Origin of the sequence: Halonotius sp. F2-221B (genome assembly GCF_046719765.1) — an archaeon.
GTDB lineage: Archaea > Halobacteriota > Halobacteria > Halobacteriales > Haloferacaceae > Halonotius.
In genome coordinates this window covers 52743-106977 of sequence record NZ_JABEBY010000012.1, presented here as the reverse complement: position 1 = coordinate 106977, position 54235 = coordinate 52743, and the positions used below count along the sequence as shown (strand labels likewise).

Sequence of the window (54235 nt, the reverse complement as noted above, 5' to 3'; positions counted from 1 at the left end):
TCTATGAACGGATAGCAAGTCGAAAAAATTCGCAGAAAGCGATCGTCGCAACAGCTCGGAAAATGTTGGTGTCGATCTATCACATGCTTGATCGGGGAGAAGTGTATGATCCACCAGGTGTGACCGCGTAGAGACGGGATCTGAGGGCCGCCGGGCGGGCGGCCCTCAGTGGCCAACCGAGGCCAGCGTGAGCAACTGCTATCGCCAGACAGCGACCACACCGCAGACACGTACCGACCGCCTGTCGGCTGTGGAGACTACAGATCCCACGACGGCGAAATCATTTTGTTGTCAGCGGTGGTTTGTTGAGGTAGCAGCGTTTCCATAGGTGAAAGGGCGAAACGCTCTCGGCGAACCCGGACGACGCAAGCACCGCAGGAGTGAGCACCGCGAACGACGAGGAGCGCAGCGAGTCCCGGGAGCCGAGAGCGTTGAGGGCTTTCTACGTGTTGTCACAGTCGCCACCGATACTACCAGAACCGACTACTCTCGAATCGAATCAGCGACCGACTGCAACGACTCGTACTCCGAATCCGAGTACGCGATCACACGCACGTCAGTCAGAGACGACGACTCGTACTCCGCGATCACCGAACAGATCAGTTCCGCGCCGCGCTTGAAATCGAAGCCGGCAACGCCGGTGCCAAGAATCGGAATTACAATCGACTCACACCCCAATTCGTCAGCTTTTGCTAACGTGTTCCGCGTTGCCTCCTGAATACTCTCCGCGGTCGCCTGCCCATCGCCGTAGTGCGGCATCGCCGCCGCGTGAATCACGTACTCGGCGTCGAGACCGTAGGCGTCGGTGACGGCGACGTCGCCGAGATCGACCGGCCCGTTCGCCATCGCTTCCGCGTTGATGTCGCCGCCCGCACCGCGGCGGAGTGCGCCGGCGACGCCGCTGCCCATTTTGAGGCTCGTTCCCGCCGCGTTGACCAGTACGTCGGCCGACTGGACGGCGATATCGCCTTGGATGACGGTGACGTTCATACGAAACAGTACGAGTCTACATTGGTAGAGGTTTTTCGCAGACCGCAAGCGACATCGACACGCTGCGGTCACGGAAACGACTCGTCAGCGATGGTTGTCGATCCACTTACACCACGCACGGAAGTCATCAGCACCGCACTGATCGGCGATATTCTGTAGCGTCCCGATACGAACGCGGTCGTGCAGCGGAACAGTGACGGTTCGGGTTTCGCCGGTTTCTGGATGCGTGTATTTCAAAATCACATGATCGCCGCGTGTTCGATCACGTCTGTAGTCGAATTTGCGCAACACGCTGACGATATCTTCGCCGGAAAAATCCCGTGAGACCATTGCTCACGAATCAAACCACGGCGCATCCGGTTCCGGGGCTGCTGTATCATCGTTTCGGGCTTCAGCAGTCAGCTCCGTTGCCTCGTCGAGGTTTTCGAGGGCTTCCTGTCGGGTTGGCCCTTGGCTCGCTACTCCTGCCTCTTCATCGATAGCCGACCACCACCCGTCATCCTCTTCGATCAGCCGAATTTCTCGGCCAGTGCTCATACCGGTTATTAGGCCGGAATATTGCATAAACGTTCGGACGGCGTTCAAACCGGTAACCCCCGTGTCAGCGCGAAGTCAAGTACCTCCAGTACGTACACAGGGCAATGAGCGACGCACCACCAACACCGGGCATTCATCACGTCACCTGCATCGCAGGCGACCCCCAGCAGAACATGGATTTCTGGGTCGAAACGCTCGGCCTCCGCCTCGTCAAGCGGTCGATCAATCAGGACGACCCTAGCACCTACCACTTCTTTTTCGCTGACGCCGAGGGCACCCCCGGCACCAGCATGACCTTCTTCCCGTGGGAAAACCTCCGACAGGGAAAGGTCGGCTCCGGCCAAGTTTCCCGCACCGCCTTCCGCGTCCCCGAGGGCAGCCTCGAGTTCTGGAAGGATCGCTTCGACGAGTACGGCGTTGATTACGAGGGACGGGTCGAGCGGTTCGGCGAAACCGTCCTCCCGTTCTACGATCCCGACGGGCTCCCGGTCGAACTCGTCGCCATCGAGATCCCAGACGACGATCCAACCGTCCCGTGGACGGAGTTCGTTCCCGAAGACGCCGCGATCCGGGGCTTTCACTCGGTGACGCTGTGGCTGGCCGATCCTCAACGCACCGAGGAGGTACTCCGAACGATGGGCCTCGAAGAAGCCGGCACCGAGGAGTCACCGGGCGATACGCCGGGCGATGAGCGCACGCGCTTCGAGGCAACCGGCACCGTCGGCCAGTACGTCGATGTCTTACCGACAATCGAAGGCGCGCGACAGGGCCACGGCACCGTCCACCACGTCGCTTTCCAGACGCCAAGCGACGAGGATCAGCTGGCGATGCGGCAGGCCGTCTCCGCCCAAGGCGTTCGGCCGACCCAGCAGATCGACCGCCACTGGTTCCATTCGGTATACTTCCGGGAACCAAACGGGATCCTGTTCGAACTCGCCACCAGCGGGCCGGGGTACACCAGCGACGAACAACTCGACGAACTCGGCGAGAAACTAATCCTGCCGGGTGAGTTCAGGGAGCAACGCGAGCAGATCGAAGCCAACCTCAGCGACGTGACGATCCCGCGGGGAGAAGCAGTCGACGCCGACGCTGACTAGATTAGGAGTCGACAGCGAACGGACTCTCGCTCTCCCGCCAGTTCCACCCCGGCAGCCGCGTCTGAAAGCCCGCCGCCAGCGCGGCATCAAGGTCGTCGGCACCAGCGGTCTCCTCGTCGTCGCCGTGAGTGTAAATATCCGCGAAGTGGAACGTCGCCTCGGCGAGCATCGCCAGCGGCTGGCCGCCCGCGATGGTGGCCGCAAGCTGGCGGCCCAACACCTCGTCGACGACGAAACCCGGGTAGTCACCGTCGACATCGAGCTCCCGCAGGAGGCCAACGTAGCCGGCGATGTTGACCGCGCGGTCGCCGGCAGCGAAGACGCGGTCGACTTCGTTGTGGTAGTCGGCCTCGCGCACAGCGTCGACATCGGTTTCGAACGCCCGCCCAAGCCGGTCGCGGGTGTCGTTGATCAGCGGGACGATGATATCGGCACGACGGCGAACCCAGTCGTGTTCGGCGGTGACCCGATCCGGTGTGAGATGCATATCCGGAGCGAGGTCGTGTGTCGGCTTGTGTTTGTGGGTGGTCATTTTCGGCGGGCGGGCGACCGGCAACCGTCCTGGTTGCGAAGGGGTTTTATAACGCCGATGGTGTATGCAGAACTAAGCGGGTTTTCGCTGCCTGTTCCCGCATGCGCAGCTATCAGCGCGTATTCAGTATGTTCCATCTCGACCGGCACTATCCCACGGCGTTCCACCGACTCGTGGGTGCAGTCTGGCAGGTGGGCGGCCGGCGAGGCGGCGACCACTGTAGATTTCTGACGTATGAGCTCAGTAGATAAGCAACTCGACGACCTGAAAGCGGAGATCGACGAAGAAGTTCCACCCGACATCACCGTCTCGGATGTGAAATACGAGGGGCCGGAGCTGGTGATCTACACCCCCCACCCCAAGCAGTTTGCGGAGGATGGCGACCTCATTCGGTCGCTGGCCAGCAAGCTCCGCAAGCGGATCACCGTCCGCCCGGATCCGGAAGCACTCTCGGCTCCCCAGAAGGCGGACTCGAAGATCCGGTCGGTGATCCCCGACGACGCCGGTGTCACCGATCTCGACTTTCATGAGGATACCGGTGAAGTCGTCATCGAAGCGCAAAAACCCGGCATGGTGATCGGCCGCCACGGATCGACGCTCCGGGAAATCACCCAGGAGGTCGGCTGGACGCCGGAGGTCGTCCGCACCCCGCCGATCGAGTCCTCGACGGTCTCGAACGTCCGCAACTTCCTCAAACACGAACGCGACGAGCGACGCGATGTCCTCGAACGCGTCGGCCGCCAGATCCACCGCGAGGAGATCGGCCGCGAGCAGTGGGTGCGAATTTCTACCTTGGGCTGCTGTCGGGAGGTCGGCCGCGCGGCGTTTCTGCTCCAAACCGCGGAAACCCGCGTCCTCATCGACTGCGGCGACAAACCCGGCGCGGAAGGCGAGGTGCCCTATCTGCAGGTGCCGGAAGCACTCGGTGCGGGCGCAAACTCCATCGACGCGGTCGTGCTCACCCACGCCCACCTTGATCACTCCGCGCTCATCCCGCTGTTGTTCAAATACGGCTACGATGGGCCGATCTACTGTACGGAGCCGACACGGGATCTGATGGGGCTGCTCCAGCTCGATTATCTCGATGTGGCGACCAAGGAGGGGCGGACACCGCCGTACGAATCGGATCAGGTCAGAGAGGCGATCAAACACACCATCCCGCTGGAGTACGGCGATGTGACCGACATCGCTCCCGATATCAAGGTCACCTTCCACAACGCCGGCCACATCCTCGGCTCGGCGGTCACCCACTTCCATATCGGTGACGGCCTCTACAACGTCGCCTTCTCCGGCGATATCCACTACACCGACACGCGGCTGTTCAACGGCGCGGTCAACGACTTCCCCCGCGTCGAAACCCTGGTACTGGAGTCGACGTACGGCGGCCGCAACGACTACCAGACCGACCAGGCCGACTCCGAGGAGAAACTGATCGAGGTCATCAAGGAGACCTACGAGGACGGCGGCGACGTGCTCATCCCCGCCTTCGCCGTCGGCCGCTCTCAGGAGATCATGCTCGTCTTAGAGGAGGCGATGCGAACCGGCAAGATCCCGGAGATGCCGATCCACCTCGATGGGATGATCTGGGAGGCAACGGCGATCCATACGACCTATCCCGAGTATCTCCGCGATGACCTCCAGGATCGCATCTTCCATGAGGACAAAAACCCGTTCCTCGCCGACCAGTTCAACCACATCGACGCCGGCGAGGAGGAACGCCAGACGGTCGCCGACGGCGAGCAGGCGATCATCCTCTCGACCTCGGGGATGATCACCGGCGGCCCGATCATGTCGTGGCTCCGGCATCTCGGCACCGATCCGGACTCCCGGCTTGTCTTCGTTGGCTATCAGGCGCAAGGAACGCTCGGCAACCGCATCCAGAACGGGTGGGATGAGATCCCGATCAACAGCGATTACAACGGCGGCCGCGGCGACACGCTCACCCTCAACATGGGCGTTGAAACCGTCGATGGCTTCTCCGGCCACGCTGATCGCAAGGGACTGATGGATTTCGTTCGGACGATGAATCCACGCCCCGAAAAGATCCTCTGTGTTCACGGCGACGAACGCTCGGTCCAAGACCTCTCGTCGGCGCTCTACCACGAGTTTGATATCCGGACGTTTGCCCCAAAGAACCTCGAAACGTTCCGGTTCCGCTAACCTAGGGGAGTTCCTTCCACTGTTTCCCGCAGTTCGGACAGGTTCGAACCGCGTACACCTCGTCGGGGTCGTTTTCGCGTTTGAGCGTTTCCTCGCATTCGCTACAGGCGATCCGCTCGTAGTTGTCCTTGTAGAGAGCGTCCTCGCGTAGCCCCTTCCGTGTCGATTTCATACCCCCTCTTTCGGCCTGGAGCCTAAAAGCATCCCGTGTGACGGGCGTACGACAGGACTGACACCCAAAGGCATCGCTGTCGACGGTGAGTATCGGAGCAAAAAGGAGTGGCCGCCCGGATGTGAGAGGCGAGTGGAGTGTGGTGGTCGTCAGTACGTTGGGGTCGTGGTCACACATCCGTCACCCGGTGGGAGAGTGGCCAAATCGAGAGCCACTGGCAGTGTGTGGGTGACCGACCACGATGTGTCCGGGGTGAGTATACTGCCGGCTCACAGCCCGGTGTCCCGCCTCAGCCGCCGTCTGCTGTCACCTCCGATATTAACATTACCTAAATCAAAGCGGCCGGATGTATAAATACTGTACGGTGCGCAAAGATATCGTGATACGTATAGCATAAATTGAGTTTCTTACCGATATTGTTCGATATAGCTGCACTATTTTGTGAGATAGTTGGCAACTGTGTTTCTGGCCGGCGAGATAGCCGCGACTCACTGCGTGGTTAGAGAGAATCGGAGCAAGACGAGGCGAGGAGCGCGGCGGACGATCCGGTCGAGGACGCCCCGATCCCCGAGATGGATCCTGCCGCGTGGCGGCCGGCGGGCGTGGCGACGAGCGGTGTATCTGCCGACAGTTGACGAGAAAAGCGTCAGTACGTCGGCATCACATCGTATGTCGTTGTGGCGTATAAACCCACCGTCCGCGCCGCGACCGAGCGGCGGTTACCGGCGATCGTCGAGTGCCGGGAACGACGACCGAACTTCCTCGACAGCCGCCGGCTCGACGGTCGCCGTGATCGTCGTCGATCCGTCGCCGGCGGCGGCCCGGGCTGTCCCCCACGGGTCGTAGATCGCCGAGCGGCCACACAGCTGTGCGTCGGCCGCGGGGAACGAGCCCGTTCCGTTGACCGCGATCAGATAGGAGAGGTTTTCGATCGCGCGGGCCCGACCCAGCGTTTCCCAGTGTTCGATCCGGGGATAGGGCCACGCGCTCGGCACGACAAGACAGTCGACACCGCGGTCGAGCAGCCGGCGGTACAGCGACGGAAACCGGAGATCGTAACAGGTCGTCGTCCCGATCGTTAGCCCGCCAAACTCAACGACAGACAGCGAGTCGCCGGCCACCAACAGCTCGGATTCCGCCGAGTCGTAGCCGAAGAGATGGTGTTTCCGGTAGATGCCGCACCGCTGGCCATCGCGGTCGAAAAACACCGACGTGTTGGCGTAGCCATCAGATGCCGGTACGTCGTAGCCCGCGGCCGCGCTGGCGGCGAGCGATTCGACGACGGTGCCGGCGACAAGGGCGATGTCGTTGTCGGCGGCTATCTCGGCGAGGCGGTCGAACAGCGGGTCATCAAGGCCGGCGGCCTGGGTCGAATACTCATCAAACGCAAAGAAGCCGACGAGAAACTGTTCGGGGAGGACAGCGAGATCGGCACCCTCGGCGGCGGCATCGGCGACCGCCTCGCGGGCCCGATCGAGATTGGCCTCGATGGCTCCCGGCTCAACCCCGAGTTGGATCGCGGCGACCTCCATCGTCAGCTGATCTCCGCCCGAAGCGCGGCCTCAAGATTGTCGAGTTCGGCATCGAGGTTGCGTTTGAAGAATCGCTCGACGCCGGGGAGCTGTCCGTCGACAACGAACTCATTGCGGAGCTGACAGCCGCCGTCGGTCTCGGTGATCGTGTGTTCGCCGGTCACCCGGAGGGCGCGTGAGCGACCCTCGAACTTGACGCGGGTCGGAGATTCGCGGATCAGCTCCTCGGTTTCGACGGCAACCGTCGAGTTGAGCAGCGGGATCGGCAGCTGCACCTGCCACGTTGCGCGGTTGTCGTCGTGGATCTCGTAGCTGTCGACAACGCTGATCGCGCCGGCGCGTTTGGCCGGATCGGCGATAAACGTCCAGATCTGCTCGCCGGGAACGTCGAACTCGAAGGTCCGTGAGACACGGACGGTCATTACAGAATACAGGGTGGGGAGTGTAAAAAAGGACGCGGAAGCGGCCGTCGGCACCTACTCAGGGGTGACACGCCATGTTGTCGAGCGCGCACGGCTCCATTTTTCGATGTCGACATCGTCGGATTTCTCGGCGAGCTGCGGCAGGCGGACACCAACCTGCTTCGAGGAGAGTCCGATCGCCTCAGCGATGGTCTTCGCCCGGAAGTATCGCTCACCGCGTGCGACGCTGTCGCGGAGATAGGCGACGATGCGTTGTTCCTCCTCGGTGTACTCTGTCATCTACGATCACTAGGGGGCTGAACGGCTTAATGATTACGTCGGCAAGCGGGGGGCGATCCCGTCGGCGGGGGAACCGCCCGGTGTCAGGCGTCGTCGTTAGGCGTCGTACAGTTGGAGTGCAGCCACGGAGAGCCCGGCGGCGACGACCGCCGCCGCGAACCCCCATGCCTTCATGAGCTGTGTGCCGCCGGTGAACATGATCCCAGCACCGAGCAGCGCAACCGTGCCACAGGCGATCGCAACGCCAACTCCCTTGTCGGTTGTCGTACCGTGAGTGGCCATGCCAACGGGTTCGACACCACTATGCTTAGTTCATTCGAACACACGGTCGGACGAAGCGATCACCGGAATGGACACCCTAGGTGATTTCGACGTGCTCGGACTCCTCGTTGAGCGCGAGGTTGGCGGCGATCTCGGCGTTGCGCATCGCATACTCGGCGGTATGCTGGAGGCTGACGAGCACCTCTCGGATCTGGAGTAGATCCTTGTTTGGGAGCTCTTCCAGATCGTTGAGGATCTCCTGTTCGCGGTCGGAGATCTCACCAAAGAGGTGTCGACACCGGATCGTGAGATCGTAGTCGCGTTCGACGACGGCGCGGACTGCCATCTCGGTCAGCTCATCGATCTGATCGGTGAACTCCCGGATGCGGCGGATCGTCGAGCTGTCGACATCCGGCATCTCGTCGGCGGAGGCGACGATCTCGGCGATATCCTCGGCGTTGTCGGCGGTCAGTTCAAGATTTTTCGCCACCGACCGGTAGCCGATCAGCGGGAAGCTCGAATCTAGGCCGACAGCCCGACAGAGGTTCGGGTTCTGGTAGGCGGTGAAGATGAGCCGGAGCAATAGGACGAAAATCTTGTTGGCCTGTCGCTCGCGGTTGAGCGCGCGGTCGGCGAGATCGCTGTTGCCGTGGGCCAACGCCTTGATCGCCTCCGAACGCATCGTGCTGCCGGTGTTTTCGAGCCGCTCTAAGAGGTTGTCGAGGGTGAAATCCTCCGGGTCGGCCGAACACCGGATGGCGATGCGCTCCGGTGTCTCCTCGATCACGCCGAGACCCATCAGCTGTGTTTCGGCCTGATACACCGCGTTGATGTGTTCGGAATCGAGGGCGTCGGACTCCATCTGGACGTGGATCACCCGCCGACCGAGCACGTACTGGGCGATAATCGCCCGCTCGACGGAGCCCGCATCGAGATTGTCGGCATGGATCACCGCCTCGCTTTCGCCGGTGCTGGCCGACTCCGGCAACACCGTCAGCGTCCCCTTGCCGCCCATCCGGATCGATACCTCATCACCCTTTTCGACGTAGTGCTCTTTGGTCCACTCCGCCGGCAGCGTCATCGCCAGCGTTGACGGCCCCAGCCGCTGTACCTTCCGTGTTTCCATACCCTTTCTCGGGGACAGGACATCTTAATTGTATGCATACACAGGGTATCGAACAACAAATGTTGAACTGATATCGTGACTACAGCAGATGTTAATATGTGGTTTCTTCACATGCTGCAGACAGCGAACGCTCTCACAGATAACAACCGCACCACGCTACACAACGCGGAGCATGCGCGTTTCGAACCGACCGACCCGCACCTGCCGCCAGCCACGGAGGTCGGCGTCGAGCTCGGGGTCGTCGGTGTCGACACGCAGGACACGGAGGTCGTCAAGCTTCGACCGCGAGGCGACGACCTCGACGCTCGCGTTTCGGATCACGGCCGGCGAGAGCTGTGGGTTGCCACGCCCAAAGATGAACCCCTGCCCGCCGATCGGCGAGACGATGATCGTGTTGTCCTCACCCAGGGCATCCAGAATCTCGGCTTCGCTCGCGTCGGTTGCGAGCACCTGTCCATCCCGCCACACGTCGACGCCGAGCGGTGAGCCCTCGAAGCCGAGCGCCGATTTGATCGCCCCGAGCGTCGACCCCGGGCCGAGAACGTAGGTCGTTTCGGGGTCGACATCGCCGGCGATCCCCTCAGCAAGGGCGTCGACGGTGCCGCCGCCGCGCTGTTTGGCCGACTGGAGACCGTCGGCGACCGGCACCGACGCGATCGCCCGGAGTTCCGGGCTGACCTCGCCGGCCCGGTAGTCGTCCTCGTCGATATCCATGACCTCCCGCTGTTCGGTGCGGTCGAACTCAACGACGATGTCGGCGGCGGCCTCCGGCGAGACCGCAAACACCGAGGAGTAAACTTTGACGCCCGCGGGTACACCGAGCAGTGGGATCTCGGTTTCAGCCAGCGCGTCGGCGACATCGGCCGCGGTGCCGTCACCGCCAACGAAGACAACGAGATCGACGCCGGCCGCAACGAAGGCGTCGACGGCGGCCGCGGTATCGGCGGCGGTCGTCTCGGCTGTGTTTGTGCCGGGCTCGAAGACGATTTCGGGCTCGAAGCCAGCCCCTCGTACCTCGGCGGCTCCCATCGGCTCGCCGGCCACAAGCAGATCGATCTCGGTGTCGCGCTCGGCCAGCCGGGTGAACATCCGGCGGGCGCGCTCCGGTGCACGCGGCTCCGCGCCGCGCTGGCGGGCCTCGGCGACCTTGCCGTCAGTACCTTTGAGGCCGACCCGGCCACCCATGCCGGCGATCGGATTGACGAGGACGCCGAGTCGCATACCGGCAGGTGGCGTGGCGGCGTGAAAAGCCCCCTGTCTGCGGTGCCGCCGGCGTGTGGATGGCGGGAGCCCACCAGCAGATCGGAACCCACTCCTATCGTCGCCGGCGACGACCTGTATGGTGTTTCGGGGACTCCGCGGCGACGGGCGCGGGTGGACGCTGCTGGCGATCGCCTCGGGCTGGGTGTTCGTCCTCGGCGGCCGGTTTCTCGTGCCGGCCGTTCTCCCACAGGTGAAAGACACCTTCGCCGTCAGCGATGTCGGAGCCGGCGTGGCGATCACGATCATCTGGGCGACCTACGGGTTGATGCAGACGCCCGCCGGCCTGCTGGTCGACCGCATCGGCGAGCGGAAACTGCTCGCCGGCAGCGTCGTCCTCACCGCGACGAGCGTCGTCGTCATCGGCGCCGCGCCGGCCTTCGCCGCGTTCCTCGTCGGCTGTGCCGGCTTCGGGCTGGCGACCGGCCTCTACGGGCCGGCGCGCGGCACCGCCCTCTCGCGGGCGTTTCCCGACCACGACGGGGCCGCCATCGGCGCGACGCTGGCGGCGGGGTCGGTCGGCTCGGCCGTGTTGCCGCTGGCGGCGGGCTCGCTTGTCGGTGAGATTAGCTGGCGACTGCTTGTCGGTGGGCTGGCTGTCCCGCTCGTTGGGCTCGGCGTGGTGATCTGGGCGACGGTACCATCGTTCGGCAACGGCGACGGGGCGACTTCCGACGACGGGACGAGTACGAACATCCCTGTCGGCGACGTGCTCGCGGCGATCCGCACCCGGCAGGTCGCGGTCGCGTTGACCGCGCTCACGCTGATGACGTTCGTGTTTCAGGGCGTCTCGGCGTTCTACGTCACCTATCTCTCTTCTGTCACCGGGTTCGCCCAGTCGACGGCAGCGGCGATGTTCGCGCTCGTCTTCGTCGGCGGCGCGGTCGCCCAGGTCGCTGCCGGGAGCCTCGCCGATGCCGTCGGCGACCGACCGGTGTTGGTCGCGGTCTCCGCGGCGACGATCCCGGTGCTCGTTGCGATCCCGACGGTTGACAGCGTGATCGGAGTCGCCGCGGCGTCGCTGCTGCTTGGGATTCGACTGGGCGTCCCTGCGGTCTCGAACGCATACATCATCGCTATTCTTCCAGAATCTGTGACAGGGACGGCGTGGGGCGTCCTTCGGACGACCAGCTTCATGCTGGCGGCAACGGGGTCGACCGTGGTCGGCGTGATGGCCGACAACGATCTGTTTGATGAGGCGTTTTTCCTGCTCGCCGGGGTGACCGCGCTCGGGACGCTGCTGTACACCCGGTTGCCGGATCGATAGCGGCCACGCAGTCGGATCGATAGCAGCCACCACCGGATCGACGACCAGACCTCAAACACTTAACAGGGTCGGCGCGCTACCCCGAGATAATGATCTCACTGACCGCGCCGCTGCCGATCTTTGAGACGGCCGCCGTTGTGTTGGTTGCGAGTCTGCTGTTGACCCTCGGCTGGCTGGCCCACCTGTTTCGATCCTAGACGGTCGCGTTACGAGGAGTCGCCGTCGTCGATATCGGCAACCGTGACCTGCTTGCCGAACCACGCTGCCGCCTCGGCAACAGCGTCCGAATCCCCACCGCGGAACTTCACGCGAACGTACTCCCCCGGATAGCTACCAACATCGACAGCGAACCGCTCTTGTACCGTTTCAAGCCGATCAAGCAGCGCGCTTTCGGGTTCGTCAGCAACAACGATCTCGGTGTAGATCGGCTCACCGCTGAACTCGTCGGCAACGTGCTCAAACATCGCTTTCATCTCCGCGGGAACCCCCGGTAGCACGTAGATCGACTCGATGACCGCGCCGGGCGCGACGCCGACCTCGTTGGGTAACATTCGCGCGCCGGCCGGGAGATCGGTCGTGCCGGCGTCGAGATCGTCGGCACTGTAGCCGCCCTCGCTGGTGAGCCACGCCTCCGCCTCGGGATGGTGTTCGAGCTCGCGGCCGACCGCCGCGGCGACAGCCGCCATCGTGCGGTCGTCGTGGGTCGGTCCGAGCCCGCCGGTGACAACGACCGCGTCGTTGGCAGCCCGATACTCGTTGACGACGGCGGCAATCGTCTCGATCTGATCGGGGACGGTCGTGATTCGGGTGACGATACAGCCGCGATCAGCCAACTCCGAGGCCAGCCACGCGCTGTTCGTATCGACGGTCTCGCCGGCCAGCAGTTCGTCGCCGACCGTGACGATGGCGACGTTCATTGATCGTCCTCGTCGTCAAGCCCCATCTCGACGCGGGTTGCATGGAGTCGGTCGATCTGCCGGCGGTAGTAGTAGAGCCCGCCGACAGCGATCGCCGACAGCACGCCGATGATGGCCCCGAAGATCGTGAGATCGTTCTGTTTGTAGTACTGGACGAGGATCGAACTCGACTCCACGTTCTCCCAGGTCACATGAACCCGGTTGTCAACCCGTTCGGTCGTCGCCCCCGCCGGCACAGCGTTGCTAAACAGGAAGAAGTCCATCCGGCTCCCCTCCGGGAGCACAACCTCATAGGAGCCCTCGATGTAAACGGGGAGTGTCAGCCGGCGAGGGGTCGCCCCGGCGGTAAACGCGAGGCGGCCGTCGGCCGGGACGGTCACATACACCTCATCCGGCGTTTGGTCGATCTCACCGCGAGCCCGGAGCTCCGTTCCGGAGATCACGGTGCCGTTTGCGTAGCGGAACCGAACCGCCGAGATGTCGAGTGGCCCCTCCTGGCCGATGCTGGTCGGCTGATAGAGCCGAAGTCGCTGGTCGGCCGAGACGTTGTAGACACCGCGGAACTGCGAGCCGGTATCCAGCGTGAGCGTCACGTTGCGGTCGGTCTCCCAGTCGTAGGCGGCGTCGGGGTCGGCGTCAAGCACATTGTCGCTGATCTCGCCACCGCCGGTGACGTAATCGAGACAGCCGGCGGTCACCGTGAGGGTGAGCACCGCGAGGACGGCAAGGGCGAGGCGTCGATTCATATTAGTCGTCGCCGATCACAGCCCGGAGTTCAGCCGGGAGGTAGTCACCGATCGCCGCCAGCAGACCGGGCGGATCGGTGCCCTCACCGCAGATGATTGACTGTTCGAGCAGGCCGAGCCGTTCGACGGTAACGATATCCTGGGCGTGGCCCGCGCGGTTGACCGTCGCCCGCACCTCGCCGCGGGTCGCGCTGTTGACGGTGACGCGGCCGGGGCCGCGGGGCCACTCGTAGAGGCGGTCGCGTTCGTCGTCGGCGAGCCGCGAGGGGTCGCCGTAGACGAACTGCAATGGGAGATGTTGGACAAGCCCGAACCGTTCGCGGATCTGGGGTGGGGTTCCCTGGCCGAGGCCGAGTTCACCAGCGGGGATGCGGATCTCCTCGCCGGCATCGAGGGTGATCCCGTCGTCATCCCACGATTCGAGCGTGCCGGTGTAGGTCTCACCGTCCTCGAAGTGGTCGGTGATCTCACCCCACTCCGCCCGGAGGGCGTTGCGGGCGGCGGTTGCGTCGTCGCCGGTGATCGTCACCGTGACGAACGCGTCGCTGCGGACGCCGATCTCGCTTTCGACGCGGAGATCGCCGACCGTGTTGTCGATCAGCGAGCCCAGGCTCTTCAGCGAGCGCTCGCGGGCATCGCCCTCAACGTAGCATTTGGTGGCTAAGACGACCATTTAGTCGGCGTCCGCGTGGATGTCGACGTTCAGTTCCTCACGGAGGGCCGCGCCGCGTTCCTCCATCGCCTCGACAAGGGCGTCGTTGTCCATCGATTCAAGCGGGGAGGCACACTCCGGACACTGGAACCCCTGATCCATCGCCTCGCCGAACTCAAAGCGGATCGAACAGACCTCACAGAGGTAAAACTCGTGGGTGCGCTCGTACTCCTCGCGTTCCTCGATCGCTTCCAGCAGGCGTTCCATCTCCGCTTCGAGGTTTTCGGGGATGTTGTCGTAGTGGAACGTCCACAGATAGGTGAGCCAGCCCGAATCCTCGTCGCGGACGCGGCGGTAGGAGGCGAGGTCGTTCTCGTAGAGAATGAAGAGGGCGCGGCGCACATCGTTGAGTTCGAGATCAAGTTCCTCGGCGAGCTCCTCGTCGGTCACCTCACCCTCCGGCGGCGCGGCGGCGACCGGCATCCCTTCCGGGCCGACCAGCTCGTGGAGGTATTTTTGGATCACTGGATCGTTCAGTAACTCCTCAAAAGCCATTGGGGAATGATCGGCGGTGAACTCGGTTAAAAGCTCCGACTGGCGAAACCGGCCGCCACTCATGACACCAGCGAACAGTATATTTTTATCAAAGTCAGTAGTACCATCCCACAATGGCTGGCCGCCCCGCTCCACGGAACACGGATCAGCTCTACGCGCTCTCCAACCGGGGAGAGTACGGCAGGCTGATCGCGTATATCCGAAATCACAACAACGAAAACGTTCGGTTTGGGGCCGCCGGCGTCCTGTCTGAGTCGATCGAGGGGTTCAAAGAGGAGATCACACCACAGCACCAGCAGGCGCTCGTCGAATCGGTGTTGAACGATCCCAGCGATGACGTTCGGGCAACCGTTCTCAACGTGCTCCTTGCGGTCGATGAATCAACCATCGATACCATCATTACACGGTTGGAGACCGAACCACAATCAACCCCGACCGGCACCCCATACCCGCTGATCCTCACCAAGTGGCACGCCAAACCCCGCGCGCCGCTTCGGTTTCTTGCGGTCGCCGGTTTCGGACGGGTGCGAAGCCGAAATACGATCGAGAAGCTCCGAACGACGATCATCCGCGAGGAGAACATGCGCGTGCTCCGGCGAGCCATCGAGGAGGGTGGTAACGTTGGCGACGAACGGTTTGTGACGCCGATCCAGGAGCACCTCCGGCTCGACAACGAGAAATACAAGGGCACAACAAAAAGCAAACAGGTCGAGCGGGTCAAGGAGGCCGCCGTCGAGGCATTGGTCAAGATCGGCAGCAGTGCCGCCTACGAGGCGTTGTTGACCGCCTCCCGTAGCTCCGATGAGACGCTCAAGGAACACGTGATCAGCGAGATCGGTAAGTTCGGGGCCCAGGATACGATCGACGTTGTCGTCGACAAGCTGGATGCCGATGACAACGAGACGCTGCGACAGGAGGCCGCCGAGGGTGTCATGACGACGTTCAGAGAGGCCGACTTCGAGGACGGCCACTCGGTGCGACAGCGCACGATCGAACAGATCGACGAGGAGATCTCGACGGAGGTCTCCGCGGAGTTTGCGACGATCGTCTCCGAGGCACCCCGAAACGCCGAAAAGCGGAACGCCGCATGGTTGTTGGGTCAACTCGAAAGCGAGACCGATATCGCGGTCGACACCCTGCTGGATGCATTAGCAGACGACGACGCGTATCTCCGGACGATCGCAACGGCGAGTTTGACCAACATCGATCACGCAAAGTTAGAGGAGAAGGTCGACGCCGTCCTCGACACAGCCGACGAGGACTCCGAGGCCTACAAGCTCGCATCCTTCCTCAAATCACACCTCAACAACGACGCGGAAGCAGCAAAAAAGGAGCTGGTCGACTATCGATACGTGTCGAAACCCAGCGACTACACGGTCGATCGGGCGTGATTGTGGTAGAACGGGCGTGGTCGCCCCGTCAGCCCCAACTTACGCGCCGTCGTCACCGGATTCGTCGGGTGAAACAACCTTCTTGCCGGTCGCTTTCGGAATCACCGTGCGGTCGGCGTCAGCCCACTCCTGGCGCAGCTCTCGACCTTCGAAGAACCGATCCAAAAACACCGCCAGCCCGGCGACCTCCGAGTGGGGTTGATTGGTCACCCCAACGTTCCAGTCGGCGTGTTCATAGAGATCGAAGGGCACCTTCTCGCCGCCAACGACGACAAGTAGCGGGTCGGTGTCGACAGCCGCCCGGATCTCACCTTCGACATCCTGGATCGGCAGCCCGTACATCGTGAGATGGACGACCGGCCCATCCCAGTTGCGGACGACCGCCGCCTGACTGTCGGTTTGCTCGATCTCGAAGGGGCCGCCGAAGCGGTCGGTGATGTCGGCGACCGTCTCGGCGGCCTGCGTGGCGTTGTCGGGAAGCACGACCCGATCCGCGCCGAGGGCGCGAGCCGTGAGGCCGACGTGGGTCGTCATCCGGTCGTCCCGTCCGGGCCGGTGGCCGTACCGAAGCACGACGACCGCCTGTGAACCCTGCATACCCAATCGGTGTCGACGACCCAGGGTGTGGGTTTCGGTTTCCGCCGGTGGTTACTCGCTGTCGCTGCGGTCGGGAGCCTCGTCGTCGGTATCGGATTCGGCGTCGGGGATGGGCTCAGTATCTGTTGGTGTCGCGGTCGGCTCCTCGGCTGGCGACATCGGCGACGGCGGCCGGCGGGCGGCGACTCCTGGCTCGCCATCGGCGTCTGCATCGGCGTCGTCATCGTCGACAGCGGCTGTATCTACCGACTCGATTGGGGGTTCAGTCGCATCGTCGTCACCGGTGTCGGGGGCTGACGTAACTGACCCATCCTCGATGGCTGTGGTCACGACCTCGCGGACAGCCGGTCGGTCGACCGATCCTGAGGTGGTTCGGGGGATCTCGTCGGCGAAAACGATCGTTTTCGGGCATTTGAACCCCGCAAGGTGGTCACGGCAGTGGCTATCGACCGCCTCGGCGGACAGGTCGTCGTCGGTGGGCACAACAAGGGCGGTCACGCGTTCACCCCACTGCTCGTCGGAAACCCCAACGACCGCGGCCGCCTCGATCGCCGCGTGGTCGGTGAGCACAGCGACGATCGCACCCGGATCGATCGTCTCCCCGCCGCTGGTGATGCGGTCGTCGATCCGGTTGACGACACACAGTGAGCCGTCCTCGGCTTGGTAGCCGATATCGCCGGTGCGGAGGCCATACGAGCAGAACGCCTCGTGGTCGTCGTCACCGTAGTAGCCGGGCGTCACCGTCGGCCCGCTGACGACGAGTTCGCCCGACTCGCCGGGCGCAACCGGCTCGTCGTCGGCACCGAGTACCGTCACCGCAGTCCACAGCAGCGGGCGGCCGACAGTGTCCGGTTGGTCGAAGGCGTCGGCTGGCCGGGCGGTCGCCACCTGGGAGGCGGTTTCGGTCATCCCGTAGGTCGGATGTACCGGCACCGAGTAGTTCTCACACCGCTGTATCAGCGCGTCGTCGGCCGGCGCGCCGCCGAGCAAGACGACCCGCAGGGAATCCGACAGCGTGCCGCGTCGATCCAACATCCCTTTCAGCATCGTCGGCACCAGCGACACCACCGTCACGTCGTAGCGATCGAGATCGTCGGCGGCCTGGCCGGGATCGAAGTCGGAACGCAGAACCACAGCTGTTCCGTACAGCGTCGATCGGAAGATCGGGGCGATCCCACCGACGTGGTACAGCGACAGCGTCAGCAGCCAGCGATCGGCGGGGTCGACACCGAGCCGGAACGCCGAGGCGATCGCACCCGAAAGCAGATTCCCCATCGTCACCACGACCGGCTTTGGCCGACCGGTCGAACCGGAGGTGAAGACGATCAGCTGTGGCTCCTCGCGGTCCCACTCAACAGAGTCGATCGACGCCGGCTCGACATTCTTGAACGATTTGACGGCCGCCCACTGTGGCTCATCGACCGAGGCGATCGGCACCTCCTCGACGGCCTCAACGGCCGCCGGCTCGGTGTCGATATCACAGACGACGAGTGTGAGATCCAACTGGTCGATCTGTGCGCCAAGTTCCTCCGCTGTCAGCCGATGGTTCAGCGGGACGAGCGTGACGCCGAGCCGCTGGGCCGCATGGAGGAGACAGACACCCAAAAACGTTCGCGGCAGCAGGGTGCCGACCTGGTCGCCGGCCGCAACCCCGAGGTTGGCCAGCCGGCCGGCGGTCTCGTCGACGGCGGCGTCAAGGCCGCTGTATGACCACCGGGTGTCGGTGTCGGCGTCGATCACCGCGAGATCATCGGGGGTTGCCGCCGCGCGGTGGGAGAGCCAATCACGCATCGCTGATCACCGATCGGCTGACAGGGGGTACATGCATGCTCAGGACTCCGCGGCCCGCACAGTCAACACCGGACAGGGTGCGGCGCGGACGACGCGTTCGGTCACACTCCCCAAGAGGACGCGATCGAGGCCGGTGCGACCGTGGGTGCCCATGACGATGAGATCCGCACCGACAGCCTCGGCGTAGTCGGTGATCTGCTCGTGTGGCGAGCCGACCGAGACCTCGGTGACGGCCTCGACACCGGCGTCGGCAGCGGTCTCGGCGATCGTTTCGGTCGCCGCCCCGGCACGGGCTTCGAGACCCTCAAGTACCTGTTCGGAGCTCACATCGAGTGAGGCGTACGCCGCGCTGTCGACGACCGAAAGCGCGTGCAGCGTCGCCCCGGAGCTGGCTGCAAGATCGACGGCGTGCGCAACAGCCGCGCCGGCCGGCTCGCTGCCATCGGTCGGAACAAGGATAGTATCGTACATATCGCAGTGTTCGTCGCGCCGGGACATAATAACTTGCCCGCGATCCCACCGCGTGAAATGCCGGCGACGAGAGCCGAACCAACAACATTTCAACCGCCGTCACCACCTACAATCCAGTATGCACACGCCCGGAGGCAGCGATGGGTGAGTCGACAGCGGCCGACCACCGCGTCCGGATCCGCGGGATCTACACGACCGCGCTGACAAAGCTGGCTCTCGACGCCGGCTGGACGGTCGTCGACGCCTCAGCACCGATCGAACGCCGGTTTGACGCCGACTTTGATAGCGGGGGTCACGATGTCGCCATCGAGACAACCGCCGACCGACAGGGGGTCGGTGTTGCCGGCGCGCCCGCGGCGGTTGAGACGGTGACGAGCCGCCTCGCTGAGATCGGGATCGACACCTGCTGGTGGAACGATCCGGCCCCGGTCGGCGCGGTCATCGACGGCCAGGTCGCCGACACGACAGGCAGGGGAGCGATCGTCGATCTCGGTTCGACCGAGGGGTATCTCCCCTTTGATTCGATCGAGAACCACGTCGACACCGGCGACACGGTTCGGGTGCAGGTACGGGAGTCGACGCCACCGTGGAGCGACAGTCGCCGCCGACTGGGCGGCGGGATTCGGGTCTCGACTGACCTCGTGACGCTGCGTCCGGAGGACGGCTCACCGACCGTCGACAGCTATGACGACGCTGCCGCCCGCGAACTCCTTGGGATGGCCGAGTTGCTGGAGATCGACGCGCCTGACGGCTGGCGGATTCAGTGGCAGCACGCCGCCACCGAGGCGTCGATGGCGGAGCTACGAGCAGCGTTGGAGACGGCGACCGCGCAGGCCGAGACAGTCGCCGCGGAGTTGGCTGACGATACTGGTGGCGATGCTGGAAGTGTAGACAGAGATGCTGCACCGCAGGAGGTGTTGAGTCAGCGGGCTGGTACCTGGTGTTGGTTCGGCCGCGAGTCACGGTTTGCCCTGGATAAGATTCGCCGGGAGGTGACCGACACGATGGCCGGCCACCACCGGATCAAAGCCGGCAGCGACGGCGCGAGCGCGGCGGTCGACTTCGTCGAATCGCTCTGTTCGACGGCCGACCTCGGCGACGCCGACGCCGACTTTCCCTTCGCTGTCGTCGCCGACAACTTCGGGCCAACCGTCGGCGACGAGATCGGGATCAACCACGGCAAACCCGACGGGCGGCTGTTTAGCCTCGGCGAGGGCACCGTGACCGAACGGGATAGCGACTCGATCACCCTCGTCCGCGAGCTTTCCGGCGGCGGCCGTTACGACGGGTTGGACGTGCCGCGATCCGACGGCGACACCGCGACAACAACGTTTCAGGAGGGGCGGTGGTGGTATCCGACCGTCTACCGCGACCGCGACGACGACCTCATCGGCACCTACGTCAACGTCTGTACGCCGCTGGAATGTTTTCCGGACGGGGTTCGGTACATCGATCTTCATGTCGACGTACTAAAATATCCTGACGGAACGGTCGAGCGCGTCGATGACGACGAACTCGACGAGGCTGTCGACAACGGCGAGATTACCGAGGAACTGGCTGAGAAAGCGAGAGCCGTTGCGACCGCGTTGGAAACGTCGCTGTCGTAGCTGTCTGGGGCAGTTGTTGTCGGCCCGCGGCCGACTCAGAAGTGGCCGGCCGACTCGTTGGAGTACTGCACGTCGCCGCCGCGGCCGCCTTCGACCGTGTCCGCGCCGGTGTCGCCGGTCGAGGGCACCTTGACCTGCACGTCCTCGATCTCCTCAAACTCCATATACATATCGCGCTTGATGTTTTGGGCGGTGACGTTTGAGATCCCACAGCCCGAGCAGGTGCCGCCGAGTTCGACGACGACCTGGCCGGTCTCGGGGTCGGCCTCTCGAACCATGCTCGTCCCCCCATGCATCTGGATGATCGGCATCTGTTTGACCATCCAGGTTTCAACGCGGGATTTGAGGCTCTCGTCGGACATAGCTTGGTCTATGTGCTCAACGTATGGGTAAGTTGCGGTTCCAGCAGTCGGGACAGCGATGAATAATCGTGAACGACGCCGACTCAGAGAATCATGAGCAACGCCGGCTCAGAGCTTCGAGCGATCGCCCGTCCCGCCGGTGAGCGCGCTGGCGACCGCACCCTTGACCACCACGTCGTCACCGAGTTCGGTGAGATTGACCTCGGGGATGTTCGTCATCACCATCTCATCGAGGCGGTCGCGGATCGGATCCAACACGAGATTCGGGTTGTTGAGCGCGACCGCGCCGCCGACGTTGATCACGAGCGGCGCGTAGGCGTGGATGATGTTGGCGACGCCCATCGCGTTCCAGTGGCCGAGTTGGTCGATGACGTGGTCGGCGAACGCGTCCTCGCCGGCAAGATCGAAGATCGAGGCCGCCGAGAACGCCGGATCGTCGAAGGCGAGGTCGGTCTCGATCGGATCCTCGGCGTGGAGGCGTTCGGCATAGCGGGGGATGTTGTTACCCGAGCAGTAGGCCTCCCAGTGGCCGTCGTGGCCACAGCCACAGGTCATGAACCCGTGTGGGTCGAGTGTCATATGGCCGACCTCGCCGGCGTTGCCGTCCCAGCCGGCGATGACGGTGCCGTCGACACAGACGCCCGCGCCGATCCCCGAGGAGATAGTCAGGTAGACCATATCATCGGGGTTGCGCTCGCTGTGGAACCGCTCGCCGATGACGCCCGCGATGGTGTCGTTGTGCAGATACACATCCTCCGTAGCCAACAGCTTCGAGATCGGCCCGGTAAGCGGGATGCGGTCGATCCGATCCGGGAGGTTCGCCGGGTTTTCGACCGCCCCAGCGGCAAGATCCAGCGGCCCGATCGAGCCGATCCCGCAGGCGGTGACGGTGCCGGGTGTCACGCCGGCCTGCCCGCAGGCCGCGCGGATCGCATCGAGAATGGCTTCGGTGACCGCGATCCCGGTCGGCCCACGCGGCGTTTCGGCCATGGCACTCCCCAGGATCGCCGCCGAGCTATCGGCGACAACAGCCCGGATGTTCGTCGCCCCGAGGTCGACACCCACGTAGACGGCCATCACCTGACTTCGGGGAGCGACCGCACTTAATTAGGGTGTTTTTGCTCTCGGTGCCGCGTCAAAACAAAGCGCGATCAGTAGTCCGGGGCGTCGTCTTCGACCTCTCGCTTCAGGGACTCCCGGCGGGATTTGGCGTCACGGCCGGTCGCCTCAAGCAGGAACTCGTTTTTCAGCGAGACGGCCTCCTCTGCGGCGTCGGCCTCGCCGTCGGCGATGACCTCCTCGGCCGGTCGCTCCTCGAAGTGGACGGCGATCTTGTCCTTTTTGCCGCTGTACTCGGCGGCCCCCGCGAGGATGCGTTTGAAGACGGCGTTGTCGGGGTCGTCGACAACGTACAGCTCGTGGCCGTTGTGTTCTTCGGTGCCGGTGACGGTGCCGAAGTACGATTCGATCGTTGCCTCAAGGTCGGGGATGCGATCATCGAGATGCTCCCCGCGGCGCATCTTGTACTCCTTCATTGCCCGCCGATTAGCAAGGGGATGGTTTACAGCTTTCGTCGTCGCTATCTACCAGCGTGGTGGGAGGTTCGGTGCGCGGGGAGTCGTGATGGGCCGACAACAGCGGAGTTACTCCCCAAGCGGATCGGGAGCCGGCGGCATGGAACGCTTGTGTTCGCTGCCTTCGACAAGCGATTCGACGCGTCGGATCTGGTCGTGGTCGACGCCGTCGAGTGCGCGGAGCGTCGCCGCCGTCGACAGCGGGCCATCGATGTGGAGTGCGAGAATTGCGTCCACGGTGTCGTAATCCAGCCCAAGCTCGTCCTCGTCGGTTTGGCCGTCCCACATGCCGGCGGTCGGCGTCTGGGCGACGAGATCCGCGGGGACGCCAACGGAGTCGGCGAGCTGTCGCACCTGCTGTTTGTAGAGGCCGCCGATGGGGTTGCAGTCGACGGCCTGATCGCCGTACTTCGTGAAGTAGCCGGTCATCGCCTCCGCGCGGTTGCCGGTGCCGAGAACAACCCGATTCTCGGCGTTGGCGACAAAGTAGTTGAGCACCGCCCGCGTGCGAACGTAGACGTTGCCCATCGCCATCCGATCCTCGGTCGCGCTGGGGACGGCCTCGAAGACCTGTTCGGCGATCGGTTGGATCTCGATGATGTCGTACTCGATGCCCAACTCCTCGGCGACGCGCTCGGCGTCGCTCATGTTGTCGGGATCGTTGACCTCGCTGGGCATGACAAGTCCATGAAGGCCGTCGGTACCGAGTGCCTCAACGGCGAGATACGCGGTTGTCGTTGAGTCGATGCCACCTGAGAGGCCAAGCGTTGCGCCCTCGGCGTTGGCGTCGGCGACGGTCTCCTCGATAAACGAGACGAGGCACTCACGGACAGTATCGAGCTCGGACGCTGAAAACCGGAGGTCGAGCGGGGCACTCTCGGAGAGAACGTTCGCGGTGGTAGCAGACATACTGTATAGATAGCGCGGCAGCATCAAATAGGCTTGTACCACCACCAGTTTCTGGATACATGTCCTATTATTATCCGACAGAAGAAGTTGTTTTGTTCAATAAATTGAATTTATTGTGTATAATATGACTTTTGATAGAGATCACACAACTAATCGCAGAGACACTGAAAGAAGAGATTTATGAGCCGTCATCAAGTAGCGATGTAGTGAGCGCGCCGTTGGTCCAGTGGTAGGACAGAGCCTTCCCAAGGCTCTAGCCCGGGTTCAATTCCCGGACGGCGCATTTTTTGTCGAACGACGTGAGGCGAAAATCGCCACGGGATGGAATCAGGGAGCGAACGGAGTGAGCGACCGAGGTTCAATTCCCGGACGGCGCACGACGAAGGAATGTGCCGTCCAAGGATCCACCCGTTCCGCTCGCGGGGCTGCCGGACAGCCCAGTATGCCAGCGACAGAGCCACCATCAGCCAGCAGCGGCAGTGTCGAGTATCTAGGGATGACCAAGCGTTAAGATGCACGCTTTGGATACACAACGTATGGACGCCGATAGCGAGGTTCCTCCGCACGAGACGTAATCCCGCATGCCACTCGAATCGTTGCTCCCGGAGCCGATCCGCTCACGGTACGCGCTGAAGCTGCTCGGCGGGGCGATGCTGATCGGCCTGCTGATCACCGCGATCAGCGCGACGACCGTCATCGATGTCGCCGACAGCGTCAGAGACGAGCAGCTGCGCTCGATGGAGACAAACGCCGAGCTGGAGGCCAACACCCTCGCCCAGTGGGTCGACGGCAACCAGCAGACGATCCGGACGCTCTCAAGTCACCGCGGGCTCGATCCCGACGCACCTGCGGCGACAGCCGCCGTCCTTCGGCAGGAACGCGAGGCACTATCAACCGAGGTCGCGACGCTGTCGTTGGTCGAACGCAGCCCGGCGACGTTTTCGAAGGGAACCGACGAGCGGATCGTCGCCAGCACAGAGCCGTCCTACGTCGATCGGTCGCTGTCGGTAACCGATGTCAACTGGAAGCCGACCGTCGGCTTCAACTTCAACGGCACCGATGATGTGATCCTCTCGTGGGTGTACACCGACGAGGAGGAGGCACTCGTCGCCATCGCGTCGCCGACACCCGGCGGCGACCATGTTCTCGTCGGCGAGTACCGAACCGACGTGCGAGCCGAATCGTTCACCAGCGTGATCGAGGGCACCGAGACACAGGTGCTGGGTGGGTTCACCGCCTTCGTCCTGTTTGACGAAAACCAGACAAACGTCATCAGCCCCTACAAGGGCGACCGGGCAAACACGACGATCGGGAGCCGGATCCTCGATACCGCCCCCAACGCCACGCTGAACGGCTCGGTACTCACCGACAACAGCGTCAAAGGCTACCACAGCGTACCCGGCGAAGCCGTCGACTGGGTCGTTGTCAAGGAAGCCCCACGGGAGAACGCGCTTGCGGTCAGCGACTCAATCCGTACCGATCTCACGGCCTTGGTCGGCATCACGCTCCTTGGGTTTCTCCTGATCGGCGTGGTGATCCAACGGGGGCCGATCCGCTCGATCCAGCGGCTGGCACAGCAGGCCGACGCCATCGCCGACGGCGAGTTGGCTGTTGAGATCGAAACCGAGGGCCGCGAGGATGAGATCGGTGATCTCCGGACAGCGTTCCGCAACACGAAAGCCTACATCGAGACGATCGCCAGCCAGGCCGACGCCCTCTCCCGGCAGGCGTTCGATGACGACGCCTTCGAAGCAGCGATCCCCGGGCGGATCGGGGCGGCGATGGCCGACATGCGCGGCGATCTTCGGCGGTTTATCGACGAGCTAGAGGCCGAACGCCAGCGGTATTCGACGCTGGTCGAACAGAGCAAAGACGGTATCACGGTTATCCAAGACGAGGAACACGTCTTCGTTAACGAGCGGTTGGCCGAGATCACCGGCTACAGCCGCGAGGAGCTTGTCGGCATGTCGTATGCGCGGCTCGTTGTCGATGAGGATCTTGCTGGAGCCCGCGAGCAGGCCCGGCGAGTGCTCACCGATTCGAATCCTGCCGACCAGTACGTCCACGACATCGAGACCAAGACCGGCCAGCGACGCCGCATCGAAGCGACCGGCTCAAAGATCACCCACGACGGCGAGCCGGCGGTGTTGATCAACGCCCGAGATATCACCGAACGGAAGCGTCGTGAGCAACGGCTGGCGGTGTTCAACCGCCTCCTGCGACACAACGTTCGGAACCGCCTCGATGTGATCAAAGGCCACACCGAGCGGCTGGCCGACCAGACCGACGGCGACCACGCCAAGACGGTGTTGGCGGCGGCCGACCGGCTGGCCACCCTTGGCACCCGCGCGCGGCGCATCGATCGGCTGATTGCGCGTGATCCCGAGCCGACCGCGGTCGACGTGACCGCCGTTGTCACCGAGGTGCTCGACAGCCTCGACACCGCCGATGTGAGCGTCGAGACCGAGCTCACCGAGCCCGTTTCGTTGCGAACAGACGCCGAGATACTCCGGATAACGCTTTCGAGCCCGCTTGAAAACGCTGTCAGATACGCCGACTCGACGGTGACAGTCGCGGGCACCCAAACGGCGGCAGGCTGTCGGATCGTCATCAGCGACGACGGGCCGGGGATTCCGACCACCGAACTCGACTCGCTTGCGGCCGGCACCGAAACCGATCTGCAACACGGCCGCGGGCTCGGCCTCTGGCAGCTCAAATGGGGCGTTGACGCGCTCAACGGCGAACTGGAGTTCGATACTGAGGACGGCACAACGATCCGGATCAGCCTTCCTGCGCTCGGTGAGGCGGCGACTGAACGCGATGGCGATGCTGCTGGCGACAGCAGTGTCGACGACGAGCGCGATGATAGTGGCAACGATGATGGCGACAGCAGTGGCGACAGCGAGCGCGATGATAGTGTCGACGACGATGGTAACGACGAAAGCAACGGGAGCAACGAGACGAACGGCAGCAACGACAAGAACGACACCGACAGCGCAGATACCTGATCAGCCAGCGGCGGCTGTCAGAAGACAGTCACCGGAACTCGAAGGCGACATCGTCGTCGATCCGGAACACCTCGCCAGCGTCGTCGGCCGCAAGCCGGCTGAACGCTTGGCGGACGATGTGACGGTCGTAGCCGGTTTCATCGACGGCAGCGGTAAGGAGAAGCGTTTCCCGACCGATCCCTTCCAGATACCGACTTCGGATTGTCTCGACACAGTCGGCGACAGCCTCGGCCTCCACCGCGCGCTCGAAGAGATCGGCGTTGGCTGTGACGAGTGAATCCGTCTCATCGTAGATGAGCTCGCCGTGCCGAAGGTCGATCAGACAGACGCTGACGTTTTCGCCGTACTGCGTCCGGCTGAGCTCGTCATCCCGAACGTGGCCGACGACACGATCCGTCCACCCGGTCGGTGAGGCGATCCCAAGCAGGTACGGGGCCGCGCTGTCGGCGGCCGCCTCGACGGCGTCGCCGACGATGGCGACGAGATCGTCGACATCGGCCGGGGTGGCATCGAGGCCGTCGCGGGCGTGCCGCCGGAGGTGAGAGCAAACCGTCGCCTCGATCACCATCCGCGTCTCGGTGGCGAGCCCGAAGTATTTCGAATCGGTGAGCGTATACCGAGCTGTTGGGTTGATCGGATGGGCCGATACATCGTCGCTGTCCGTGTCGAGGAGGTCGGCCATGCGGTCGCGTTCATCCCGGCGGCTACAGCGGCCCTCCCAGTAGCCGTCGGGGATCGACACCTGTTCGTCGGGGAGCTCGATCGTGTCGGCCTCCTGGATCGAGGTCTTGAATCGACCGATGTAATCCAGCTCGAAGAGCCGGGCGGTGGCCGCGGTGACGGCGTCGCCGTCGGCGGTCTGAGCCGCCGATGCGGCGTCGGCGGATGACTGTTTGGTGTCGACAGCGAGGGCAGCCGATCGACTGCCACCGCCCGCGGCGGTGGGGTGATCGCCGCCGGGGCCATCAGGGTCGCCATCGAACTCATCGAGGGCGATGTCGCCGCCGAGCGTGTCGAGCCCGTGGGTCTCGGCATACAGAAAGACAGCCTGGCGGACGCGCTCGCGGCGTTGTTCGTAGCGGTCGAGCAGCCGGTCGATCACGTCCTGTTGCACATCGGGGTTTTCCAGCAGCGTGTCGATGTTGGCGACCGTGGAGTCGGCGTACGTCTCCAGCAGCTCGGTGACCTCGCCGTCGAGCCGCTGGATGCGCGCTTCGAGCTGTGACTCATCGAGGGTGTCGAACCGCTTGAAGCGATCGAAGTCGACAACCGCCTCAAGCTCCGGCTCGATAAACTCGCCGGCGATCGATTCGGGTACCTCACCCTCGGCGTGGAAACTCGCCGCCAACAGCAGCCGAGCGAGCCGGAGCTCACCGCGCAGTCGATTTTCCTCGCTGCTCGTCAGAAAGCCGTTGCACTCCTTGGTGAACTCCCAGCGAAGCTCCTCCTCATCGCGTTTGATCGCCTCATACCGGTCGAGTCGTTCGAGCTCCGAGAGCCGCTGGAGCGCGGCGAGATCCTCTTTGAGGATGCGATCGGCGGCGTGGGTGAGCTCGGTAAGCCAGTCTTGACAGTCGGTCATGCGAACAGGGATGATGTCGGGGCTGCCGGATCGGCGATCGGCAGCGACGGGTGGAGGGTGGCTGCTGTCGGCTCCGCCGGGAGTGTTGCCGGCGGGAATCCACCCGCTGTCGACGGCGAAGGGTCGCCCGCTGGCGACAGCAACAACCGGGGCCGAAGCGACAGGCGGGTGGGTGGCGTGATCATACAACGGTCACTAGTCTTGTGGACGTATGGTTTCATCATTAATAGATTCACTGTTGCCCACGGCGACGACAGTGAGCCTCCTGTCTCGCCATAGCATGGCAAAAAGCATTATACCTCGAATCCATACATGATGATAATGGACATTCGATCGTGGGTACAGGAGCGGTTCGGGACAGCCGACACGGCGACGCTGCTCGATGAGAGCGTCTACAGCCGAACTGAGCTCCGGAAGGATAAGACAAAGCTCGAACAGAGTCTCAGACAGATCGAATCGGAGATGGACAAACACGCCGAGCGATACCAAAAGTTGTTGCAGAAGGGCGCGGAGGCCGATGAGTTTCGCCGCCAGCAGTACGCCCAGAAGGCCAAATTCGAGAAAAAGAAATACGAGGTGAAAAAGAAAAAACACAAGACCAACAGCATCAAGCTCGGCACCGTCATCTCCATCGAGGGGATGCGAGAGGTGTTGGCGATGCACAACGGCGACGGCGAGTCCTACGAGCTCGATCAGCTGTTCGACGACGAGCTCAACGCTCAAGAGCTCCAACGGGAGGTGATGGATCAGATGGCGGAGTTCGGCCTTGAGATCGAGGATATGAAGCAGGTACAGGAGGCCCTCGACGTGGAGATCCTCGATCAGGATCTGGAGACCGGAGCCGACGAGGAGATCGAGCTCATGGAGGAGATGGCCGCCGGCGACATCAACCACGAACAGGTCGATATCGACGACACCGTCGAGGTCGAACCGGATGACTTCGATGTCGACATCGAGGACAGCGAGCCAAGCCTCTAACCCATGTCGCTGAAGCGGAGTGCCCAGAAGAGCCATCTCGAATCCGAGTACGAGCGCTACCGGAGCCACGCCGAGGCCGCCCGCGAGGAGGGCCAGCAATCGGCGGCCGCCCGCTACTACCGGCAGTGTGTCGGCGTCCTTGAGGATCTCGCCGAACTCGAAACCAACCCGCGACTGGCCACCGAGCGCAAGGAGCTGGCCGCCAACCTGGCGACGGCGGCCGAACGCCTCGAAAGCGACGAGCCGCTTGTCGACGAGAGTGGCGGCTCCGGTGGGTCGACAGCCACGACGACAGCCACCGGCGAGGGCGACACACCCGGGCGGGCCGGTGAAGGCGACGACACCGGCACCGATCCGGAAACGTTTCTTGAGGAGCCGCCCGCGATGGATTTCAGCGACGTTGGCGGGATGACCGATCTGAAGGAGACGCTGAAGGATCAGGTCATCGACCCCCTGCAACGACCCGAGCTCTACGAGGAGTACGATCTCGGCGTCGTCAACGGCGTCCTGCTGTACGGCCCGCCGGGAACCGGCAAAACCTATATTACGGAAGCACTCGCCGGCGAGTTGGGGTACAACGTTGTCATCGCACAAGCCTCGGATATCACCAGCTCGCTGGTCGGCGAGGCTGCCGACAACATGGCTGATCTGTTCGAGATCGCCCGCAACAATCAGCCCTGTCTGCTCTTTCTCGATGAGATCGACGCCATCGCCGCCGAGCGTAGCGGCTCGACCAACAAGACGATGAGCGAAAGCCAGATGATCACGCAGTTTCTCACCGAGATGTCGGCGACGAAGGGTGAGGACGTGGTCGTCGTCAGCGCGACAAATCTGCCCGACGAGATCGATGGGGCCGCCTGGCGGCGGTTCGACGAGCGGATCGAGGTGCCGCCACCGGATGCGACAGCGCGGGCGGCCATCCTCCGGGTTCATCTCCGGGATCGGCCGGTCGTCACCGACGAGATCGACTGGGAGGAGATCAAGGAGGCAACCGACGGCTACGTCGCCAGCGACTTAGAGATCATCGCCTCGACGGCCGCACGCAACGCGCTGAAGGAGGCCAGAGATGCCGACTCGGTCGTCCCGATCTCTCAGGCCCATCTGACAGCCGCGATCGAGGACACCGATCCGAGTCTGGACGCGTGGGATGGCTGATGAACCGGTATCTGCTCTCCGAGCCGACGGCCGCCGATGGGGAGACGACGCGTGTCTCGATCGACTCCCGTGTCGGGATCTACCGGCGCGGCGACGGCAGCAAGGCGATCGTCGCCGAAACCGCCGACGAACAGATCGATCTCGGCGTCCGGGATGCAACCGTCTCCCGGAAGACCAACGGCCGCCCACCGGTCGCGCTGTCACCGATCTCTCGTGGGATCAGCGTCCGCAACCACGGGAGCACAAACCCGGTGACGCTCAGCACCAACCTCCGCACCCACAAGCTGACCGCCGGCGACGCCGCCGCGATCACCGACGACTGTCGGCTGACGATCGGGCTCAGCCTCACGCTGCGGGCGACAGTCGAGGGGGAGGGGAGCCGACAGAACAGCCAGGCCCAGTCGGCTGGTGTCCGGCCGGCCGCCCACGCCAGAACGCTGGCGAACGCGCTGCGAACCGCCAGCGAGGACTCGGTTGCGGAGACTCGTGGCGTCATCAGTGAACTCCGGACGTTCCTCCAGGAACACCCACTGGAGCGCGCGGAGTATGAGTCGGTATGTGCACAGGTCGATCGGATCGAGCAACGCCTCGAAAGCAAGGCCAGCGGACTGCATCGCACCGAGCACCTCGACGAGGAGTGGCAGTCGGAGCTTGCGGTGGTAAGCGATCGGATCGAAAGCATCTACGCCCGTTCGGATCGGTAGCAACGCCGCCCGATCGAGCCGGTAAGACGAGGCTAACCTCTATACGAATCCAGTCCCAACAATCCCGTATGTCACCGTCGCGCCGCCCGGATGTCTCGTCCGTGGCGAGTCCACCGCGCCGGTCGTTGACGTACGATGAGCTACAGATCGTCGACCGGCTGGGCGGCGGCGGCCACGCCTCGGTCTATAAGGCCGAGGTGACGACCCAGTCCCCCCCGCGGGTCGTCGCGGTCAAGGAGCCAACCCACGAGGAGCGAACGCTGCCGGCGGCGACCGCCAAGGAGTTTATCCGGGAGGCCCAGACGTGGCGCAAGCTCGACACCCGCGAGCGGGAAAAACAGCTGTACACCGATTACGAACATCTTGTCGGCGTGATCGACACCGGCGATGAGCTACCGTGGATCGCCATGGAGTATATGGACGGCGGCTCGCTGGGCGACCGGCTGTCGGCCCGGACAGAGCCCTACGATATCCCCGAACTTCGGTGGGTCATCAACTGTATCGCCCGTGGCGTCGAGCTCGCCCACTACGAGGGCATCTCACATCTGGATCTCAAACCAGAGAACGTGTTGTTCCGGACGACAGAGCCGGGAACATGGGATGTTGCCAAGATCGGCGACTGGGGCACCTCGACACGACCCTTAGAGGGAAGCGACGCCAGCGGCGTCTCGGTCGCCTTCAGCGCCCCCGAGCAGTTCCACCCCGATCGGTTCGGCGAACCCGATTCGATGACCGACATCTACCAGGTCGGGGCGATCATCTACACCTTGGCGGTCGGCGATCCACCCTACGATGGCAGCCAGATCGAGATCTCACAAGCGGTCGTCGACGGGCCGACGCCACCGAGTGACCACCGCCCCGAGCTGCCGACCGAACTCGATCAGGTGGTCGCCCGGGCGATGGCCCCCGACAAACAGGATCGGTTCAGAACCATCCGTGATCTTGCCGCCGCGATCGCCGACGTGCCGGATCCGAACGCCCAGCCGGCTGACGGCGGCCGCCCGGCCGACACCGGTGTGACGACCGATCGAGCGTCGCCGGTCGGCGGGGGCCAACCCGGCGGCATTGGCGGCCCAACTGGGCCCACAGGGCCGACGGCCCCTAGCAGACAGTCCGAGGTGCTTGACGAGGACGCAGGGCCGATCCCGGAGGCAATCGGGACAGTCGAGCTCCCACCATCGAACCAGCCGCTGGAGGTGATCGCCGGCGACGAGGGCTATCTGGTTCGGGAGTATCGCCGTGATCCACGCGAGGCAACCGTATTTTCACGCCACGACCGGCGGATGACGGCGATGCGAGCGGCCTCGAAACGATTGACCAGCGAGCATCATCCCTGTACGCTGCGCTGGGATACCCCCGACAGCGTCGGCGACATCTACTGGAACGAGCATTTCGAATCGTTGCGGGTTGAGTACAGCGACTTCCTGTCGTCGTGGCTCATCGTGCCGGCGACCGAGCGGTTCACCTTTGCTTCAGCGCCGAGCGCAAAACAGGCCTACAAGTACGCCAAGCAGATCCAACAGGAGTACGATTTCAAGGAGCTTGAGGTCTGTTCACGCGACGGTGAGGTCGAAAAGGTCGTCGAACACCGGTTTATCCGCCACTCGCTGACGAAATCCGGGGTGAAGTTCAACCGGTAGCTCGCCACCGGTGGCTGTCGGAGCCCGCTTGTCGTCCCGGTGTGTTCGATCACCACACCAACGCGAGACACTAAAGTCCGCGGAGGGCAACAGTATAGCTGATGGAGTACACCTACACCGGCACCGCCCACGAGGCGTTGGTCGACGCCTACGCGGCCGACGACGAGCGGTTCCGAACCGGCCAGCGGTCGGCGTTTCCCGAGCGGGCGGCGACGATCGAGGAGATCGGCGTCCTGCGGCGGCTGCTGTTTCCGGGCTGTTGGAACGGTGCTGCTCTCGTTGGCGACGAGGACGCGGTCAAGGCGGCACTCGATCAGCTAGGTCAACTGTTCTGTCACGGCATTCAGCCGTACGCCAACCAATGTTTGGCGACGGTCGTCACCAACGTCCTCGATCAGCTCCCGGCGATCCGACAGCTACTCAAACGCGATGTCGAGGCCGCCTACAAGGGTGATCCCGCCGCCAAGAGCTACGTCGAGATCATCCGGTCGTATCCAGGCTTTCATGCGACGATGGTACACCGTGTCGCACATGCGATCTACGAGGAAGGCGAGGGCGTTTACGCCCGTGAGCTCTCGGAGGCTGCCAAAAGCGACAGCGGGATCGACATCCATCCCGGCGCGGAGCTCGGGGAGTACTTCTTTATCGATCACGGCAGCGGCGTCGTCATCGGCGAGACCGCCGAGGTCGGCGACTGGGCACGGCTTTATCAGGAGGTCACGCTCGGCGCGCTCCACTTCGAGGAGGACGAAAACGACGAACACGCGCTCAAGAAAGGGTACAAACGCCATCCAACGATCGGGGACAACGTTGTTCTCGGCGCGGGGAGTAAGATCCTCGGGCCGGTCACCATCGGCGACCACGTGAGTATCGAGGCCAACGCGTGGGTCACCGATGACGTACCGGATCACACGACCGTCTTTATCAAACACCCCGAACAGCAGCGAAAAACGCGACCCCCGGAACAGCGGTAGTCGGCAGCGAGCCGATCACGGTTTTGCCCTGTCGGTGCCGATCAGTTCCCGAACGCCGTGGGGTTCGGTTTGTCGCTCACGCGACCGACCAGCCGAACGACCAGATAGACGACCGGTGTATCGAGCAGGGCGATCAGCAGTTTCAGCAGGTATTGGCCGACAATGAGCCCCAGCAGCACGTTCTGTGGCAACGCCGAACCCACACCCAGCAGCGTCGGCGCGAGGTAGAAAGCGATCCCGATGAAGATCACCGTATCGATGGCTTGGCTGCTCGCCGTTGAGGCGATGTTTCGCAGCCAGAGATGCCCCTGTCCGGTGAACTCACGGATCTTATGGAAGACGATCACATCCCAGTTTTGGCTGACGAGATAGGCCAGCAGGCTTCCCAGAACGATGTTGACGCTGGGGGCGAGGGCGGTATTGAACGCTTGACTAACCTCCGGATTGACCCCAGATGCTTCAAGCGTCGAAAATACCAACAGCAGGACGACAAAGTTGAGCGCGAAGCCAACGTTGACCATAAGCTGGGCAGGGCGACGACCGTAGAGTTCCGAATAACAGTCCGAGGCGAAAAACGTCAGCGCGTAGGCCAATGCCGCACCGGGAAGGCTGATCGAGGTGCCGACGATCGGCAACTCTACCCCAAACGGCAGCGGGAGGGCCAACAGCTTTGCGGCGGTCACCTGTGCGGTCACCAACGCGGTGACAAACAGCCCCAGCAGGGCGACCTGGCCGATCGCCTGTCTGTCGGTGTTATTGCCGGGCGCAGCGGCGTTACTCATCGTCGATCCGCCCCTGTCGTTGGTCGATCTCATCGAGTTGATCCAGCGTCTTTCTGATCGAGGCCCGTACCGCCTCACTGCGGTTGACGAACTTCTTGCCCTCACCGACGTGGGCGTCGAGATCCGCAAGAAGCTCGTCGGGCACCTCCACGCTTATCTTGGTCATCGCGGAGGATTATCACAAGAATATATTTGAATCTGTCTACTTTGGCCGGCTGGAAGCCTACCGCAATAGATCGATATATACCCCTCATAGCGGCTTTTTTGGTGTGAGCGACAAGCGTGATCGATGGGCGTGTCGGATCGCTCCAAGCCATCATCGTCCGTCATCTCCCAGGATCCTGCTGTCGACACGCCCCCTCCTTGTCTATATAGTATGGGTACCGATCCCCCACGCTACACCTCGATTGCGATCCCTCTATCGAACAACAGAGCACTATTAGGATGCTTCAAGCGTGCGAAACCGTTTGTCCAACGCGAGACCATCTAATGACCGACAGTACGCAACAGCTGGTGTTGTTCGACATGGATGGCGTCGTCCTGGAAGGGCGTGGCACCGACGATACCGTCCACGACCGTGCACTCGACGACGCTATCGACGATCGCGGGCTCGCTGTCGACGCCGACACCCACGCGCTGTTGGCCGGCTACGAGTACGACACCGACTTCGTTCGCGGCTGTGATCGCCTCGGGATCGACCCCGTCGAGTTCTACGACCGCCGAGAACGCCACAGCGCGAGTTACGCTATCGATCGGCTCAAAGCCGGCCACCGGACGCTCTACCCTGACAGCGACGCCATCGCCGCGCTGGCAGACGACTACACGCTCGGAGTAATCAGCAACAACTACAACAGCGTCGTCGAGTTCGTCGTCGACCACTACGGTCTCGACGCCTTCGAGTACGTCCGCGGCCGCGATCCCGGTGTCGACGGCTTCTATCGCCGCAAGCCAAGACCGAACTACCTCCTCGGGTGTCGTAACGCTCTCGGTGGCACCGACGGCGTCTACGTCGGCGACCGCGAGACCGACGTGCTGGCGGCCCGCCGGGCCGGGTTGGACGCCATCTTCATCAGACGCGACCACAACAACGACGTGTCGCTGCCGGTCGAGCCACGCGCCGAGATCGACTCGTTGACCGCGTTGCCGGCACTCCTCTGATCGAGCGATGGACAGAGAGCGGTCGCCACCCCCATGACCGGTGGGCTCGTCGCTGCCGTCGCCGCGGCGGTGCTGTTGGGCAGCTATCTCGTCGGCGTCAAGCGGTATTTCAGCCACTATCCGCCAACGCTGTATCTCGCTGTCGTCCATGCCATCGGGCTCTGTTGGTATCTGCCGGTCGTCGTCGCAACGGGCGGCGACGACCTTTTGCCGCCGCTGACGGCAGCCGAGACAGGGCTGGTCGTCGGTACGGTCGGCCTCATCGCGGTCGCGCTCGCAGCCTTTTATCACGCGCTGGCGATCGGCGACGTGTCGTATGTCGCGCCGATCAGTAAGATCGTCCCCGTCTTTGTGCTGCCGCTTGAGGTACTGCTGCTTGGGCAGCAGCTGTCGAGGGTACAGATCATCGGGATCGGTATCGCCACCAGTGCAGTGTACGTTGCCAACTATCACGGCGGCTCGCTCCTCGGCCCGCTCCGGACGGTGTTTCATCGACGGGCTGCCCGCTTTGCGCTCGCCAGCGCGGCCGTTTTCGGCGTTGTCGATGTCGGCAAACGGGTGAGTATGCAGGAGCTCGCGGTCTCCGCCGAGGGGTTTGTGGTGCTGACGCTGGTGATCGTCCCGATCGCGTTAGCGCCGTGGGCGCTCCGCCGTCGAGACGGGGTCAGCCTTCGCGGCGACCGCTGGCAGCTCCTCGTTGCTGGCGGCGTCCTCGCGGCGGGCCAACACCTTGTTTCGGTGGCCTTCGTCGCGCTGCCGGCCAGCGTGGTCTCGCCGATCGTGAACACCCAGGCCGTCATCGCGGTCGTGCTCGGCAGCCTGCTGCTCGGGGAGCCACACGCCAGACGACGGCTGCTGGCCGGCGGATTGGCCGTTGGGGGCGTGGTGCTCGTCTCGGTTGGCTGATCGATCGCGTCGACGACGGCTAGCTGACGATGTCAGCCGGCGGCGCGAGGTTTCGCCGCCCACCGCCTGTGATGAGAAACAGCACGAGCAGGCCGACACCGTAGGCGGCCATCAGCGGCACCGTCACCAGGAACATCGTCACGATGTCGGCCGGCGTCATGAGCGCGCCGACGGTGAGCATCCCGATGGTGACCTCCCGCCAGCGCGTTCGCATCGCCTGATACGGGATTCCGGCCCGATTGAGCAACAGCATCAGGATCGGCACGTCGGCCAACAGCCCGATCCCGACGGTCGTGAAGATAATCAACCAGAAGAAGTCGTTGATCCGGTAGGTGAGCAGCATATCGTAGGCCCGGGCGTCGGCAACGAGATACGAGATGATCGCCGGGGCGATATAGACGTAACCGAGGACGAAACCGCCGAGCAGGCCGGCGGTCAGCGAGCCAACCCACAGGAAGATTACCGATTGGCGGCCGCGCACCGCACCGAGTTCTCGCAGGGCGGGCCAGGCGTAGTAGGCGACCATCGGCACCACGGCGACAGCCCCGGCCAGCACCGAGAACTTCACGATGAACAGCAGAGCCTCAACAGGGTGGAGCGTGATGATCTCCAAGGCGTTTTCACCGACAAGTTCCGGCGGCAACCGACTCAGGAAGTTTTCACGAACCGCCCCCAAGCCACCGATATAGAACCAGGTGAACGTCACCACCAACACGATCATAAACGTCGCCACCAGCCGGAAGGATTTTGATCGTAAGCTGCCGGCGACGAAGGCGATGTCCGTGTAGTAGCCGCCGATATCGTCGGTATCCCGTTCGCCGTCGGTGAGTTCGCTGAGGAACGAATCGCCGGCGCGGCTGGCGCGGTCGCCGAGATCTGGGTCGCCGGCGTCGCCATCATCGCCGTCGTCAGCGTTGCCGTCACCATCGGCGTCCTGGGCGGCCTGTCGAGCTTCTGCCGTTTCGTCGAAGCGATCGAGGATCGCCTGGGCTTTGGCCTCGTCGCCGTCCTCGATGGCCGCGCTAGCATACCCCATCGCCTCCGCCTCGCTGAGTTCGATAAACGCCTCGGGCGGGGCTGCCTCGATCCCGTCGGCATCCAGCGTCGCCAGATCGATCGCAGTCGGGTCGCCGAATTTGCCGTCGGGATCGACCTCAAGCCCGGAGTAGACCAGAGACGCAAGACCGCCGACCGCCAGCAGCACGGCGACGATTCCGCCGTAGATCGCCATCGCCGTCTGGGGGTCGACGCCGAGGCCGTCGCCGGGCGGGAGAATCCGATACCGGCTGTCGATCAGCGGATACGATAACACGGCGTTGACCGCGCCGCGGCCGCCGTAGGTGTAGAACGCATACGGCAAGATCGCGCCGACGACGCCAAGTCCGCCAAGGACGTTCCAGTGGGCACGAATCGTCGCCCGGAGGTCGATCTGGTCGCTGCCGCGTTTGGTGGTGACGATCACCTTCGCCAGATAGAGGCTCAGCCCATAGAGGATGACCAGCGGGATCGCCCACATGATCTGGGTGAACGGATCGGGCGGCGAGAAGACAGCCCCGAAGACGAAGATGCCGACGACGGCGTGTCGCCACTTGTCCCGAAACGTCTCATACCGGACGATCTCGGCGTACGAGAGGCCGGTGATCGCCAGCGGCATCTGGGCGGCCAGCCCAAATGACAGCGTCAACAACACGATAAACTGCGTCCACAGAACGATCGAATACCGCGGCGCGAACCCCGCCTCGAAGCCGAACTCCGCGAGGAAGCTAAACATCACCGGGAAAAACACCGCGTAACCGTAGGCCGCACCGCCGACAAACAGCGTGGCCGCAAAGCCAACGACGGTGGCCACTTTCCAGCGGGCGGCGGGGAGTTGCCGCCAGAAGCCGCGCCGCTTGAGCGCGTCACGAGAGAAGTACAAAAACACCGGGAGCGCGACGATAAGGCCGACAACAAGGCCGATCTTCGCCTGCAGCAGGATCACGTCAAACGGCGTTTGGGCGATGATCTCGAAGCTCTCGCCGACCTCCGCCCGCATCCGGGATTCGGTGACCCCACGCAGGAAATCCCAGATGTAGAGCCGGAGGGCGTAGAAGGTGCCCAGAAAGCCGATGAGAAAGACGATAAAGACTTTCTGGAGATCCTTCTGTGCCGACCGCAACATCGCCCGCCCGGTTGCGGTCGCCTCGCCGAGGGCGCGCTGGGTGTCGTCGTCGAGCGCGCTTGCCATACACGGAGGAAATCGGCTCAGCGGTATCAACGTTGTCTCTTGGCGTGGCACCGATCACGGCGTCTCGGGAGCGAGCCGTCGGCGACCCGAGTAACAGCCGACGACCCAGGCGAATCCGAAAAGGCATATACCCACAGGGAAGCGTTTGTTACTCGTATGGCCAAGCCGCCAAACGGGGGCGACGACCCAGCCGACCGCGATGAGCCACCAACAGCAGGTGGTGAACCGTCAACCACCGATACGGCGACACCAACAGATGTGACAGCCGACGGCGGCACCGGCGGCTCGGTGGCGGCCGATCAGCCAGCAGCACCAGCCGGCGACACCGTCGACGAGGGCCTCGCCGGTGAGGGGCCGGCCACCGACGAGGAGATGCCGCTGGCCGACCACATCGAGGAGATGATGCGTCGGCTCGGCGTCGTCTTCCTTATCGCCGGGATCGCGCTGGCGGTCACCTACCCGTTTGCCGGCGATCTCGTCAACTATCTCTGGTCGGTACACATCCCCGAGCCGGTGGCCAACCGCCCCCGGCTGTACGGGCCGCTTGAGTTCATCCTCACGAAGCTCAAGGTCGCAGGGCTTGCCGGCCTCGTGATCGGCCTCCCGATGTTTGTCTACCAGACATACCGGTTCATGCGTCCGGGGCTCTACCCCACAGAGCGACGCTACTACCTCGCGGCGGTGCCGACCAGCCTCGTGTTGGGCACGCTCGGGGTGCTGTTTGCCCACTTTGCCGTCCTGCCGTTCGTCTTTGCGTACTTTACGACCTACACCGCCGAGGCCGCCGCCGTCGCCTTCGGCCTCCAGGAGACGTTTAACCTCATCTTGGTGCTCATGGGCTGGATGGCGATCATCTTCCAGATCCCGCTGTTCATCATGTTGGCGATCATGATGAACCTCGTCACCCGGCAGTGGCTGGAGGCCAAACGCCTGCTCTTCTGGGGCTCGTTTCTCGGGATCGCGTTTCTCTTCAGCCCCGATCCGACCGGGATGGCCCCGATCATCGTCGCGGTCACGATGGTCATCCTGTTTGAGGGCACCCTCGCGTTGCTGCGGTGGACCGGGAACTAGCGGTCGATAAACTCGACGCCGGTGATCTCGAAGCGCGCGCCGCCGTCCGCGCTGTCGTCGACGCTGATCGCCCAGTCGTGGGCTTCGACGATCTCGCGGACGATCGCCAACCCGAAGCCCGTCCCATCCGTCTCTGTCGAATAGCCGGTTTCGAAGATCCGCTCGCGGTCATCCGGCGGGATTCCGGGGCCATCGTCGGCGACATAAAACCCCGACTCGGTTGTCGCCACGGTGATCGAAACATCGCTGTTGCCGTGCTCAACACTATTGCGGAACAGATTCTCGAAGACATCGGCCAGCCGGCTGCGGTCGGCCCGGATGACGGCGTCGGACCGACAGTCGATCGTTGCGTCGGCGGTTGCGACCGTTCCCCAACACTGTGAGACAAGATCAGCAAGGGCGACAGCTTCGGTCTCACCGACCGTTTGGCCCTGTCGCGCCAATACGAGCGCGTCGTCGATCAGCTCCTCCATCCGGGTTAGGGCGCGATCGATGATCTCCAGTTGCTCGCTGTCGCACTCCTCGGCGGCGAGTTTCAGCCGCCCGCTGGCAACGTTGATCGGATTGCGGATGTCGTGGGAGACGACGCTGGCAAACTGATCGAGGCGATCCCGCTCGCGGGTCAGCTCTTCCTCCCGTGTTTTGAGCCGCTGGAGTTGGTCGATCCGCCCAAAGGCCTCGGTGACGGTGTCGGCCCACAGCTGGACGCGCTCGGTGTCGGCCTCGCTGAACGCCCCCGGCTCCGTCGAGCCGATGTTCAGCAGGGCGTACTCCCCGAGCGGGACGATCAGTTCGCTGCCGATCGGCGTCTCCGGATTGGCGCGGTCAGGGTGGTCGGCCATCGAATCGATCCGTCTGGTCGTGCCCTCCTGGAAGGCCGTCCACGACAGCGAGTGTTCCTCCGGCGAGTATGTTGGCGGCTCGCCGATCAGCGTTTGGCCGCGTTCGGTCTGGGCGACCGGTTCAAGTTGGCCGTCGGTCGCCAGCCAGATCCCGGCGGTGTCGAACTCGAAGGCGGATTCCAGCCCATCGATCACGATCTCCGCGGCTGCTTCCGGCGTCGTTGCCTCCAGCAGCCGCTGGGTCGTCCGCTGGAGGCCTTCAAGCGTATCGCTGTACTGGGCCAGTTGGCGTTCGCTCTCCTTGAGGGCAGTCACGTCGGTAATGAACCCCTCAAAGATCCGTTCGCCGTTCTCGATGGCGACGCGCTGGCCGTGCTCGGTGACCCACTTCTCATCGCCGTCGGCGGTCAGAATCCGGTAGGTTAGCTCGAAGGTGTCACCGCTTTCGAGTTGTGTGTCGACCGCGTCGCGGACAGACGCACGGTCGTCAGGGTGGATGATATCCGCCCCCCAGGTGACCTCGCCGGCGACAAGCGCGTCGGCCGGGTAGCCGATCAGCGACTCGCAGTTGCCGCCGACAAAGTCGGTGTCCCACTCCGGGGTCTCCCGGGTTCGGTAGACGACTCCGGGCAGCGTTTCGACGAGTGTCTCGAACTGGCGGCTGTAGGCCTGTCGTTCGACCGCGTTGGTGATCCGGTTCGCCAAGACGGCAGGGCTATCGGTGAGATCGGATTTCGGGATGTAGTCGGTGACGCCGGCGGCGATGGCCTCGCTGGCGACCGATTCGTTCCCCTTGGCGGTCAACAGGATGACCGGCAGGTCGGGCTGTCGGCGTTGCACCGCCGCAAGGAGTTCGAGGCCGTCCATCTTCGGCATCTCGTAGTCGGTCAGGAGACAGTCAAACTCCTCGTCGGCAAGCGTTTGCAGCGCCACGACCGGATCGGCCTCGGTGACAACAGTGAACGGCTCGTCGTGCTCACTGAGATAGGCGGTGACGACCTCGCCGTACTCCGGGCGATCATCCACATGCAGCACCCGAATCGGTCGGAACATCAACCATCAAATCGTTCCAACAGCACGCGTATAAATTGCCCCGTAATATATCTGACCTGTTATGTCACTAGTGGTACGTGGTTGCGCTCAGTCGACGGCCGTCCGGAGGATCGACGCCAGCGCGTCGGTGTCGACAGTGTAGGTGAATGCGAGCTCGTCGTCGACGTAGACGACCGGCACGCGCTCGCCGTATTCGGCTTCCAGTTCGGGGTCGTCGTCGATCCGAATCTCCTCGATGTCGACGGCGACCCCCGTCTCCTCGCTGATAGATTCGATCCGGTTCAGCGCGACCCCACAGAGATGGCAGTTCTCGCGGCTGTAGACCGTGATCTCGACTGGCTCGGCCATAGCGGTCGTTGGCGACGCGGGTGGGCAAACGTTACGACTCGTCGGCAAGAGGGGTCGGTATGGGAACGCTGGTCGTGGTGCGGCACGGCGAAACGATGTGGAACCGCAAACAGCGGGTACAGGGGTGGGCAGCGGTCGGCCTCACCGACCGGGGCCACCGACAAGCCGCCGCGCTCGCCGACCGCATTGCCGAGGAGTATGCGGTCGACCGCGTCGTGAGCTCCGACCTCCGGCGGACGCTGGAGACCGCCCGGCCGCTTGCTCGCGCCGTCGACTGCGAGCCGACGACCGACCGCCGCTGGCGGGAGCGGGATTTCGGCGTGCTGCAGGGCCTCAGCTACGGGGAACTGTTTCTTGGTCATCCCGAGTTCACGCTCACCGAGGTCGGCTATGCCGCCGCCCAAGCGACCCCCGAGCGCGGCGAGAGCCTGCTCGACCACCGCGAGCGCGTGCTCGATGCCGCAACCGATCTCGGTGCCGACATCGACACCGACGAAACGGTCGTCGTGGTCACCCACGGCGGGTCACTGTATCTACTGCTCGGGTGGATCAAGGCGTTTGATATCGTGGCGACGATCATGGAGCAAGAACAGGGTAACTGCGCGATCAACGAACTCGCGGTCGACGGTGACGGGACGCTCACTGTCGAGCGCGAAAACGACACCCAACACGTCGATAGCACCGTTGACGACGACACCGACAGCACCGTTGACGACGATACCGACAGCACCGTTGACAACGATACCGCCAGCGACACCACCGACGAGAAAAACGAGTAATAGCGGCGGCGACTCAGTATTTTGGCTCCGCGCCGGTGACCTCGTAGACCGTCTCCATCAGCTCGTCGCGCTGGCGTTGCCACCCCGCCAACCCGTCGGGGCTGGTCGGATACCGCTTGTAGTGATCGATCACCTGCTCGGCGACCTGTTTGACCCGATAAAAGTCGAGGATCTGCCGCCAGTAGCCGAAGCTTTTGATCGCCGTCTGGGCCGCCAGCAGCGGCCCCATCGACGTTTTGCCGTCATAGAGGGCCTCGGCCAGCTTCTCGCCCGGCAGCGCGGCGAGCAACCCCATCAGGTCGTCGACATCGACCGCCGTCGAGAGGATGTTGTACACGTCGAGACCGGCATACCGCGCGCCGAAATGCTCCATCACGCGCTCGTTGTAGTGCCAGAGGGTCTCCTCGCTCACGTCGCCCTCGGCGATGGCGTCGACGGCCTGCTCGGCGGCGTACTGGCCGGCGTAGGCCGCGCCCGCGATGCCGCCACCGGTCGTCGGGTTGACGTGGGCGGCGGCGTCACCGACCGCCATATAGCCCGGCGCGACCGCCGAGTCGTAGGTGCGGCGGGTCGGCAGCGCCGCGCCAAGTTTGTCGGTCACCTCGGCGTTTTCGAACTCCTCGCGGTCGCGGAGATCGCCTTTGAGATCGTCGATCATCTGCATCGGCTCCTCGTTCATCTGGAAGCCAAGGCCAGCATTGATTTCGGTCGACGTACGCGGGAAATACCAGAGATAGCCCGCGGCGCGCTCGGTCGGTTTGAAGACGAGCGCATCGTCCCACTCGACTTCCTCGTCGACCTCGACGATCTCACGGTAGGCCGAACAGAACTGCGAGTAGCGGACGTTGGTGTCGAAGGTTGCATCCTCGAAGTCGGCTTTATCCTGCAGCAGCGACAGCGCGCCCGCGCCGTCGATAACGACCTCGGCGTCGTACTCGACGGGGTCGCCCTTGTGTTTGCCAACAACGCCGGTTACCTGGCCGTCGTCGGTCTGTTTCACGTCGTTGACGACGGTGTCGTAGTGGAGCTCCGCGCCGGCCTCTTCGGCTCCTTCGATCAGTAGCTTGCCGTATTTGAGGCGGTCGATGACCGCGAGTTCGCCCGGCACCGGGATCTCCAGGACGGTATCGTGGCTCGGGATCTCGAAGCGGCCATGATCGACGCCCGTGTTTGTGAAGGCGGGTTCGATCTTCGATTTCGGGATCGCACTCGGGAACTTATCCGCGCCTTTCAGCGCGTCGCCACAGGCGATGTGGCCGGCCTCCTCGGCGTCTTTGCGCTCGATGATGACCGCATCGAGACCCGCGTTGGCGATCGTCGCCGCCGCATAACAGCCGGCGGTGCCGGCACCGACGATGGCAACGTCGTACTCGTGAGTCGTCATTGCTATCAGTGAACACCCGAGGGCGAAAACTCTTTATTTTGGTGCGGCACCCACCCCGGGCCAGCGTTGGGTCGCTACAATCCTCGTCTGAGTCAACAGGCGATACAAGTACAGCGAGACCATAGCACGCGTATGGACATTGATTCAAACGTCGGCGGCACCGACCGCCTGCTTCGTGGGCTCGGAGCCGTACTGTTGTCGATCGTCGCCGTCCGCGCGCTCACCGCCGGCAAGCGAACGAGCGGGCTGCTCGCCGCCATCGGCGCGGTCGGCCTCGGAATCAACGCGACAACCTGTTTCTGCGGGCTCAACGCCGCTCTCGGGATCGACTCCACCGAGGACTGAGACCAGTTAGATCGTGACGGCCCAGGCTCGGTAGTCGTCGGGATAGCCGAACGCCTGCTGAAAGACGGCGTCGAAAAAGGCCGCCAGCCGGTCGGCGTCGGAGTGTGTTGTAATCCGGACGTGCGTTCCGTCTGCTTCTTCGGGGCGTTCGAGGTCATCGATCCGGAAGTCGGGGTACTCGCCGAGTAACTCTTTCAGCCGATCGAGTTCGCTGTCGGTACAGTCGAGGGCGACGGTCTCGCCGCCGAACTGGATCCACGGCACCAGTTCGTCGTCGCTGTCGGGCGGCGTCTCGTCGGGTTCGAGCGTACAGAACTCGCTTGCCCGCTCGCGGTGGGCGTTGACGGTCGCCGCAAACAGCTCCCGGCGGCTGTCGGCGTCGGTGGCATCGAATCGGGTCATACGCCAGCGACGACAGCGACGCCGAAAACGATTCGGGAGTTAGGCCGGCGGATCGGCCCGCCAGTCGGCGACCAACTCCTCGGCGGCCGCGCGGCTCTCAACGGTCTCGTAGGCGTAGGCCCGGCCGCCGTCGGCCTGATGGAGCTGGTCGTATCGCACCGCAAACTGGCCGTCGGCGCGCTCGCGGAGTCGGATCGTCGCGTGGCCGTCGGCGCGCTCCCACTCGGTGAGCTCGTCGGTGTCGGTTGTTCGCTCGTAGTCCATACCGGGCGGAGGGCTGGCCGGCACTTGCGTTACTCGGTTCGTGGCGCGGCGACGCCCGTGCCGGCGTCGACTGTGGCCGCACGAACCGTCGTCCCACAGCGGGGGCAGATCGGGTACCCCAGCCGATCGTAGTCGGCGATCACTTTGGGGCAGACGGCACAGGCTGGGCAGGCGACAGGGTAGAGCCACTCGAAGTCCATACGCCCGAGTGTCGCCAGTACGATGTAAGTAATCGCCGCCTACCGGGCTGCATGGGCGATATTTCGCGCTGTAGAGATGGACACAGCTCAACAGCGAGGAGTGATAACGGCCAGAAATCGATCGATTACTCCTCGTCGTCAGCCAGCAGGCCGTGTTCGGCGAGGACATCGTCGAGTTCATCAAGGGAGTACTGGTGGTACTGCTCGGTGTCGGCATCGATCGTTGCCAACCCGAGGCCAGCAGCCTCGAGCCCGTCGTCGGTGACCGACGCCAAGGCGCGAAGCGCGAGTTCGATCCCCTCATCAAGCGAGAGATCCGGCTCGTAGTGCTCCTCGAAGTAGTCCTGAATGTCGTCGCGGCTCTCGCCGATGGCGAGTGCTTCCCACTCGTAGGGGGTTCCCGAGGGGTCGGTCTCGAAGAGCCGCGGCTCGCCGTTTTCGATCCCGCCGACAACGAGGGCGACGCCGAACGGGCGGGCTCCGCCGACCTGCGTGTATCGCTGGATGAAGTCGGTGACCCGCTTGGTCAGCGTCTCAACGCCCATCATCTCGCCAAACCGGAGGCGGTTGACCTGCGCCTGCCGGCGGGCGAAATCGATCAGTTGGCGGGCGTCGGCGACATGGCCCGCCGAGGCCATCCCAACGTGGTCGTCGGCCTTATGCAGCTTTTCGACGCTGGAGGGCTCAAGGAGCGGCGAGTGACGCTGTTTGTCGGCGAGCAACATGACGCCTTCCGGGGTTCGGACGCCGATCGACGCTGAGCCGCGTTTGACGGCTTCGCGGGCGTACTCAACTTGGTAGAGCCGGCCGTCCGGCGAGAAGATCGTGGTGCCACGGTCGTAGGCCTGCTGCTGTTGTTGTCCCTGCATACTAGTGGAAATCGAGTTCCGTCGCCGCCACGAACCCCTCGGGCAGCGAGATCTCGGCGACATCGTCACGACGGATCGCCGGCCGTTGGTCGTCCGCAAACGCGACGGAATCCTCTGTCGAATTTGGGCTCCGGCCGCGTAAATAGCTTTCTTCACAGGCACGCACCGTCCCCGAAACCCCGCGAACGACGAGGCCGACCGGCTGGTCGTCAACACGGTCGATACAGGCCACGGCGGCGCGGGCGGCGTCGGTCTCCTCGCGGCGAGCGCGGACGATCGCCTCGCCGACGCCATCGGCGTACTCGAAGCCGAACACCGTCAGGTCGGCGTCGGCACTGCCGGCGTCGCCGAGCAGGTTGCCGGCGGCATACCACAGCGCGCGCTGGAACCCCCCGCGGTCGATGTCGGCGTCGGGGGCGGCCTCGATCGCAACGGCGAGATACCGCCATCGCGGCCGGATGTGTTTGGGAAGGTGTTTCATGGCTCGTATCGCCCCCGCCAGACGCCGGGTTCGATGAAGCGGTCGGCGGCGCGCTCGCGGTTGCGGGCGACGATTGCACCCCATGCTTCGAGGCCCGCCGTGATCTGGTCGGCGGTAAAGCCGATCTGTTCGCCGACCGCCCGCAGCTCGCGGGGGGCGCGAAGCTGGCGGTGGGAGTCGGCGTTCACGCTGACGACAAACGGGGCGTCGTACTGCTCGACAAGCTCACGAAGCTTCCGGAGCCCCTGGAGGGCTTGGACGCGGGGGCCACCGCTCGCCCGCAACACCGGCCCGAAGTCGAACTCAACGTGGACGTTGTGGGTTGTTGCGGCGCGGGCGAGCACATGGTTGAACTCGCCGTCGCCGGCCATCGGGCGGGTCACCACGTCGACACGGTCGGTTTCGACGGCGTATCTGTTCAGCGCGTCGGTGCCGCCACGGACGAGCAGGAGGGGACACTCCGGGCGGTGGTTGCCGACCGCCCCCGCCGCGGATTCGGGATCGGCGGCGTCGACCTCGATCCCGCCGACGACATCGATCCCGTAGCGGTCGCTGATCGCGTCGGCGTCGAACTCGGCTTCGCGGGTGCGGACGACAAGCCCGTCGTAGCCGTAGTCGGCGGCCGTCCGCGCCTGCCGGCTGACGGTGCTGTCACCCGCAGGATAGGCCGCGACCGCCTCGTACATGGGCGCGTGTTGGCGGGTGGGTGGTTTGGGCGTTCCGGTCGGTGCCGGGTTACGCCGAATCGGCGTCGACATCGACAAGCGTTCCCTCGATCATCGCGGTCGCCAACGCCGGAGTATCGAAGGCTGCCGGCGGGCCCCGAGCGACGACCGGCGGGGCGACCGGCCGATCGCCGACAACGAGTTTTGGATAGGGTGCCGTGTGGAACCCCTCGATCAGGATATACTCGTAGCCCGCCGCCCGGAGGTCGTCGACAGTCGATTCGAGCAGAGCGACCTCGCTGTCGGCGGCGTCCTTTCCGCCGGGGGTGATCTCGAAGCGAAGGGAGGGTGTCAGCCCGACGACCGTGTCGGCCCCGGCGGTGCGGTGGCGGTGGGTGTCCTTGCCGGGGGTGTCGATCTCGATGTCGTGGTGGATGGATTTGATCGTCCCAACCCGCCCGGCGTCGGCGAGTTCGGCGACCAGCGATTCGACCAGCGTCGTCTTGCCGGCGTCGCTTGGGCCGACGATACAGAGCGGCGGATGCATACTATCTCTGTCCCGTCGAGTCGCAAAACCCCTGTGGCCGCTCACCCGCCGCAGAATAGAAGACGACTACGGCCGAGACACCGACGGCACCGAAGCTGGGCAGACAGAAAGCGGCGTCAGCGACGATCAAATCGAGCGTATCGACAGCAGGATGCAGCGGCCGACTCTGTCAACGGTGAGCAGCCAGCCGAGCCACAGCGTACTGCCGGAGCGACCCGGCAGTTACTCGGTTAGCTGGACGATGTTGCCGTTCCGGCTGAGATGCATGTCGCGGCCGACCTCGTAGCCGAAGGCGTTGGCCGTGTTAACGTAGCCCGACAGCCCTTTCAGATCCTGGTGGGCCGGGATGACCTGCTGGGGCTGGAGGGCCTCAAGCATCTGGTAGTGACCCTCCTGGCTCAGGTGGCCGGAGACGTGGATGTCATCGTAGATGCGGGCACCCTGCATTTTCAGGAGGCGTTCGGACTGATACCGGTTGCCCTCGTTGGTCGGCTCGGGGATGATGCCGGCCGAGAAGATCACCTTGTCGCCGGTGTCAAAGTCGTAGTTGGTCTCGCCGCGGCCCATCCGGGTGAGCAGCGCGCGCGGCTCGCCTTGGTGGCCCGTCACGATCGGCAGGAAATTCTCCTTGCCGTCATCCATGATCCGTTCGAGGCTCTGGTCGATGGCGCGGCGGTGACCGTACATCTCGATGTTCTCCGGAAGCGCGACATCGAGATTGGTCGCGGTGCCGGTGTATTTCTCCATCGAGCGACCCAGCAGGATCGGCTCACGGCCGATCTCCTCGGCGAACTCAAGCAGACTCGACACACGGGCGATGTGGCTGGCAAACGTCGTCGCCACCATCCCGCCGTCGTAATCTTCGAGGCTGAGCATCGTGTCGTGAAGCTCCTTGCGGGCAACCGACTCCGAGGGGGTTCGGCCCTTCTGGTTGGCGTTCGTACAGTCCTCGATGTAACAGAGGACGCCGTCGCCCTCGCGGCCGATCTCGCGGAACCGCTTCATGTCGATGGGATCGCCGAGCACGGGGTCGTGATCGAGGCGTTTGTCCAGCCCGTAGACGATCGCCCCCTCGGGCGTGTGGAGGACGGGGTTGATCGCGTCGATCGTGGAGTGGGTGACGTTGACGAACTCCATCTGCACCCGGTCGCTGATCCGCATCTGCTCGCCGGCGTTCATCACTTGCAGGTCGAGATCAACGTCGAATTTGTCCTCGTCGGCGATCTGGTCGCGGACGAGTTCGATGGTAAACGGCGTGGCGACGATCGGTGCGTCATACCGGTGGGCGAGTTTCGGGATCGCGCCGATGTGGTCGAGGTGGCCGTGGGTCGGGACGATGGCCGTCACCTCGCCGTCAAGCTCGCTCATGATCCGGTCGTCGGGGATCGCGCCCATATCGATCAGATCGAGACTGTGCATCGTCTCGGTCTGGACGTTGTCGTGAATCAGTACCTGCGAGAGGTTGAGGCCCATATCGAAGACGACGATCTCGTCGTCCATCCGCACGGCCGTCATCTGTCGTCCAACCTCTTCGTAGCCGCCAACGGTTGCGATTTCGATTTCCATAGGTAATCCAAACAAGAGCCGTTCCGCCGGTGGCGCGGGCGACGCCCGGCCGTGTCAAACCAGCGGGATCGTTCCGCACCGCAGGGGGCGACAGCCGAAGCGAACGCACCGACGCACGGGGAACAGCGCGTTGGTTACGCAGATAGCTGAGCCCGAGATATAAATAGCCGATGACTTGTCGCCGATCGTGTTTAAACAAGCCGAGGAAACTGGAACTGTCTCGAAAGCCCCCGGCGTCTCGACTCCCAGGACTCGCTGCGCGCTTCGTCGCTCGCTACACTCGCTCCTGCAGTGCTTACCTCGTCCGGGTTCGCCGAGACGCCGGCCCCTTTCATTCCCGCCCGACTGCAGCTGCCTGACCTACGGATGCGGGTGGGGCTTTCGGGGTGTTTTCAACCCAATCACACTACTCTGAACAGTACCCTTGTCGCCGGCGACAGCCCCGTCGGTGACTGCCAAAGCTACATACGGCGGTACCCGGAATGGGTAGCTATGACACAGAGGAACGACGCCGATCGGCGGGAGGGGCTGCCGTGACGCTACAGCTGCCCAGCGAGATCGTCGTCGAGCGGTTTCTGCCGACCGCCCGCGCGATGTTGGCGAGGGAGCTCGCCGCCGAGGGCTGTTCCCAGCAGACGATCGCCGACATGCTCGGCCTCTCGCAGGCCGCCGTCAGCAAGTATCTCAGCGGCGAGCAGTCCGGCGACCCGCGGTTCGCCGACAACGCCGAGATGCAGGCGACCATCGAGTATATCGCCAGCGGGTTCGCCGACGGCAGCGTCGACGAGTACGAGGCCCTCGCTGAGTTGCTCGAACTGATCGAATCCTTCGAGGATCGCGGCCCGATCTGTGCCGTCCACGAAGCAGAGATGCCGGCCCTTCAGGGGCTGGGGTGTGACCTCTGTGTGCGCGGGCAGGATCCCCGCGTCGAGACCGAACGCGAGGTGTTGGGAAACGTCCGCGAGGCGGTGCGAACGTTTGCCAACACGGCGGCGATCGTCGACCACATCCCGAACGTCGGCACCAACATCGCCATGGCGATGCCCGACGCCGAGGGCGTGACCGATGTGGCGGCTGTACCGGGACGGATTCACGCCATGGGTGGGCAGGCGAACGTCCCGGCCGACCCGGAGTTTGGGGCCTCGGAACACGTCGCAACCACCGTGTTGGCGATGGGGACAGTCGCCCCACAGCGTCGGGGCGCGCTCAACGTCAAAACGAGTGACGCGCTGTTGGATGCGTTGGCCGCGGCCGGGCTGTCAACAGCCGAGTTCGAGGCCGGCTACGAGAACCGATACGAGCGGCTCACCGACCTGTTGGCGTCGACTGAGCCGACCCCTGAGGTGCTCTACCACGAGGGTGCCTTCGGGGTTGAGCCGATCACCTACGTCTTCGGCGACGACGCGGCCGACGCGGTGACAACGCTGGTTGATGCAGTGACAGCACCCACCGATAAGGCGGGGTGAGCGGAGTCTTTATTTCCGCGGCCGTGGTTGGCACTCACATGGAGGGTGAGCCCGCCGACCTCGACGATCCGTCCGACGAATCACTGACCGAACTCGTCAACTACCTCACGCCGCGGCGGGACAACGAGATGATCGCCACCTACCAGAACACGACCGCGATTGCCTGTCCCGTCTGTGAGGAACCCTTCGATTATCTCATCGCCTCAAAAGGCCCCGAAAGCAGTCTGTCGCTGGATGAGGTGATGGATCTCTGTGTCTCCGTCAGCGACGATGATCGGGCGTTTCTGTTCACCCACGAGTAGCGTGGTCGCCGCCGCAGCCGACCACCACGTCCTCAGCCGACCAACGCGTCATCAACGAGTCGTTCGAACCGATCGACAAACCGACTCGGCAGCGACGGCGACACCGTCCGAGCGAGGTCGGCGAGTCGCTCCGGGCGACGCGGGGTGATACGCACCTCGCCGTCGACGGTTTCGGTGTCGATCAGGTCGGCGTCCTCCAGATTCGAGAGATGCCACGAGAGCGTGCTGCGAGCGATGCCGATCTCGTCGGTGAGCGCTGGGGCGGGCTGCGTGCCGGTTTCCAGCAGTGTCAGCAGGATCTCGCGGGCCGTCTCCCGGCGCAGCAATGCGAGGGCACGCTGCTCCCACGGCTCATAGCCGGCCGGATAGTAGTGGGTGCGTCCCACGAGTGACCGGGAGTCGACCGCATCGTCGTTCATCAGCCGGCGAAGGTGATACTGCGTCTGTCCGGTTGCGATGTCGAGAGCCCGGCCGATCTCGTTGAAGTGGACGCCGGGATGCTCGGTGACGTGGGTTTTGATCTGCTCCCGCGTGGTTGTCATGGGTGTGTTCGCCTCACAACACTGTAGTTGATACGGCTACAAGTATACCAGACTGCTTCCCACTGAGTGAGAACAGTGACCCACCAACATTTCATGATCCAGCCACAACCGATTTGAACGCAGCAGGGATAGATGTCGGTAATGGGCTGGATCCCGGTGGGTGTGCCGGCAGTATCGGTGCTGCTGGCGTCGCCGCCGCTGTTGCATGCTGGTGGCGGCGAGCCGTTGCTCTCGTGGGTGTTGCTCACCGCCGCCGGGGTGACGACCGTGCTGTTTGGACTGAGTCTGGTCGTCACATACCGCCGTCGGAGCCGCCGGTATCTCCTTGTGAGCGCGACGCTGGCGGCGTTGCTCTCCCGGTCGATCGTTGGGCTGGCAACCCTTCGCGGACTGCTGTCACCCGGTAGCCACCACTTTCTGGAACACGGCCTTGACGCCCTGATCGCCATCCTGCTGTTGGCAGCGGTCTACGATAGCACAACAACGACGGGCGCGGAGCGGCGACCAAACACCTAACACGGGAGCCACGAACCACCGGGTATGGACGACCGGGCGACGGTTCGACGCGCACTCAAAGCCGACACCCGTGAGACGTTCGACCGGCGGGTGGACGAGCAGGCGGCCGCGCTCCGGGCGGCGATCCGCGATGGCGAGTTCGACGGCGCGGGGTTTGCGGTCGGCCTTGAGGTGGAGTGTTACGCCGTCGATGGTGCGGAGCGACTGACGACGCTGCCCGACACGCTGTTTAGGCCGCCGGGTCGTACCCGCGAGATCGGCCGACACAACATCGAACTCAACAGCACGCCACAGCCCTTCGATCCCGAGGGAGTCGCCACGCAGGCCACCGAACTGCGAACAGCCGTCGCCGACCTCAGAGCCGATGCGGCCGCCGTCAAGGCCGACCCCCGACTCATCACCGATGGGATGTGGACGATCCCGCCGAGTGAGGGGAGTCAGGCGTATCTCGGTTCGGTCACCGAGGCCGATGGGCTCATCGTCGCCGACAACATGCAGCCGAAGCCGCGATACCACGCCATCGACAACGCGCTCGTCGACCACGCGGGTGGCGCAATTCCGCTCCCCGTCCCCGGGACGGACGCATCGTTTCCGACGATCCTCGTCGAATCGCTAACAACATCGATCCAGCCGCATCTCCAGATTCCCGCGGCATCGGCGTTTCCGACGTACTTCAACGCCGCCATCCGGACGCTCGGGCCGGTGGTGGCGTTGGCAACGAACTCGCCGTTCCTGCCGACTGATCTCTACACCGCGGTCGACGATCCGGCGGATCTGGTCGCGGCGACACCACACGAGCTCCGGGTGCCGGTCTTCGAGGGGACTGTCAACAGTGCTGGCTACCCAAAGGCCGGCTGTCCCGCGGATATCGACGCGCCAACCGACATCATCGACCGCGTCGATGAGGACTGGACGTGTGGGCCATTTCTCCAGGAATGGGAGGCTGACACCGGCGACGATCCCTACTGGGAGTTTCGCCACAAGTACGGCACCTACTGGCGGTGGGTTCGGGGAATCGTCGGCGGTGACGCCAGCAGCGGGAGCGAGAGCGATCCAGCAGGCGGGGGCGCGCTCCGGATCGAGTACCGCCCGCTGCCGACCCAGCCGACCGTCGACGACTGCCTCGCGCTCCACTGGCTGGTCGTCGGCCTGTTGGGCGGGCTCGTCGCCGCCGATCACCCGTTGACCGCGTTGCCGTGGGAGGCTGCAGAGACAAGCTTCTACAACGCTGTCGACGACGGTCTCGACGCCGAGTTGCACTGGATGACCGCCGACGGCGAGAAAACGACCGACCACGACGTGATCTACAGTGAGGTGTTCGCTCTCGCCGAGCGCGGACTCCGCGAGCAAGGGTTGGACGAGCGCGACGCGGCCGACCGGCTTGCGCCGATTCGGGATCGTTGGGAGCAGGCGATGACACCGAGTCGATGGAAGAAAGATCGCGTTCGTGAGGGGCTTGCCAACGGCGAGTCGTTGACGGCCGCGATCGAATCGATGCAACGCGAATACAATCGGCTGAGTCGACAGGGCGAGCCATTCGCTGACTGGTAAGCGCGGGCCGTAGCTGACAGAGGGGGTGGTACTACCACTGCCAAAACGACTTTGGTAAGACAGACGTATTATTGCTGTATGTCTAAAGCAGCTACCGGCGATGACGACGAGATCGTCACGGTGAATTTCAAAACGACCCAGTCATTCCTCGATACGATCGACGAGACGTGGCAGGGGCGGGGATTCAACAGTCGCAGCGAGTTTATTCGCTATACGCTGCGGGACGCCGCGGAGAACCCGACGTTCGATCGGGATGAGTTGATTGCGCTACTGCAGGCAGAGGTCGATATCGAGGAGGGTCGGACGATGGACGCCGAGACTGCCCGCGAGCAGTTCGGCCGCGATGAAGATGGCTGACAACGGCTGGACGTGGGAACTCACGCCGACCGCACAGGACAATCTCTCGCGGCTCGCGCCGACGGAACAGGAGCGGATTCTCGATAAGCTCGATGAAATCGTCGACTCGCCGTGGCGTGAGCCACCGGAGTACGGCGAGCCGCTTCGGAACAGTCAACGGAGTAAGATCCGTGTTGGCGCGTTTCGGCTCGCGGTAACGTTTCGACAAGAGAAGCAACGACTGATTGTCGCTCGGATCAAACGGCGGAGCGACGCGTACACTGCCGACGACGACTAACCACAGGGAGTCAGTCGTTGTCGACGAGTCCGGGGTTCGTCACCGCACCCTTCGCCGCCGAGCCGAAGTCGCGGGCGTACTTGCCGA

The 54235-nt window shown here is 63.9% G+C and carries 62 protein-coding genes, 1 tRNA gene and 1 pseudogene (2 of these 64 only partly in view); 25 read left to right on the top strand and 39 right to left on the bottom strand.

All coding sequences use genetic code 11. The features are described from left to right. Nucleotides 1–131 (top strand): annotated as a pseudogene (locus HKK80_RS10425) (IS110 family transposase); its annotated part reaches 391 nt to the left of the window's first position; the annotation flags it as partial. Between the two features lie 352 nt (nt 132–483). Here the strand turns inward: HKK80_RS10425 and HKK80_RS10420 are convergent. The 3 genes from HKK80_RS10420 to HKK80_RS10410 form a co-directional block, all read right to left on the bottom strand. Beyond that, on the bottom strand, nt 484–990 hold the full coding sequence (locus HKK80_RS10420) for a macro domain-containing protein (protein WP_411799533.1): 507 nt from the start codon (nt 988–990) through the stop codon (nt 484–486). An 84-nt stretch (nt 991–1074) separates the two neighbouring features. Next, complete coding sequence (locus HKK80_RS10415; protein WP_411799532.1) at nt 1075–1320, bottom strand: type II toxin-antitoxin system HicA family toxin; 246 nt, start codon at nt 1318–1320, stop codon at nt 1075–1077. A gap of 3 nt (nt 1321–1323) precedes the next feature. Next, nucleotides 1324–1527, bottom strand: a complete 204-nt coding sequence (locus tag HKK80_RS10410; RefSeq protein ID WP_142444152.1) for a type II toxin-antitoxin system HicB family antitoxin — start codon at nt 1525–1527, stop codon at nt 1324–1326. Between the two features lie 104 nt (nt 1528–1631). Between HKK80_RS10410 and HKK80_RS10405 the strand changes: the two genes are divergently transcribed. After that, nucleotides 1632–2624, top strand: coding sequence for a ring-cleaving dioxygenase (locus HKK80_RS10405; protein ID WP_411799531.1), 993 nt, complete (start codon nt 1632–1634; stop codon nt 2622–2624). A gap of 1 nt (nt 2625) precedes the next feature. Here the strand turns inward: HKK80_RS10405 and HKK80_RS10400 are convergent, their stop codons facing one another. After that, the gene (locus HKK80_RS10400; RefSeq protein WP_411799530.1) at nt 2626–3111 is read right to left on the bottom strand and encodes a hypothetical protein; all 486 of its coding nucleotides are present in this window, start codon (nt 3109–3111) and stop codon (nt 2626–2628) included. Nucleotides 3112–3390: 279 nt separating this feature from the next. Here HKK80_RS10400 and HKK80_RS10395 point away from each other — a divergent pair, with 279 nt between their 5' ends. Further along, nucleotides 3391–5316 carry a beta-CASP ribonuclease aCPSF1 gene (locus tag HKK80_RS10395; RefSeq protein WP_411799529.1) on the top strand — a complete coding sequence of 642 codons (1926 nt, stop codon included), beginning with the start codon at nt 3391–3393 and terminating at the stop codon, nt 5314–5316. Between the two features lies 1 nt (nt 5317). Here the strand turns inward: HKK80_RS10395 and HKK80_RS10390 are convergent, their stop codons facing one another. The 7 genes from HKK80_RS10390 to HKK80_RS10360 form a co-directional block, all read right to left on the bottom strand. Next, entirely contained in the window at nt 5318–5488 is a 171-nt protein-coding gene (locus HKK80_RS10390) for an HVO_0758 family zinc finger protein (protein WP_411799528.1), read from the bottom strand. A 719-nt stretch (nt 5489–6207) separates the two neighbouring features. Next, nucleotides 6208–7020, bottom strand: a complete 813-nt coding sequence (locus HKK80_RS10385) for a nitrilase-related carbon-nitrogen hydrolase (RefSeq protein ID WP_411799527.1) — start codon at nt 7018–7020, stop codon at nt 6208–6210. Nucleotides 7021–7022: 2 nt separating this feature from the next. Beyond that, nucleotides 7023–7442 carry an SRPBCC family protein gene (locus HKK80_RS10380; protein ID WP_411799526.1) on the bottom strand — a complete coding sequence of 140 codons (420 nt, stop codon included), beginning with the start codon at nt 7440–7442 and terminating at the stop codon, nt 7023–7025. Nucleotides 7443–7496: 54 nt separating this feature from the next. Beyond that, a complete protein-coding gene (locus HKK80_RS10375) occupies nt 7497–7721 on the bottom strand; it encodes a hypothetical protein (protein ID WP_142444160.1) in 225 nt (74 codons plus the stop codon). 96 nt (nt 7722–7817) lie between these two features. Beyond that, the gene (locus tag HKK80_RS10370) at nt 7818–8003 is read right to left on the bottom strand and encodes a hypothetical protein (protein WP_411799525.1); all 186 of its coding nucleotides are present in this window, start codon (nt 8001–8003) and stop codon (nt 7818–7820) included. A gap of 76 nt (nt 8004–8079) precedes the next feature. Next, entirely contained in the window at nt 8080–9108 is a 1029-nt protein-coding gene (locus tag HKK80_RS10365) for a PhoU domain-containing protein (RefSeq protein ID WP_411799524.1), read from the bottom strand. A gap of 156 nt (nt 9109–9264) precedes the next feature. Further along, nucleotides 9265–10329, bottom strand: a complete 1065-nt coding sequence (locus HKK80_RS10360) for an ATP-NAD kinase family protein (protein WP_411799523.1) — start codon at nt 10327–10329, stop codon at nt 9265–9267. 118 nt (nt 10330–10447) lie between these two features. Between HKK80_RS10360 and HKK80_RS10355 the strand changes: the two genes are divergently transcribed. Then, nucleotides 10448–11635: an MFS transporter gene (locus tag HKK80_RS10355; protein WP_411799522.1), complete on the top strand. Its 1188-nt coding sequence runs from the start codon at nt 10448–10450 to the stop codon at nt 11633–11635. Between the two features lie 206 nt (nt 11636–11841). Here HKK80_RS10355 and HKK80_RS10350 read toward each other — a convergent pair whose 3' ends face one another. Genes HKK80_RS10350 through HKK80_RS10335 form a run of 4 tightly spaced genes read right to left on the bottom strand, consistent with a single transcriptional unit; the run spans nt 11842 to nt 14505 of the window. Further along, nucleotides 11842–12552, bottom strand: a complete 711-nt coding sequence (locus tag HKK80_RS10350; RefSeq protein WP_411799521.1) for a competence/damage-inducible protein A — start codon at nt 12550–12552, stop codon at nt 11842–11844. Then, nucleotides 12549–13298 carry a DUF5803 family protein gene (locus HKK80_RS10345; protein ID WP_411799520.1) on the bottom strand — a complete coding sequence of 250 codons (750 nt, stop codon included), beginning with the start codon at nt 13296–13298 and terminating at the stop codon, nt 12549–12551. Before HKK80_RS10345 ends, HKK80_RS10350 begins: the two co-directional genes overlap by 4 nt. A gap of 1 nt (nt 13299) precedes the next feature. Continuing rightward, entirely contained in the window at nt 13300–13971 is a 672-nt protein-coding gene (locus HKK80_RS10340; RefSeq protein ID WP_411799519.1) for a DUF2110 family protein, read from the bottom strand. Beyond that, nucleotides 13972–14505 (bottom strand): transcription factor, encoded by a 534-nt coding sequence (locus HKK80_RS10335; protein WP_411799518.1) that lies wholly within the window; start codon nt 14503–14505, stop codon nt 13972–13974. It lies immediately after the preceding gene. 113 nt (nt 14506–14618) lie between these two features. On the opposite strand from HKK80_RS10335, the gene HKK80_RS10330 reads away from it, so the two are divergent. Next, nucleotides 14619–15896, top strand: a complete 1278-nt coding sequence (locus HKK80_RS10330) for a HEAT repeat domain-containing protein (RefSeq protein WP_411799517.1) — start codon at nt 14619–14621, stop codon at nt 15894–15896. Between the two features lie 39 nt (nt 15897–15935). Here HKK80_RS10330 and HKK80_RS10325 read toward each other — a convergent pair whose 3' ends face one another. From HKK80_RS10325 to HKK80_RS10315, 3 genes are read right to left on the bottom strand one after another with little or no spacing between them, the layout of a single operon-like run. Further along, on the bottom strand, nt 15936–16493 hold the full coding sequence (locus HKK80_RS10325) for a tRNA (cytidine(56)-2'-O)-methyltransferase (RefSeq protein ID WP_411799516.1): 558 nt from the start codon (nt 16491–16493) through the stop codon (nt 15936–15938). Nucleotides 16494–16544: 51 nt separating this feature from the next. Beyond that, nucleotides 16545–18284: an o-succinylbenzoate--CoA ligase gene (menE, locus tag HKK80_RS10320; protein WP_411799515.1), complete on the bottom strand. Its 1740-nt coding sequence runs from the start codon at nt 18282–18284 to the stop codon at nt 16545–16547. A gap of 39 nt (nt 18285–18323) precedes the next feature. Beyond that, nucleotides 18324–18755: a universal stress protein gene (locus tag HKK80_RS10315; RefSeq protein WP_411799514.1), complete on the bottom strand. Its 432-nt coding sequence runs from the start codon at nt 18753–18755 to the stop codon at nt 18324–18326. Nucleotides 18756–18895: 140 nt separating this feature from the next. Here HKK80_RS10315 and HKK80_RS10310 point away from each other — a divergent pair, with 140 nt between their 5' ends. Continuing rightward, a complete protein-coding gene (locus tag HKK80_RS10310) occupies nt 18896–20362 on the top strand; it encodes a DUF402 domain-containing protein (protein WP_411799513.1) in 1467 nt (488 codons plus the stop codon). A 35-nt stretch (nt 20363–20397) separates the two neighbouring features. Here the strand turns inward: HKK80_RS10310 and HKK80_RS10305 are convergent, their stop codons facing one another. The 4 genes from HKK80_RS10305 to HKK80_RS10290 all read right to left on the bottom strand — a co-directional run bounded on the left by HKK80_RS10305 (nt 20398) and on the right by HKK80_RS10290 (nt 23207). Beyond that, a complete protein-coding gene (locus HKK80_RS10305; protein ID WP_120102352.1) occupies nt 20398–20724 on the bottom strand; it encodes a NifU family protein in 327 nt (108 codons plus the stop codon). A gap of 108 nt (nt 20725–20832) precedes the next feature. Further along, on the bottom strand, nt 20833–21801 hold the full coding sequence (locus HKK80_RS10300; RefSeq protein ID WP_411799512.1) for an ROK family protein: 969 nt from the start codon (nt 21799–21801) through the stop codon (nt 20833–20835). Nucleotides 21802–21875: 74 nt separating this feature from the next. Then, nucleotides 21876–22259, bottom strand: a complete 384-nt coding sequence (locus HKK80_RS10295; protein WP_411799511.1) for a DUF5611 family protein — start codon at nt 22257–22259, stop codon at nt 21876–21878. 108 nt (nt 22260–22367) lie between these two features. After that, nucleotides 22368–23207, bottom strand: a complete 840-nt coding sequence (locus HKK80_RS10290) for an NAD+ synthase (protein WP_411799510.1) — start codon at nt 23205–23207, stop codon at nt 22368–22370. A gap of 212 nt (nt 23208–23419) precedes the next feature. Here HKK80_RS10290 and HKK80_RS10285 point away from each other — a divergent pair. Together HKK80_RS10285 and HKK80_RS10280 are read left to right on the top strand one after the other, a co-directional pair. Continuing rightward, nucleotides 23420–23490: transfer RNA gene (locus HKK80_RS10285), tRNA-Gly, on the top strand. 298 nt (nt 23491–23788) lie between these two features. Continuing rightward, complete coding sequence (locus tag HKK80_RS10280; protein ID WP_411799509.1) at nt 23789–26215, top strand: PAS domain S-box protein; 2427 nt, start codon at nt 23789–23791, stop codon at nt 26213–26215. Between the two features lie 28 nt (nt 26216–26243). Here HKK80_RS10280 and HKK80_RS10275 read toward each other — a convergent pair whose 3' ends face one another. Further along, nucleotides 26244–27797 carry a hypothetical protein gene (locus HKK80_RS10275; RefSeq protein ID WP_411799508.1) on the bottom strand — a complete coding sequence of 518 codons (1554 nt, stop codon included), beginning with the start codon at nt 27795–27797 and terminating at the stop codon, nt 26244–26246. On the opposite strand from HKK80_RS10275, the gene HKK80_RS10270 reads away from it, so the two are divergent. The 6 genes from HKK80_RS10270 to epsC all read left to right on the top strand — a co-directional run bounded on the left by HKK80_RS10270 (nt 27796) and on the right by epsC (nt 33248). Continuing rightward, nucleotides 27796–27978 carry a hypothetical protein gene (locus HKK80_RS10270; protein WP_411799507.1) on the top strand — a complete coding sequence of 61 codons (183 nt, stop codon included), beginning with the start codon at nt 27796–27798 and terminating at the stop codon, nt 27976–27978. The genes HKK80_RS10275 and HKK80_RS10270 overlap by 2 nt on opposite strands. 140 nt (nt 27979–28118) lie before the next feature. Then, complete coding sequence (locus HKK80_RS10265; protein ID WP_411799506.1) at nt 28119–28775, top strand: hypothetical protein; 657 nt, start codon at nt 28119–28121, stop codon at nt 28773–28775. 3 nt (nt 28776–28778) lie between these two features. After that, nucleotides 28779–29930, top strand: a complete 1152-nt coding sequence (locus HKK80_RS10260) for an ATP-binding protein (protein ID WP_411799505.1) — start codon at nt 28779–28781, stop codon at nt 29928–29930. Next, the gene (locus tag HKK80_RS10255; RefSeq protein WP_411799504.1) at nt 29930–30634 is read left to right on the top strand and encodes a hypothetical protein; all 705 of its coding nucleotides are present in this window, start codon (nt 29930–29932) and stop codon (nt 30632–30634) included. Before HKK80_RS10260 ends, HKK80_RS10255 begins: the two co-directional genes overlap by 1 nt. Before the next feature lie 68 nt (nt 30635–30702). After that, on the top strand, nt 30703–32274 hold the full coding sequence (locus tag HKK80_RS10250; RefSeq protein WP_411799503.1) for a serine/threonine-protein kinase: 1572 nt from the start codon (nt 30703–30705) through the stop codon (nt 32272–32274). Nucleotides 32275–32375: 101 nt separating this feature from the next. Further along, nucleotides 32376–33248: a serine O-acetyltransferase EpsC gene (epsC, locus tag HKK80_RS10245; protein ID WP_411799502.1), complete on the top strand. Its 873-nt coding sequence runs from the start codon at nt 32376–32378 to the stop codon at nt 33246–33248. A gap of 41 nt (nt 33249–33289) precedes the next feature. On the opposite strand, the gene HKK80_RS10240 is transcribed toward epsC, so the two are convergent. Both HKK80_RS10240 and HKK80_RS10235 read right to left on the bottom strand, forming a co-directional pair. Further along, nucleotides 33290–34030 (bottom strand): queuosine precursor transporter, encoded by a 741-nt coding sequence (locus HKK80_RS10240; RefSeq protein WP_411799501.1) that lies wholly within the window; start codon nt 34028–34030, stop codon nt 33290–33292. Continuing rightward, nucleotides 34023–34196 (bottom strand): ribbon-helix-helix domain-containing protein, encoded by a 174-nt coding sequence (locus tag HKK80_RS10235; protein ID WP_411799500.1) that lies wholly within the window; start codon nt 34194–34196, stop codon nt 34023–34025. The genes HKK80_RS10240 and HKK80_RS10235 overlap by 8 nt, the downstream gene beginning before the upstream one ends. Before the next feature lie 323 nt (nt 34197–34519). Here HKK80_RS10235 and HKK80_RS10230 point away from each other — a divergent pair, with 323 nt between their 5' ends. After that, nucleotides 34520–35188, top strand: a complete 669-nt coding sequence (locus HKK80_RS10230; RefSeq protein ID WP_411799499.1) for an HAD family hydrolase — start codon at nt 34520–34522, stop codon at nt 35186–35188. Nucleotides 35189–35221: 33 nt separating this feature from the next. Then, complete coding sequence (locus HKK80_RS10225) at nt 35222–36094, top strand: EamA family transporter (RefSeq protein ID WP_411799498.1); 873 nt, start codon at nt 35222–35224, stop codon at nt 36092–36094. 19 nt (nt 36095–36113) lie between these two features. Here HKK80_RS10225 and tatC read toward each other — a convergent pair whose 3' ends face one another. After that, entirely contained in the window at nt 36114–38321 is a 2208-nt protein-coding gene (gene tatC / locus HKK80_RS10220; RefSeq protein WP_411799497.1) for a twin-arginine translocase subunit TatC, read from the bottom strand. Between the two features lie 39 nt (nt 38322–38360). Here tatC and HKK80_RS10215 point away from each other — a divergent pair, with 39 nt between their 5' ends. Further along, nucleotides 38361–39392 (top strand): twin-arginine translocase subunit TatC, encoded by a 1032-nt coding sequence (locus tag HKK80_RS10215; protein WP_411799496.1) that lies wholly within the window; start codon nt 38361–38363, stop codon nt 39390–39392. Here the strand turns inward: HKK80_RS10215 and HKK80_RS10210 are convergent. Together HKK80_RS10210 and HKK80_RS10205 are read right to left on the bottom strand one after the other, a co-directional pair. Then, the gene (locus HKK80_RS10210) at nt 39389–41260 is read right to left on the bottom strand and encodes an ATP-binding protein (RefSeq protein ID WP_411799495.1); all 1872 of its coding nucleotides are present in this window, start codon (nt 41258–41260) and stop codon (nt 39389–39391) included. The two genes, HKK80_RS10215 and HKK80_RS10210, sit on opposite strands and share 4 nt — an antisense overlap. A gap of 114 nt (nt 41261–41374) precedes the next feature. Continuing rightward, the gene (locus HKK80_RS10205; protein ID WP_411799494.1) at nt 41375–41635 is read right to left on the bottom strand and encodes a glutaredoxin family protein; all 261 of its coding nucleotides are present in this window, start codon (nt 41633–41635) and stop codon (nt 41375–41377) included. Between the two features lie 59 nt (nt 41636–41694). Between HKK80_RS10205 and HKK80_RS10200 the strand changes: the two genes are divergently transcribed. Further along, entirely contained in the window at nt 41695–42414 is a 720-nt protein-coding gene (locus HKK80_RS10200; protein WP_411799493.1) for a histidine phosphatase family protein, read from the top strand. 13 nt (nt 42415–42427) lie between these two features. On the opposite strand, the gene HKK80_RS10195 is transcribed toward HKK80_RS10200, so the two are convergent. Further along, nucleotides 42428–43798, bottom strand: coding sequence for a geranylgeranyl reductase family protein (locus tag HKK80_RS10195; RefSeq protein WP_411799492.1), 1371 nt, complete (start codon nt 43796–43798; stop codon nt 42428–42430). Nucleotides 43799–43930: 132 nt separating this feature from the next. Between HKK80_RS10195 and HKK80_RS10190 the strand changes: the two genes are divergently transcribed. Next, nucleotides 43931–44143, top strand: coding sequence for a DUF2892 domain-containing protein (locus tag HKK80_RS10190; RefSeq protein ID WP_411799491.1), 213 nt, complete (start codon nt 43931–43933; stop codon nt 44141–44143). Nucleotides 44144–44149: 6 nt separating this feature from the next. Here HKK80_RS10190 and HKK80_RS10185 read toward each other — a convergent pair whose 3' ends face one another. The 8 genes from HKK80_RS10185 to HKK80_RS10150 all read right to left on the bottom strand — a co-directional run bounded on the left by HKK80_RS10185 (nt 44150) and on the right by HKK80_RS10150 (nt 49137). After that, entirely contained in the window at nt 44150–44545 is a 396-nt protein-coding gene (locus HKK80_RS10185; RefSeq protein ID WP_411799490.1) for a hypothetical protein, read from the bottom strand. Nucleotides 44546–44584: 39 nt separating this feature from the next. After that, entirely contained in the window at nt 44585–44809 is a 225-nt protein-coding gene (locus HKK80_RS10180; RefSeq protein WP_411799489.1) for a hypothetical protein, read from the bottom strand. Between the two features lie 29 nt (nt 44810–44838). Further along, a complete protein-coding gene (locus HKK80_RS10175; protein WP_411799488.1) occupies nt 44839–45009 on the bottom strand; it encodes a hypothetical protein in 171 nt (56 codons plus the stop codon). A 125-nt stretch (nt 45010–45134) separates the two neighbouring features. Then, complete coding sequence (gene psmA, locus HKK80_RS10170) at nt 45135–45878, bottom strand: archaeal proteasome endopeptidase complex subunit alpha (protein WP_411799487.1); 744 nt, start codon at nt 45876–45878, stop codon at nt 45135–45137. A 1-nt stretch (nt 45879) separates the two neighbouring features. After that, on the bottom strand, nt 45880–46359 hold the full coding sequence (locus HKK80_RS10165) for an Rpp14/Pop5 family protein (RefSeq protein ID WP_411799486.1): 480 nt from the start codon (nt 46357–46359) through the stop codon (nt 45880–45882). Further along, entirely contained in the window at nt 46356–47045 is a 690-nt protein-coding gene (locus HKK80_RS10160) for an RNase P subunit p30 family protein (RefSeq protein ID WP_411799485.1), read from the bottom strand. Before HKK80_RS10160 ends, HKK80_RS10165 begins: the two co-directional genes overlap by 4 nt. 49 nt (nt 47046–47094) lie before the next feature. Further along, the gene (mobB, locus tag HKK80_RS10155; protein ID WP_411799484.1) at nt 47095–47571 is read right to left on the bottom strand and encodes a molybdopterin-guanine dinucleotide biosynthesis protein B; all 477 of its coding nucleotides are present in this window, start codon (nt 47569–47571) and stop codon (nt 47095–47097) included. Between the two features lie 222 nt (nt 47572–47793). Beyond that, entirely contained in the window at nt 47794–49137 is a 1344-nt protein-coding gene (locus tag HKK80_RS10150; protein WP_411799483.1) for an RNase J family beta-CASP ribonuclease, read from the bottom strand. A 533-nt stretch (nt 49138–49670) separates the two neighbouring features. Here HKK80_RS10150 and HKK80_RS10145 point away from each other — a divergent pair. Further along, nucleotides 49671–50603: a thiamine-phosphate synthase family protein gene (locus HKK80_RS10145; protein WP_411799482.1), complete on the top strand. Its 933-nt coding sequence runs from the start codon at nt 49671–49673 to the stop codon at nt 50601–50603. 38 nt (nt 50604–50641) lie between these two features. Beyond that, on the top strand, nt 50642–50905 hold the full coding sequence (locus HKK80_RS10140) for a hypothetical protein (protein WP_411799481.1): 264 nt from the start codon (nt 50642–50644) through the stop codon (nt 50903–50905). 32 nt (nt 50906–50937) lie between these two features. Here HKK80_RS10140 and HKK80_RS10135 read toward each other — a convergent pair whose 3' ends face one another. Further along, a complete protein-coding gene (locus tag HKK80_RS10135) occupies nt 50938–51447 on the bottom strand; it encodes a winged helix-turn-helix transcriptional regulator (RefSeq protein WP_411799480.1) in 510 nt (169 codons plus the stop codon). Nucleotides 51448–51588: 141 nt separating this feature from the next. On the opposite strand from HKK80_RS10135, the gene HKK80_RS10130 reads away from it, so the two are divergent. The 4 genes from HKK80_RS10130 to HKK80_RS10115 all read left to right on the top strand — a co-directional run bounded on the left by HKK80_RS10130 (nt 51589) and on the right by HKK80_RS10115 (nt 54148). Continuing rightward, nucleotides 51589–51963: a hypothetical protein gene (locus tag HKK80_RS10130; RefSeq protein ID WP_411799479.1), complete on the top strand. Its 375-nt coding sequence runs from the start codon at nt 51589–51591 to the stop codon at nt 51961–51963. Between the two features lie 24 nt (nt 51964–51987). Beyond that, nucleotides 51988–53514, top strand: coding sequence for a hypothetical protein (locus HKK80_RS10125; protein ID WP_411799478.1), 1527 nt, complete (start codon nt 51988–51990; stop codon nt 53512–53514). Nucleotides 53515–53592: 78 nt separating this feature from the next. Continuing rightward, nucleotides 53593–53871, top strand: a complete 279-nt coding sequence (locus HKK80_RS10120) for a ribbon-helix-helix domain-containing protein (RefSeq protein ID WP_411799477.1) — start codon at nt 53593–53595, stop codon at nt 53869–53871. Beyond that, complete coding sequence (locus HKK80_RS10115; protein ID WP_411799476.1) at nt 53864–54148, top strand: type II toxin-antitoxin system RelE family toxin; 285 nt, start codon at nt 53864–53866, stop codon at nt 54146–54148. Before HKK80_RS10120 ends, HKK80_RS10115 begins: the two co-directional genes overlap by 8 nt. A 10-nt stretch (nt 54149–54158) precedes the next feature. On the opposite strand, the gene ilvD is transcribed toward HKK80_RS10115, so the two are convergent. Beyond that, nucleotides 54159–54235, bottom strand: partial view of a dihydroxy-acid dehydratase gene (gene ilvD, locus HKK80_RS10110; RefSeq protein ID WP_411799475.1) — the 3' portion only. The gene runs 1669 nt beyond the window's last position; 77 of the gene's 1746 nt are visible here — the last part of the coding sequence; its start codon lies beyond the right edge, outside the window; the stop codon is at nt 54159–54161.

Bases quoted from the DNA above. Each gene is read 5' to 3' on its own strand.
- HKK80_RS10150 (WP_411799483.1), bottom strand. From the start codon at position 49,137: ATGGAAATCGAAATCGCAACCGTTGGCGGCTACGAAGAGGTTGGACGA.
- tatC (WP_411799497.1), bottom strand. From the start codon at position 38,321: ATGGCAAGCGCGCTCGACGACGACACCCAGCGCGCCCTCGGCGAGGCG.
- HKK80_RS10415 (WP_411799532.1), bottom strand. From the start codon at position 1,320: ATGGTCTCACGGGATTTTTCCGGCGAAGATATCGTCAGCGTGTTGCGC.
- HKK80_RS10165 (WP_411799486.1), bottom strand. From the start codon at position 46,359: ATGAAACACCTTCCCAAACACATCCGGCCGCGATGGCGGTATCTCGCC.
- HKK80_RS10310 (WP_411799513.1), top strand. From the start codon at position 18,896: ATGGGTGAGTCGACAGCGGCCGACCACCGCGTCCGGATCCGCGGGATC.
- HKK80_RS10345 (WP_411799520.1), bottom strand. From the start codon at position 13,298: ATGAATCGACGCCTCGCCCTTGCCGTCCTCGCGGTGCTCACCCTCACG.
- HKK80_RS10325 (WP_411799516.1), bottom strand. From the start codon at position 16,493: ATGCAGGGTTCACAGGCGGTCGTCGTGCTTCGGTACGGCCACCGGCCC.
- HKK80_RS10275 (WP_411799508.1), bottom strand. From the start codon at position 27,797: ATGACCGACTGTCAAGACTGGCTTACCGAGCTCACCCACGCCGCCGAT.
- HKK80_RS10260 (WP_411799505.1), top strand. From the start codon at position 28,779: ATGTCGCTGAAGCGGAGTGCCCAGAAGAGCCATCTCGAATCCGAGTAC.
- HKK80_RS10115 (WP_411799476.1), top strand. From the start codon at position 53,864: ATGGCTGACAACGGCTGGACGTGGGAACTCACGCCGACCGCACAGGAC.
- mobB (WP_411799484.1), bottom strand. From the start codon at position 47,571: ATGCATCCGCCGCTCTGTATCGTCGGCCCAAGCGACGCCGGCAAGACG.
- HKK80_RS10235 (WP_411799500.1), bottom strand. From the start codon at position 34,196: ATGACCAAGATAAGCGTGGAGGTGCCCGACGAGCTTCTTGCGGATCTC.
- psmA (WP_411799487.1), bottom strand. From the start codon at position 45,878: ATGCAGGGACAACAACAGCAGCAGGCCTACGACCGTGGCACCACGATC.
- HKK80_RS10160 (WP_411799485.1), bottom strand. From the start codon at position 47,045: ATGTACGAGGCGGTCGCGGCCTATCCTGCGGGTGACAGCACCGTCAGC.
- HKK80_RS10420 (WP_411799533.1), bottom strand. From the start codon at position 990: ATGAACGTCACCGTCATCCAAGGCGATATCGCCGTCCAGTCGGCCGAC.
- HKK80_RS10295 (WP_411799511.1), bottom strand. From the start codon at position 22,259: ATGAAGGAGTACAAGATGCGCCGCGGGGAGCATCTCGATGATCGCATC.
- HKK80_RS10355 (WP_411799522.1), top strand. From the start codon at position 10,448: ATGGTGTTTCGGGGACTCCGCGGCGACGGGCGCGGGTGGACGCTGCTG.
- HKK80_RS10300 (WP_411799512.1), bottom strand. From the start codon at position 21,801: ATGGCCGTCTACGTGGGTGTCGACCTCGGGGCGACGAACATCCGGGCT.
- HKK80_RS10185 (WP_411799490.1), bottom strand. From the start codon at position 44,545: ATGACCCGATTCGATGCCACCGACGCCGACAGCCGCCGGGAGCTGTTT.
- HKK80_RS10265 (WP_411799506.1), top strand. From the start codon at position 28,119: ATGGACATTCGATCGTGGGTACAGGAGCGGTTCGGGACAGCCGACACG.
- HKK80_RS10370 (WP_411799525.1), bottom strand. From the start codon at position 8,003: ATGGCCACTCACGGTACGACAACCGACAAGGGAGTTGGCGTTGCGATC.
- HKK80_RS10230 (WP_411799499.1), top strand. From the start codon at position 34,520: ATGACCGACAGTACGCAACAGCTGGTGTTGTTCGACATGGATGGCGTC.
- HKK80_RS10330 (WP_411799517.1), top strand. From the start codon at position 14,619: ATGGCTGGCCGCCCCGCTCCACGGAACACGGATCAGCTCTACGCGCTC.
- HKK80_RS10135 (WP_411799480.1), bottom strand. From the start codon at position 51,447: ATGACAACCACGCGGGAGCAGATCAAAACCCACGTCACCGAGCATCCC.
- HKK80_RS10360 (WP_411799523.1), bottom strand. From the start codon at position 10,329: ATGCGACTCGGCGTCCTCGTCAATCCGATCGCCGGCATGGGTGGCCGG.
- HKK80_RS10270 (WP_411799507.1), top strand. From the start codon at position 27,796: ATGCGAACAGGGATGATGTCGGGGCTGCCGGATCGGCGATCGGCAGCG.
- HKK80_RS10410 (WP_142444152.1), bottom strand. From the start codon at position 1,527: ATGAGCACTGGCCGAGAAATTCGGCTGATCGAAGAGGATGACGGGTGG.
- HKK80_RS10340 (WP_411799519.1), bottom strand. From the start codon at position 13,971: ATGGTCGTCTTAGCCACCAAATGCTACGTTGAGGGCGATGCCCGCGAG.
- HKK80_RS10120 (WP_411799477.1), top strand. From the start codon at position 53,593: ATGTCTAAAGCAGCTACCGGCGATGACGACGAGATCGTCACGGTGAAT.
- HKK80_RS10190 (WP_411799491.1), top strand. From the start codon at position 43,931: ATGGACATTGATTCAAACGTCGGCGGCACCGACCGCCTGCTTCGTGGG.
- menE (WP_411799515.1), bottom strand. From the start codon at position 18,284: ATGCGTGATTGGCTCTCCCACCGCGCGGCGGCAACCCCCGATGATCTC.
- HKK80_RS10335 (WP_411799518.1), bottom strand. From the start codon at position 14,505: ATGGCTTTTGAGGAGTTACTGAACGATCCAGTGATCCAAAAATACCTC.
- HKK80_RS10405 (WP_411799531.1), top strand. From the start codon at position 1,632: ATGAGCGACGCACCACCAACACCGGGCATTCATCACGTCACCTGCATC.
- HKK80_RS10225 (WP_411799498.1), top strand. From the start codon at position 35,222: ATGACCGGTGGGCTCGTCGCTGCCGTCGCCGCGGCGGTGCTGTTGGGC.
- HKK80_RS10130 (WP_411799479.1), top strand. From the start codon at position 51,589: ATGGGCTGGATCCCGGTGGGTGTGCCGGCAGTATCGGTGCTGCTGGCG.
- HKK80_RS10365 (WP_411799524.1), bottom strand. From the start codon at position 9,108: ATGGAAACACGGAAGGTACAGCGGCTGGGGCCGTCAACGCTGGCGATG.
- HKK80_RS10400 (WP_411799530.1), bottom strand. From the start codon at position 3,111: ATGCATCTCACACCGGATCGGGTCACCGCCGAACACGACTGGGTTCGC.
- HKK80_RS10385 (WP_411799527.1), bottom strand. From the start codon at position 7,020: ATGGAGGTCGCCGCGATCCAACTCGGGGTTGAGCCGGGAGCCATCGAG.
- HKK80_RS10140 (WP_411799481.1), top strand. From the start codon at position 50,642: ATGGAGGGTGAGCCCGCCGACCTCGACGATCCGTCCGACGAATCACTG.
- HKK80_RS10290 (WP_411799510.1), bottom strand. From the start codon at position 23,207: ATGTCTGCTACCACCGCGAACGTTCTCTCCGAGAGTGCCCCGCTCGAC.
- HKK80_RS10350 (WP_411799521.1), bottom strand. From the start codon at position 12,552: ATGAACGTCGCCATCGTCACGGTCGGCGACGAACTGCTGGCCGGCGAG.
- HKK80_RS10305 (WP_120102352.1), bottom strand. From the start codon at position 20,724: ATGTCCGACGAGAGCCTCAAATCCCGCGTTGAAACCTGGATGGTCAAA.
- HKK80_RS10255 (WP_411799504.1), top strand. From the start codon at position 29,930: ATGAACCGGTATCTGCTCTCCGAGCCGACGGCCGCCGATGGGGAGACG.
- HKK80_RS10390 (WP_411799528.1), bottom strand. From the start codon at position 5,488: ATGAAATCGACACGGAAGGGGCTACGCGAGGACGCTCTCTACAAGGAC.
- HKK80_RS10200 (WP_411799493.1), top strand. From the start codon at position 41,695: ATGGGAACGCTGGTCGTGGTGCGGCACGGCGAAACGATGTGGAACCGC.
- HKK80_RS10250 (WP_411799503.1), top strand. From the start codon at position 30,703: ATGTCACCGTCGCGCCGCCCGGATGTCTCGTCCGTGGCGAGTCCACCG.
- epsC (WP_411799502.1), top strand. From the start codon at position 32,376: ATGGAGTACACCTACACCGGCACCGCCCACGAGGCGTTGGTCGACGCC.
- HKK80_RS10195 (WP_411799492.1), bottom strand. From the start codon at position 43,798: ATGACGACTCACGAGTACGACGTTGCCATCGTCGGTGCCGGCACCGCC.
- HKK80_RS10280 (WP_411799509.1), top strand. From the start codon at position 23,789: ATGCCACTCGAATCGTTGCTCCCGGAGCCGATCCGCTCACGGTACGCG.
- HKK80_RS10125 (WP_411799478.1), top strand. From the start codon at position 51,988: ATGGACGACCGGGCGACGGTTCGACGCGCACTCAAAGCCGACACCCGT.
- HKK80_RS10180 (WP_411799489.1), bottom strand. From the start codon at position 44,809: ATGGACTACGAGCGAACAACCGACACCGACGAGCTCACCGAGTGGGAG.
- HKK80_RS10395 (WP_411799529.1), top strand. From the start codon at position 3,391: ATGAGCTCAGTAGATAAGCAACTCGACGACCTGAAAGCGGAGATCGAC.
- HKK80_RS10240 (WP_411799501.1), bottom strand. From the start codon at position 34,030: ATGAGTAACGCCGCTGCGCCCGGCAATAACACCGACAGACAGGCGATC.
- HKK80_RS10315 (WP_411799514.1), bottom strand. From the start codon at position 18,755: ATGTACGATACTATCCTTGTTCCGACCGATGGCAGCGAGCCGGCCGGC.
- HKK80_RS10380 (WP_411799526.1), bottom strand. From the start codon at position 7,442: ATGACCGTCCGTGTCTCACGGACCTTCGAGTTCGACGTTCCCGGCGAG.
- HKK80_RS10375 (WP_142444160.1), bottom strand. From the start codon at position 7,721: ATGACAGAGTACACCGAGGAGGAACAACGCATCGTCGCCTATCTCCGC.
- HKK80_RS10175 (WP_411799488.1), bottom strand. From the start codon at position 45,009: ATGGACTTCGAGTGGCTCTACCCTGTCGCCTGCCCAGCCTGTGCCGTC.
- HKK80_RS10205 (WP_411799494.1), bottom strand. From the start codon at position 41,635: ATGGCCGAGCCAGTCGAGATCACGGTCTACAGCCGCGAGAACTGCCAT.